Annotated in this window: 60 protein-coding genes (2 of these 60 cut by a window edge); 34 read left to right on the top strand and 26 right to left on the bottom strand. The window is 69.5% G+C overall.

The window, feature by feature from the left end; translation table 11 throughout:
* Positions 1–261: the 5' portion of a phosphopantetheine-binding protein gene (locus tag ACFY10_RS14295; protein WP_390665379.1), read on the bottom strand. Its footprint begins 15 nt before the window's first position; the window shows 261 of its 276 coding nt (coding positions 1–261); the start codon lies at positions 259–261; the stop codon falls past the left edge of the window.
* Between the two features lie 222 nt (positions 262–483).
* Between ACFY10_RS14295 and ACFY10_RS14290 the strand changes: the two genes are divergently transcribed.
* From ACFY10_RS14290 to ACFY10_RS14275, 4 genes are all read left to right on the top strand, one after another.
* On the top strand, positions 484–2,274 hold the full coding sequence (locus ACFY10_RS14290; protein WP_390665378.1) for a condensation domain-containing protein: 1,791 nt from the start codon (positions 484–486) through the stop codon (positions 2,272–2,274).
* Between the two features lie 486 nt (positions 2,275–2,760).
* Positions 2,761–3,528 (top strand): ISAs1 family transposase, encoded by a 768-nt coding sequence (locus ACFY10_RS14285; RefSeq protein WP_390665377.1) that lies wholly within the window; start codon positions 2,761–2,763, stop codon positions 3,526–3,528.
* 263 nt (positions 3,529–3,791) lie between these two features.
* On the top strand, positions 3,792–3,920 hold the full coding sequence (locus tag ACFY10_RS14280; protein WP_390665376.1) for a hypothetical protein: 129 nt from the start codon (positions 3,792–3,794) through the stop codon (positions 3,918–3,920).
* A 19-nt stretch (positions 3,921–3,939) separates the two neighbouring features.
* A complete protein-coding gene (locus ACFY10_RS14275) occupies positions 3,940–4,143 on the top strand; it encodes a hypothetical protein (protein WP_390665375.1) in 204 nt (67 codons plus the stop codon).
* Positions 4,144–4,270: 127 nt separating this feature from the next.
* On the opposite strand, the gene ACFY10_RS14270 is transcribed toward ACFY10_RS14275, so the two are convergent.
* Positions 4,271–5,608 carry a hypothetical protein gene (locus tag ACFY10_RS14270; RefSeq protein ID WP_390665374.1) on the bottom strand — a complete coding sequence of 446 codons (1,338 nt, stop codon included), beginning with the start codon at positions 5,606–5,608 and terminating at the stop codon, positions 4,271–4,273.
* Positions 5,609–5,635: 27 nt separating this feature from the next.
* Positions 5,636–6,112, bottom strand: a complete 477-nt coding sequence (locus ACFY10_RS14265) for a hypothetical protein (protein ID WP_390665373.1) — start codon at positions 6,110–6,112, stop codon at positions 5,636–5,638.
* Between the two features lie 36 nt (positions 6,113–6,148).
* Here ACFY10_RS14265 and ACFY10_RS14260 point away from each other — a divergent pair, with 36 nt between their 5' ends.
* The 19 genes from ACFY10_RS14260 (at position 6,149) to ACFY10_RS14170 (ending at position 21,695) form a co-directional block, all read left to right on the top strand.
* A complete protein-coding gene (locus ACFY10_RS14260; protein WP_390665372.1) occupies positions 6,149–6,445 on the top strand; it encodes a hypothetical protein in 297 nt (98 codons plus the stop codon).
* Positions 6,442–7,005: a hypothetical protein gene (locus tag ACFY10_RS14255; RefSeq protein WP_390665371.1), complete on the top strand. Its 564-nt coding sequence runs from the start codon at positions 6,442–6,444 to the stop codon at positions 7,003–7,005. Before ACFY10_RS14260 ends, ACFY10_RS14255 begins: the two co-directional genes overlap by 4 nt.
* The gene (locus ACFY10_RS14250; protein ID WP_390665370.1) at positions 6,998–7,558 is read left to right on the top strand and encodes a DUF6415 family natural product biosynthesis protein; all 561 of its coding nucleotides are present in this window, start codon (positions 6,998–7,000) and stop codon (positions 7,556–7,558) included. Before ACFY10_RS14255 ends, ACFY10_RS14250 begins: the two co-directional genes overlap by 8 nt.
* 376 nt (positions 7,559–7,934) lie before the next feature.
* Positions 7,935–8,405, top strand: coding sequence for an ATP-binding protein (locus tag ACFY10_RS14245; protein ID WP_390665369.1), 471 nt, complete (start codon positions 7,935–7,937; stop codon positions 8,403–8,405).
* A gap of 220 nt (positions 8,406–8,625) precedes the next feature.
* The gene (locus ACFY10_RS14240) at positions 8,626–9,153 is read left to right on the top strand and encodes a hypothetical protein (protein WP_390665368.1); all 528 of its coding nucleotides are present in this window, start codon (positions 8,626–8,628) and stop codon (positions 9,151–9,153) included.
* A 296-nt stretch (positions 9,154–9,449) separates the two neighbouring features.
* Entirely contained in the window at positions 9,450–9,998 is a 549-nt protein-coding gene (locus tag ACFY10_RS14235) for a hypothetical protein (protein ID WP_390665367.1), read from the top strand.
* Between the two features lie 77 nt (positions 9,999–10,075).
* On the top strand, positions 10,076–10,777 hold the full coding sequence (locus ACFY10_RS14230; protein WP_390665366.1) for an SAF domain-containing protein: 702 nt from the start codon (positions 10,076–10,078) through the stop codon (positions 10,775–10,777).
* Positions 10,778–10,818: 41 nt separating this feature from the next.
* Positions 10,819–11,631, top strand: a complete 813-nt coding sequence (locus ACFY10_RS14225) for a MinD/ParA family protein (protein WP_390665365.1) — start codon at positions 10,819–10,821, stop codon at positions 11,629–11,631.
* A complete protein-coding gene (locus ACFY10_RS14220; protein WP_390665364.1) occupies positions 11,628–12,980 on the top strand; it encodes a CpaF family protein in 1,353 nt (450 codons plus the stop codon). The genes ACFY10_RS14225 and ACFY10_RS14220 overlap by 4 nt, the downstream gene beginning before the upstream one ends.
* Positions 12,977–13,894, top strand: coding sequence for a type II secretion system F family protein (locus tag ACFY10_RS14215; RefSeq protein WP_390665363.1), 918 nt, complete (start codon positions 12,977–12,979; stop codon positions 13,892–13,894). Before ACFY10_RS14220 ends, ACFY10_RS14215 begins: the two co-directional genes overlap by 4 nt.
* Positions 13,891–14,790, top strand: a complete 900-nt coding sequence (locus tag ACFY10_RS14210) for a type II secretion system F family protein (RefSeq protein WP_390665362.1) — start codon at positions 13,891–13,893, stop codon at positions 14,788–14,790. Before ACFY10_RS14215 ends, ACFY10_RS14210 begins: the two co-directional genes overlap by 4 nt.
* A 43-nt stretch (positions 14,791–14,833) precedes the next feature.
* Positions 14,834–15,409, top strand: coding sequence for a hypothetical protein (locus ACFY10_RS14205; protein ID WP_390665361.1), 576 nt, complete (start codon positions 14,834–14,836; stop codon positions 15,407–15,409).
* 8 nt (positions 15,410–15,417) lie between these two features.
* Entirely contained in the window at positions 15,418–16,071 is a 654-nt protein-coding gene (locus ACFY10_RS14200) for an OmpA family protein (protein WP_390665360.1), read from the top strand.
* A 123-nt stretch (positions 16,072–16,194) separates the two neighbouring features.
* The gene (locus ACFY10_RS14195; protein WP_390665359.1) at positions 16,195–16,392 is read left to right on the top strand and encodes a hypothetical protein; all 198 of its coding nucleotides are present in this window, start codon (positions 16,195–16,197) and stop codon (positions 16,390–16,392) included.
* Positions 16,393–16,395: 3 nt separating this feature from the next.
* Complete coding sequence (locus ACFY10_RS14190; RefSeq protein WP_390665358.1) at positions 16,396–16,809, top strand: TadE/TadG family type IV pilus assembly protein; 414 nt, start codon at positions 16,396–16,398, stop codon at positions 16,807–16,809.
* A 50-nt stretch (positions 16,810–16,859) separates the two neighbouring features.
* Positions 16,860–17,240, top strand: coding sequence for a TadE/TadG family type IV pilus assembly protein (locus ACFY10_RS14185; protein ID WP_390665572.1), 381 nt, complete (start codon positions 16,860–16,862; stop codon positions 17,238–17,240).
* A complete protein-coding gene (locus tag ACFY10_RS14180; RefSeq protein WP_390665357.1) occupies positions 17,237–17,686 on the top strand; it encodes a pilus assembly protein TadG-related protein in 450 nt (149 codons plus the stop codon). The genes ACFY10_RS14185 and ACFY10_RS14180 overlap by 4 nt, the downstream gene beginning before the upstream one ends.
* A gap of 44 nt (positions 17,687–17,730) precedes the next feature.
* Positions 17,731–20,514 (top strand): BTAD domain-containing putative transcriptional regulator, encoded by a 2,784-nt coding sequence (locus tag ACFY10_RS14175; protein WP_390665356.1) that lies wholly within the window; start codon positions 17,731–17,733, stop codon positions 20,512–20,514.
* Between the two features lie 434 nt (positions 20,515–20,948).
* Positions 20,949–21,695, top strand: coding sequence for a hypothetical protein (locus ACFY10_RS14170; protein WP_390665355.1), 747 nt, complete (start codon positions 20,949–20,951; stop codon positions 21,693–21,695).
* Positions 21,696–21,884: 189 nt separating this feature from the next.
* Here the strand turns inward: ACFY10_RS14170 and ACFY10_RS14165 are convergent, their stop codons facing one another.
* From ACFY10_RS14165 to ACFY10_RS14150, 4 genes are all read right to left on the bottom strand, one after another.
* Positions 21,885–22,412, bottom strand: a complete 528-nt coding sequence (locus ACFY10_RS14165) for a DUF664 domain-containing protein (protein ID WP_390665354.1) — start codon at positions 22,410–22,412, stop codon at positions 21,885–21,887.
* A gap of 195 nt (positions 22,413–22,607) precedes the next feature.
* Positions 22,608–22,943 (bottom strand): hypothetical protein, encoded by a 336-nt coding sequence (locus tag ACFY10_RS14160; protein ID WP_390665353.1) that lies wholly within the window; start codon positions 22,941–22,943, stop codon positions 22,608–22,610.
* Between the two features lie 10 nt (positions 22,944–22,953).
* Positions 22,954–24,450 (bottom strand): hypothetical protein, encoded by a 1,497-nt coding sequence (locus ACFY10_RS14155; RefSeq protein ID WP_390665352.1) that lies wholly within the window; start codon positions 24,448–24,450, stop codon positions 22,954–22,956.
* A complete protein-coding gene (locus ACFY10_RS14150) occupies positions 24,435–24,731 on the bottom strand; it encodes a WXG100 family type VII secretion target (RefSeq protein ID WP_390665351.1) in 297 nt (98 codons plus the stop codon). Before ACFY10_RS14150 ends, ACFY10_RS14155 begins: the two co-directional genes overlap by 16 nt.
* 1,279 nt (positions 24,732–26,010) lie before the next feature.
* Between ACFY10_RS14150 and ACFY10_RS14145 the strand changes: the two genes are divergently transcribed.
* The 7 genes from ACFY10_RS14145 to ACFY10_RS14115 all read left to right on the top strand — a co-directional run bounded on the left by ACFY10_RS14145 (position 26,011) and on the right by ACFY10_RS14115 (position 31,391).
* On the top strand, positions 26,011–27,090 hold the full coding sequence (locus ACFY10_RS14145; protein ID WP_390665571.1) for an AAA family ATPase: 1,080 nt from the start codon (positions 26,011–26,013) through the stop codon (positions 27,088–27,090).
* A 74-nt stretch (positions 27,091–27,164) separates the two neighbouring features.
* Complete coding sequence (locus ACFY10_RS14140; RefSeq protein WP_390665350.1) at positions 27,165–28,982, top strand: VWA domain-containing protein; 1,818 nt, start codon at positions 27,165–27,167, stop codon at positions 28,980–28,982.
* A gap of 83 nt (positions 28,983–29,065) precedes the next feature.
* Complete coding sequence (locus ACFY10_RS14135; RefSeq protein WP_390665349.1) at positions 29,066–29,542, top strand: hypothetical protein; 477 nt, start codon at positions 29,066–29,068, stop codon at positions 29,540–29,542.
* 37 nt (positions 29,543–29,579) lie between these two features.
* Positions 29,580–30,026: a hypothetical protein gene (locus ACFY10_RS14130; RefSeq protein ID WP_390665348.1), complete on the top strand. Its 447-nt coding sequence runs from the start codon at positions 29,580–29,582 to the stop codon at positions 30,024–30,026.
* 98 nt (positions 30,027–30,124) lie between these two features.
* On the top strand, positions 30,125–30,619 hold the full coding sequence (locus ACFY10_RS14125) for a hypothetical protein (RefSeq protein WP_390665347.1): 495 nt from the start codon (positions 30,125–30,127) through the stop codon (positions 30,617–30,619).
* Positions 30,616–30,993, top strand: coding sequence for a hypothetical protein (locus tag ACFY10_RS14120; protein ID WP_390665346.1), 378 nt, complete (start codon positions 30,616–30,618; stop codon positions 30,991–30,993). Before ACFY10_RS14125 ends, ACFY10_RS14120 begins: the two co-directional genes overlap by 4 nt.
* Positions 30,990–31,391 carry a hypothetical protein gene (locus ACFY10_RS14115; protein WP_390665345.1) on the top strand — a complete coding sequence of 134 codons (402 nt, stop codon included), beginning with the start codon at positions 30,990–30,992 and terminating at the stop codon, positions 31,389–31,391. Before ACFY10_RS14120 ends, ACFY10_RS14115 begins: the two co-directional genes overlap by 4 nt.
* Positions 31,392–31,430: 39 nt before the next feature.
* Here the strand turns inward: ACFY10_RS14115 and ACFY10_RS14110 are convergent, their stop codons facing one another.
* Entirely contained in the window at positions 31,431–31,802 is a 372-nt protein-coding gene (locus tag ACFY10_RS14110) for a hypothetical protein (protein ID WP_390665344.1), read from the bottom strand.
* A 204-nt stretch (positions 31,803–32,006) separates the two neighbouring features.
* Positions 32,007–32,393, bottom strand: coding sequence for a hypothetical protein (locus ACFY10_RS14105; protein WP_390665343.1), 387 nt, complete (start codon positions 32,391–32,393; stop codon positions 32,007–32,009).
* Between the two features lie 250 nt (positions 32,394–32,643).
* Here ACFY10_RS14105 and ACFY10_RS14100 point away from each other — a divergent pair, with 250 nt between their 5' ends.
* Positions 32,644–33,000 carry an SH3 domain-containing protein gene (locus ACFY10_RS14100; protein ID WP_390665342.1) on the top strand — a complete coding sequence of 119 codons (357 nt, stop codon included), beginning with the start codon at positions 32,644–32,646 and terminating at the stop codon, positions 32,998–33,000.
* Positions 33,001–33,049: 49 nt separating this feature from the next.
* Here the strand turns inward: ACFY10_RS14100 and ACFY10_RS14095 are convergent, their stop codons facing one another.
* Together ACFY10_RS14095 and ACFY10_RS14090 are read right to left on the bottom strand one after the other, a co-directional pair.
* Entirely contained in the window at positions 33,050–33,217 is a 168-nt protein-coding gene (locus ACFY10_RS14095; protein WP_390665341.1) for a hypothetical protein, read from the bottom strand.
* Positions 33,218–33,654: 437 nt separating this feature from the next.
* A complete protein-coding gene (locus ACFY10_RS14090) occupies positions 33,655–33,843 on the bottom strand; it encodes a hypothetical protein (protein WP_390665340.1) in 189 nt (62 codons plus the stop codon).
* Positions 33,844–34,006: 163 nt separating this feature from the next.
* Between ACFY10_RS14090 and ACFY10_RS14085 the strand changes: the two genes are divergently transcribed.
* Positions 34,007–34,615 (top strand): SMI1/KNR4 family protein, encoded by a 609-nt coding sequence (locus tag ACFY10_RS14085; RefSeq protein ID WP_390665339.1) that lies wholly within the window; start codon positions 34,007–34,009, stop codon positions 34,613–34,615.
* 12 nt (positions 34,616–34,627) lie between these two features.
* On the opposite strand, the gene ACFY10_RS14080 is transcribed toward ACFY10_RS14085, so the two are convergent.
* The 14 genes from ACFY10_RS14080 to ACFY10_RS14015 form a co-directional block, all read right to left on the bottom strand.
* Complete coding sequence (locus ACFY10_RS14080) at positions 34,628–38,857, bottom strand: Tat pathway signal protein (RefSeq protein ID WP_390665338.1); 4,230 nt, start codon at positions 38,855–38,857, stop codon at positions 34,628–34,630.
* A gap of 568 nt (positions 38,858–39,425) precedes the next feature.
* A complete protein-coding gene (locus tag ACFY10_RS14075; RefSeq protein ID WP_390665337.1) occupies positions 39,426–39,740 on the bottom strand; it encodes a hypothetical protein in 315 nt (104 codons plus the stop codon).
* A 200-nt stretch (positions 39,741–39,940) separates the two neighbouring features.
* Positions 39,941–40,204 carry a hypothetical protein gene (locus ACFY10_RS14070; protein WP_390665336.1) on the bottom strand — a complete coding sequence of 88 codons (264 nt, stop codon included), beginning with the start codon at positions 40,202–40,204 and terminating at the stop codon, positions 39,941–39,943.
* Between the two features lie 227 nt (positions 40,205–40,431).
* A complete protein-coding gene (locus tag ACFY10_RS14065; protein WP_390665335.1) occupies positions 40,432–41,448 on the bottom strand; it encodes a hypothetical protein in 1,017 nt (338 codons plus the stop codon).
* 11 nt (positions 41,449–41,459) lie between these two features.
* Positions 41,460–41,972 carry a hypothetical protein gene (locus ACFY10_RS14060; RefSeq protein WP_390665334.1) on the bottom strand — a complete coding sequence of 171 codons (513 nt, stop codon included), beginning with the start codon at positions 41,970–41,972 and terminating at the stop codon, positions 41,460–41,462.
* A gap of 448 nt (positions 41,973–42,420) precedes the next feature.
* Complete coding sequence (locus tag ACFY10_RS14055; protein WP_390665333.1) at positions 42,421–43,290, bottom strand: helix-turn-helix domain-containing protein; 870 nt, start codon at positions 43,288–43,290, stop codon at positions 42,421–42,423.
* Between the two features lie 375 nt (positions 43,291–43,665).
* Positions 43,666–44,478, bottom strand: a complete 813-nt coding sequence (locus ACFY10_RS14050; protein ID WP_390665332.1) for an extensin — start codon at positions 44,476–44,478, stop codon at positions 43,666–43,668.
* Positions 44,475–45,413, bottom strand: a complete 939-nt coding sequence (locus tag ACFY10_RS14045; protein ID WP_390665331.1) for an NlpC/P60 family protein — start codon at positions 45,411–45,413, stop codon at positions 44,475–44,477. The genes ACFY10_RS14050 and ACFY10_RS14045 overlap by 4 nt, the downstream gene beginning before the upstream one ends.
* Positions 45,410–46,399, bottom strand: a complete 990-nt coding sequence (locus ACFY10_RS14040; protein WP_390665330.1) for a replication-relaxation family protein — start codon at positions 46,397–46,399, stop codon at positions 45,410–45,412. The genes ACFY10_RS14045 and ACFY10_RS14040 overlap by 4 nt, the downstream gene beginning before the upstream one ends.
* A 47-nt stretch (positions 46,400–46,446) precedes the next feature.
* Complete coding sequence (locus tag ACFY10_RS14035) at positions 46,447–48,804, bottom strand: type IV secretory system conjugative DNA transfer family protein (protein ID WP_390665329.1); 2,358 nt, start codon at positions 48,802–48,804, stop codon at positions 46,447–46,449.
* A gap of 44 nt (positions 48,805–48,848) precedes the next feature.
* Entirely contained in the window at positions 48,849–50,705 is a 1,857-nt protein-coding gene (locus ACFY10_RS14030) for a VirB4 family type IV secretion system protein (RefSeq protein WP_390665328.1), read from the bottom strand.
* Positions 50,702–51,652, bottom strand: a complete 951-nt coding sequence (locus ACFY10_RS14025; RefSeq protein ID WP_390665327.1) for a PrgI family protein — start codon at positions 51,650–51,652, stop codon at positions 50,702–50,704. Before ACFY10_RS14025 ends, ACFY10_RS14030 begins: the two co-directional genes overlap by 4 nt.
* Before the next feature lie 7 nt (positions 51,653–51,659).
* Positions 51,660–53,612: a hypothetical protein gene (locus tag ACFY10_RS14020; RefSeq protein ID WP_390665326.1), complete on the bottom strand. Its 1,953-nt coding sequence runs from the start codon at positions 53,610–53,612 to the stop codon at positions 51,660–51,662.
* The gene (locus tag ACFY10_RS14015; protein ID WP_390665325.1) at positions 53,609–53,974 is read right to left on the bottom strand and encodes a hypothetical protein; all 366 of its coding nucleotides are present in this window, start codon (positions 53,972–53,974) and stop codon (positions 53,609–53,611) included. The genes ACFY10_RS14020 and ACFY10_RS14015 overlap by 4 nt, the downstream gene beginning before the upstream one ends.
* An 86-nt stretch (positions 53,975–54,060) precedes the next feature.
* On the opposite strand from ACFY10_RS14015, the gene ACFY10_RS14010 reads away from it, so the two are divergent.
* On the top strand, positions 54,061–54,276 hold the full coding sequence (locus ACFY10_RS14010) for a hypothetical protein (protein ID WP_390665324.1): 216 nt from the start codon (positions 54,061–54,063) through the stop codon (positions 54,274–54,276).
* A 33-nt stretch (positions 54,277–54,309) separates the two neighbouring features.
* Here ACFY10_RS14010 and ACFY10_RS14005 read toward each other — a convergent pair whose 3' ends face one another.
* Positions 54,310–55,098, bottom strand: coding sequence for a hypothetical protein (locus ACFY10_RS14005; RefSeq protein ID WP_390665323.1), 789 nt, complete (start codon positions 55,096–55,098; stop codon positions 54,310–54,312).
* Between the two features lie 469 nt (positions 55,099–55,567).
* Here ACFY10_RS14005 and ACFY10_RS14000 point away from each other — a divergent pair, with 469 nt between their 5' ends.
* On the top strand, positions 55,568–55,741 hold the start of the coding sequence (locus ACFY10_RS14000; protein WP_390665322.1) for a hypothetical protein. Its footprint extends 498 nt past the window's final position; 174 of the gene's 672 nt are visible here — the first part of the coding sequence; it begins with the start codon at positions 55,568–55,570; the stop codon falls past the right edge of the window.

The raw sequence follows: 55,741 nt of genomic DNA, 5'->3' as shown, positions 1-55,741 counted from the left end.
GCCGTCTTCCTTGCAGATGATCGGAGACAGTTCCGCCCACAGCATGGCCGGCGTACTGAACGTCCGAGCCACGAAGCTCTCGTCCGGAATGGTGAAGTCGAAGGCGTCTTCGAGGTCGAGGATCAGGGAGACGATACCCAGAGAGTCCAGGCCGAGGTCAGAGAGGGCCGCGTCCGGGCGCAGTCCGTCGCTGCTGGGTAGGAGCGGAATGTGCCTGCGAACGATGTCCTCGAACCGGTCCGGCCATGTCCGCTGCGTCAATTCCTCGTTATGTGCCGAAGACAATCAAGCCCCCTCAAAAGATAGGAACCATCGAGTGGTCGGGCTTCTCCGCGTCTGCGCTCCAACTCCGGGTGCGAGTCCGGCAGCCCCATTGGCCAACTCTACCCGCCACTCCTTTCATGGATACGAGAGGGAGAGAAGTTGGCCGACAGTGGCCAACCCGGGTACATCGTGTTGATCTATGCTGGGACTTTCGGTCTTATGGATGACGACACCGGTGGTGCGGGCTATGATCGCAGAGATGACCTGAGGGAGCAAGAGTTGTCGGACGACCTGCATTGCGACTCGGATCAAACGGAATCGGTTTTTGTCGCACCCATCCGGACTATCGGTGCGACTTTCTCGGGGCAAACCTGCCGAGTGGGCCCACCGACGTGGGGGCAGATCGGTATGTGGCTCATGCACAAACGGCTGATCTCGCGGACCGAAACCCTCAATCTGCAGGTGAGTTTTCAATTCTCGGAAAACGTGTCGCTCGACACCATCGTATGCGGCGTCATCGCGCTTGTCTGTCGGCATGAAGCACTCCGCACGATCTTTGAAGAGATCGATCACAGTCGATTTCGGACAGAAACACTGGGTGATGGGGAGTTTGAGGCCAGAATATATACGGCAAGAGAATCCCCTCTCCCGACCGATGTTTTTGTGGAAAAGGTGCTTACGGTCGAGCGGCGGCACTCTTTCGATCTCCAAAGGGAAGTTCCCGTTCGATTGACAGTGATTGAGCTCCCGTCCGGAGAACACTGCGCGTCGCTTGTTGTCTCACATATGGCGGCAGACGGTTTCTCGGCCGGAGTTCTCACGCGCGACCTTGAGGAAATCATCGGGGGAAGGGAAAGTCCCGTCACCGATCAGCGGGCCTCGGTTGAGACTCGGACTCGGCTGCAACCATTCGAGATCGCCACTGGTGAAAATTCTGCTACCGGGGAAGCGGAGAACAGGCGCTCTCTGGGATACTGGAAGAAAGTTCTCAAGTGCTCGCCGCGCACCGTCTTTCCATGGGGTCGTGGCATCGATAGCAGCAGGCTGGAGATGCGGATGGTCCTAAATTCGCGAGCCGTACTTCTCGCTATTTTTGAGCTGGCCTCTCGGTACGAGGCAAGAATGCCGAGCGTTGCGTTGGCAGCGATCTCGACAGTCCTTGCCGGCGTCTCCGGTGACCCACGTGTCATGTATCAGGTGGTATGCAGCAACCGAGTTTCGGGTGGTATCCGGAATTCCGTCGGGTGTATTGCGCAAGGTGGACTGTTCTTTTTGGATACCGATAGCCAGACGTTCTCCGAGCTCATTGTCCGTACCGGCAGGGCCGAACTGATGGCTTACGGCTCTGCCCGCTACGATTCCGTGCAGCGCAACGTGGTGGTGAACGAAATTGGTCTAGAAAGAGGAGTGCGGTTTGACTTGCACACGATCGTGAGCGACGCCCTGCTCGCAGATCGCCGGTTGGGAGCAGATCAGCGGCACGATCTCTACGCCATGGATGAGGCTCTCAGCGAGACTCGGATCGAGAGCAGCATTTCGGGCGTTGTCGCATCGGAGCGTTTCTTTCTCCATATGAGCTACCGAGACGGTATGGCTCAATTGATCGTGAAAGCCGATCCTGCGACGTTTACCGAGCAGCTCGTGAGCGCTATTTTGCAGGGTATTGAATCCGTGCTGGTCGCCGCCTGTCGAGAGGACAGGTCGCCATCCGAGCTCGCGCGTGACGCAGGAATTATTTCCCCGGAAAGGGGAGAACAATGGGTGCAGACGGATGCGGGATGGGTGGATCTTTCAGCTGTCGCCGAAATAGTGGAGCGCGCTGGGCCCACGAAAGTGATATCTGTCCGACACAGTGAGGAAGAGGGGATCGTAGCATGTCTGGACCCCAGCGGCACCCAGATAAACGAGGGGGCACTGCGTGGGCGAGTAATGAACCTGCTCGCCGAGTATCCTTCGGCGTCAGCCCCCGAACGCTATGTGTTCGAAGCGCCTAGCCTCGATCTTGCATGACGGTCCGCCGACGGAGTCGGTGGACCGTTTTCGTGCCGCGGACTGGAGATGTGCAGGGCGAGGGCCCGAGTGCCGCCTCGGGGTGGCGCCAGGTTCCACTGCTCCGGCTGTTGAGTTGTTGTCGTAGGGACCGGGGGCTCGGGCTCGGTGTGACGGCGGTAGTCCCGCTGGGCGCGGCGCTGGGCGCATTGCTGCTGGGACCGCGCAACGCCGCGCGTGTCCTGCTCCCTTCCAGGGATGGGGCTGCTGATCATCTCCGGGTGTTGTTCCCGGTGACGGCACTGCCCGAACCGGTCCAGTGGGTCGCCCGCAAGGGCCGTTGCATGATCACGTTTCGTCCGGAGTGCCGTGCTGGCCCCTTCTTGGAGGAGACACCCTGGTTCGGGCAGGTGGCGGACGCAGTGCAGGCACGGTCTCAGTGATCATGTGAGTGTCGAAGTCCCATGAACACCTGGCGAGTCCGTGCCTGCTTCTGCATCTTCTCCCATGCCCCACCGCGCTGGCCCAATTGGGCCGGACTGCCGCGCCGTCCCGTTGGCGGACGCGGTCGCATTGGCCGGCTTCCTGGACCTGGTCCCCGACCCGCGAGGCGTCCGAGGCCGCCGCTACCGGCTGTCCGCCCTCGTCTCCGCAGCCGCGGCGAGTGTTCTGGCCGGTGCACGCTCGCTCACCGCGATCACGGAATGGATTGGCGACGTCCCTGCGTGGGCCTGCCGGGTTCTCGGCTTCCCCACCGACCCGCTCTCCGGCACTGTGGCCGTCCCACACCCCCACACCCTGCGCCGTCTGCTCGTCCAGCTCGACGGCGACGCCCTGGACCGGGCGATCGGCGCCTTCCTCACCGCCCGCGCCACCCCGGCCGGCCCCGGACTGCGGGCGATCGCCGTTGACGGCAAGGCCCTGCGCGGCTCGCGCACCCCCGTCACCGGACACGTCACCCTGCTCGCCCCGATGGACCACGCCGGCCACGTCCTGGCCCAGCGCCAGGTCGCCGACAAGAGCAACGAGATCCCCGCCTTCCGGCCCCTGCTGGACAGCCCCGACCTGACGGTAACGGTCATCACCGCCGACGCGCTGCACACCCAGCACGCTCACGGCACCTACCTCCGCGAGCGCGGTGCCCACTACATCGCCCAGGTCAAGGTCAACCATCCCGGCCTCTTCGACCGCGTCCATCGCCTGCCCTGGCGCGAGATCACGCTCACCACTACGACCACACCCGGGCCCACCACCGCCTGGAGATCCGGCGGCTGAAGACCGCGCCTTCGCCCACCTCGACTACCCCGACGCACGCCAGGTCCTGCAAGTCGTGCGCTGGAGGAAGGACTTCCAGCGGCAAGCTCACCATCGAGCGTGTCTACCTGATCACCAGTCTGCCGCCCGGCGCGGCTACCGGCGCCCAGCTCGCCGACTGGATCAGAGGCCACTGGAAGATCGAAAATCTTCTGCACCACGTCCGCGACCGCACGTTCCGCGAGGACGACTCCAAGATCCATGTCGGCCATCTCCCACGCATCATGGCCGGCCTGCTCAACCTTGCCATCGGCGTCCACCGTCAGGACGGCCACACCAACATCGCCGCCGCCCTACGTCACACCGCTCGCGACTGGCGAAGGCCCCTGGCCGCCCTCGGCATCACCGGATGAATCCGGACAGACCCCGATCATGCAAGGGACCCAGGAGCTGCTTGCTGACGCATCGGTGAACCTGAACGTGGGCGAGATCGACGCGGCTTCCTCGGACAGGCAAGGGCCCATGTCCATCAGCGAGTTGACGGTCAACGTCGCGCAAAACCTGCGTGAAGCCATGTCCGAAATCGAGGCGTTCGCTAAGGATCTGGGCGTGGAACTGCCCAAGGCGCAGAGCTGAGAAGCTTTCCGTTTCCATGGAGGCGGGGACGCAGGCCGAGGCTACGCGTTCGCCTGGCCTGGCGGGCGCAACCGTGCCCACCGCGCCGACGGACGAACCGAGCCCGGTCGGCCGCGTAGCCCCGCTGTCAGGAGCCGAGGACGTCCATCAGGTGGTCGTCGAGGTCGGCCACCCACTCCTCCCGCCGCCATAGCCGCAACTCCTGCCGTGCCTTTCGCAGCCGTAGCGCCGGCACCCGGCCGCCGGTCGTCGCTGCTGCGGCCACGCACTTGTGCAGCAGATCGGCTGCCGCGCGCGGCTCCCCGAGCCGGATCCGGGCGAGCGCCTGGTCAGTGGTGACGATGGCCCGTTGCACCTGCTCCCTCGGTGCCGACAGCACCTCCGCCGACCGGGCGAAGCGGTCGTGCGCTGCGGAGGGGTCACCGACATACAGCTCGCACACGCCCTCGAAGCCGCGGAGGTGACCGGGAGTGAACGACGTGGGTGCAGGATCACCGGTGTGGTCGGCCTCGATGTCGTACCAGGCCAGCCCGAGCGCGGCCTGTGCCTGCCGCTCCTGACCGGACCGCGCAGCGACTTCCGCTTGCAGCGCGTGCGCCCGCGCCCGTACGAGAGTGCTCTCTCCGGAGCGGGCGGCGCGGACGGCCTGGGAGACCAGGTGCCGTGCCTCGTCGAGGCCCTGCGTCGAGTACAGGGTGACCAGGGCGTGACTCATGTGGACGCTGGCCTTCCGCCAGGGCTGCGCCAGTTGCTCTGCCTCGCGCGTCGCCTGCGCGTACAGGGCGCGGGAAGCAGTGTCGTCGCGGGTCTCGAACGCAAGACGGCCGGCCAGTGTCGCTGCGGCTACCGCGACTTCCCGGAGTTGTGGGACGAGCGGATCAGGGAGGGGATTGGCGAGCAGGCGCCTGCACGTCTCGACGGCCGGGGCGAGCAGCAGTTGCAGCCGCACCATGGGCAGGCTGCCGACCTCCGCGTTGACGTCCGCCACCGCGGAGGCCAGTCCGGCTATGGCCTCCTGCTCGGTCCGACTCGGGTCCTGGAGAGCTGCGGTGAGCGTGGCCTGGATGGTGGGGGAGAGAAGAGCGAGCAGGCCGCCGCCCGCGTCGGTGGCTGCGCGGAGAATGATGCCGCGCAGTTCCGCCGTCCGCCGCTCGCTTTCGCCGAGCAGGCCGAGGGCATCCAGGTACTCGGCGAAGTCGGAGCCCGCGCCGAGGGAGAGTTCGCCGGCGGGCGTGCGTGCGTAGAGGTGGGCAAGGAGCAGCTGGTACCGCTCGTCGGGCAGTGTCGCTCTCTTCGGGGACTCCCAGCGGGCAACGGACCGTTGCACGCTCGCCACGGATGGCAGCGGCGACTGATGCAGTTCCCGGGCCAGGACGATGAGCGCACGGGCGACGTCGGCGAGCGACAGGCCGCGCCGGTGTCGCAGCGCCTTCAGCTGGGCCGCCCCCGCGGCTGCCCCCTCCATAGGGCACATAGTGCAGCACAAGGGCGGCTACACGGGCACGATCAGCCGGGGTTTCCCCTGATCCGCTGTGTAGTTGAGCGTCTGCCACGTCCCGGATGAGGGATCGTCGCCGTACGGGAAGCCGATCGTCATGTGGCTGCGGTCGACCATCCACCAGTTCCGGGCGTGGTAGGCGGGCGTCTTCAGCTCAACGGCGCCCAGCTCGACGACTTCCTTGATGCGCTCGCGGGTGCGTGCGATCGCCTGCCGGGCCTCTGCGGGCTGCTGGTCGACGGTGCCGGGCGTGACGATGGTGATGTCCGCGGCGGTGTTCCCCGCGAGCCACAGCAGCGACAGGCTGTCGATTCCCTTCGCGCCCCCGATGTAGAAGTGCGCGTCCTGAGCGAACGGGCCGAGGTAGTCGGCGAAGAGACGCGCGTACTCGTTGAGGCTCCGGTGCCCCGTGCTCCGCGTTCCCGTGATCGCTACCACCCGCATGATCAACTCCGTGTCGTAGGTCGTCATATCCCGCCCATCGTTCGCCGTTGGGATCGTCTGCGTGTGGACAGAAACGACCTGCAACGACTCGCCGGTGACCTGGAGGAGTACGGCCTCCGGGTCACCGTGGACGGCAGCGCGCTGCGGCTGAAGGTGACGAACCCGCTGAACAGCCGCCTCACCGAAGAGATTCTCACCAAAGGCGAGCAATACGTCACCGGGTTCGACTACGCGATCGGCGAGTACGGACATGAGCAAGCCTGCGCCGAACGCATCGCCCGCATGCTCGCAGTCGGAACCTCGGCCATGGCCGCCCCCTCCGAGTCCGCCAACCGGTTGCCCGCGGAGGCTCATCGATGACGCCCCCGGACACCGCCCACCACATCGAGGCACACCCCGGCACCCTCACCCGCACCAGAGCAGACCGGCACCTGGCGGCCGGTCACTGGCTCCTCTCCGCCGCAGAAGACACGCAGCAGGCCCGGAAGGAATGGGCCGACAACGGGATCACGCTCCTACGGTGCGGAACTCTCTTCACGGCCGTCCGTCTCACCGCCGCCCTCGTGCACGCCGCCACCGACAGCGACGACTTGCGGGACGTCAACGCCTACCTCCGGCAGGCCCTGCTCGGCGGGCCGGTATTCGCCGACACTCGCTGGCACCTGTACTACGCCCTCGTACCGGAGGGCACCGACCGCTACCCACCCTGGAGCTACCGCAGTGACGACGCGGAATGCCTCGGCCCGAACGCCTACCTCGGCGTCCCCGACCCCACGCACACCGACCCGGGCGCCGGCTTCTCGCACTGGTGCGTCCCGCCGCACGACCCCGAGACGCTGTGCAGCCCCGACGCGGTCGCCCAGCTCCTGAGGGACGGCCGGTACCGGCTCACGGCGGCGGAGGCGAGCACCGGTGTCTGAGAACAGGCTGCTCCCGCTCGACGCCGACACGATTCAGACGGCGTACGACTCCGTGCTGTGGGCTCCCCGCCTGCCGACCGGTGAGGATCTGGGCACCCTGAAGCGGCAGCTTCAGGGGCATGTGCAGCTCCTGATCCCGGAGGTACAGGATCTCGCAGCAGGTATGAGGGGTGAGATGCGACGGCTGGCGGTCCACGTCCTCGTACGTGCGTTGCAGCTCCTCACGGAATACGTCGGCGGTTCCCCGGCCTGCGACGCGTTTGACCTCGCCACTATGGCCCGCGCCCTCCTGACGCTGTACCAGCACCCCGGCCCGCTCGGCGAACCGACCGGTGCTGACGAGATCGGCGAGGAGGTGCGCCGACGCCTGTGCTGCGCCTGCTGGGAACCGATCGCCGACGACGAGTCGTACGAGCGGCGGACGCTCGGCAGCGACTCCAGCGGCGGAATCCACGGCGACGTGCACCCCGAGCTGCACGTCGGTCGGCCACCCCTCCTGGCTCCTGTGCCACCGCAGGGCTTGCACCCATCACAAGGGTTCGGAAGGAGATAGCGCCGGGTGAAGTCACCTCTATGTCGACCGCGGGCTGTCCGCGAACGGCTTCGGCTCGGCTGAGCCCGAGCCGTGGCATTCCAGCATGCTCATCGGTCAACGGACGCGTTCGGCGCGGCGAAAAGTCCTTGAAAGCACTGGCCAGAGAGGGGTTCCGCTCTTCGTTGGACCCACGGTGTCGTGGTCGCGACCCAGTTGCGATCACCGGGGAGGTCCCTGCCGTGGCGCCGATTCTGTTCATTGCTGTGCTGTTGCTGCCGTTCGTGGCGATGGCTGGCCCGTTCGCGCTGTGCGAAGCGTGCAATTGCGTACGTCCCGGGCGTGGCCGTCACCGCCGCGTCGTACGCGGACGCCACGCGGCCCGGGGAGCGCGGTGATGAGCGCGCACGCCCTGGGTGCGACCCCGAGCGTCGTATGGCGCTGGACAAGCTGCACCCCCAATGCCCCTGCACATGCCCGTGCTGCCTTGCGCTGCGCCCTGGACCAGCTCGGCTACGACGGCGAGGTGATCAGCGACGCGGTGCTGGCCGTCTCCGAATTCGTCGCCAACGCCACCGAACACGCGGTGGGGCCGTACGAGATGCGGCTGCGACGCACCGCCACGGAGGTCATCTGTGAGGTAGAGGACCACGATCCCCGCATCCCGACGATTCCCGAGTTCCCAGAGAAGCCACCGTTCTCGCCGGCGGAGGAGAACCGTGGGGGCGGCCTGGAGGCGCTGTGCGCGCTGCTCTCCGAGCGCGGGCGAGGCCTGCACATCGTCCACGAACTGACCAAGGGCGCATGGGGGTTCCGTAGCCGAAAGCGGACCAAAACGGCCTGGTTCGCGCTCCCAACCGCCTCGTGAACTCCGAAGTAATCCTGAAAGCGAGGCTTGCTGGATGGGACCGGTGGTCCGCCCGGATGTTCATGGCGAACCGTCATATGAGCAGCACGCCGTCAGGCTTTGAGAGAGGAATTCACCCCTCCCCTTGCGATTGATCGCCGCAACGGCGGGTAACTCCAGTCACATCCGATCACTTAGAGTGGTCGCCCGGGCGTTTTGGGTGACAGAAAGTGGGGGCTGGGTGAGATCCAAAGGGTGGGCGGCGGCAGGCGCGATTATCGCCGGGCTATTCCTGGGAGGCTGCGCGGACGGTTCGTCAGACGCTAAGTCGCTGCCTGAGAAGACGGTTGAGACGGCCGGTTCTCGAACGTCGAATGCACCGCATGCACCGGCGATTGATGCATACCGTGCCATGTGGGGTGACCTTGCTGCCGCTGCGGCGACGTCGGAAGCCAAGTCTCCGCGTCTGAAGGCACACGCCTCAGGCGAGGCGTTGGAGTTGCTGCGTTACATGATGACGCAGGACCGAACGAAGGGCATGGTCACGAGGGGACAACTGCGTCTTGCCCCCATCATGGAGAAGCGGGATGCGACGACGGTCGTCGTCAAGGACTGTGCAGACGCCACCGATTGGCTGCACTACGGCCATGACGGCAAGCTCGAGAACGATGTCCCTGGTGGTCACCATCACGTTGACGCGACCGTCCGACAGCACCACGGGGCCTGGAAGGTTGAGCGCCTGTACATCGACAAGGCCGGGTCGTGTTGAGGCTCAGCTTCGCCTTGCCGACGGCGATGGCGGTGCTGTGCATCGCGTTGCTGCTTGCTGCACGTGATGCCGCCGCCGACGACGGATTGAGCACAGGAGCCGGGGTTACGTGCGCCCCTGGGGCTTGCGATGCGGAGGCGAAGAGCGTCAGGAGGAGTCCGGGCATCTCGCGGAAGAGTCGGCCGGTGCCTCACGGAGGAGCGGCGAATCCCGGCGGTGGCGGTGGCGGTGGTGGAGGGCCGAAGGGGCCGCCCACCGTCACATCGAGCGGCTGGGACTACGACTTGGGCGGTGGCATGGGGATCTTGCCGCGCTTCGATGGTGAGAAGGCGAAGAAGCCGAAGCCGGGCGGTGGGCACCAGGTTCCCGTGCAGGTGGTTGTTCAGCGGGCGATCGAGCGGTTGAAGTTGCCGAAGCCGGTGATCCGTACGAGTCCGGATGAGGACCATGTGCAGGTGGTCCATGTGCCCACGTGGATGTGGGTGGAGCACAGGACGTGGGGGCCGGTGTCGACGTCGGCTGCAGTGGAGGGCGTGAAGGTGACGGCGACGGCTCGGCCGCAGAAGGCGGTGTGGTCGATGGGGGAGGGCGGTCAGGTGGTGTGCCGGGGGCCGGGCACTCCGTACTCGGGCGCTTACAGCCCCAAGGCGTCGTCTCCCGACTGTGGTTACACCTACCGGCGGGCATCGCTGACCGCGCCGGGCGGAGCGTACACGGCCTCGGTGCGGGTGACCTGGGATGTCCAGTGGCGGGGGGCCGGGCAGACCGGAGTGGTGCCGGGGCTGGTGATGACCGCGCAGCGGCAGCTGGTGGTGGACGAGGTGCAGGCCGTCGTCACGCGCTGACGGCTCGCGGATGACGGCGCGCCTGGAGCGGGCGGGCCGGGTCGGTGGACGTTGGAATTCTCTTGATCGTGAGGTGAATGGTGGATACCTCCATGTCTTCTTCTGCTGTGAAGGGCGGCGGTGCCCGGGTGCCGGGCACGCGCCGGTCTGGCCCGGAGCAGCCGCCGCCGGTGACGGGGGTGCGGCGGCGCAGGCTGGGCTGGGTGTGGGCCGGGGTGGGGGCGGTGGTGGTCTCGGCGGTCGGCTTTACGCTGGTTGCGCAGGAGGTGGGGGAGCGGCAGCAGGTTCTGGTGCTGGCCCGCGATGTGCCGGCCGGGCGGGTGCTGAAGCCAGGCGATCTGCGCGCGGTGGAGGTGGCGGCGGACACGGGGGTGGTTCGCGTCGCGGACCGGGGCACGGTGCTGGGGCGAGAGGCGAAGGTCCCCCTGGTGGCCGGGTCGCTGCTGGCACCGGGACAGGTGGGTGCCGGCGCGGGCTTTCCCCCGAAGGGGTTCTCGCAGGTGGCGCTTGCGGTCGAGCCGGGCGGGGCGCCCCCGGATCTTGCGCGCGGGGAGCGCGTGGCGATCCTTGCCGGTCCGGCCGGTGCTGCAGCGGTTGACGACGCGGAGCAGGCGGCCTCGGCGGTGGCGGGGACGGTGACGGGCGTTCGAGAGCCGGAGTCGGCGGGTGGGCCGCGGGTGGTGACGGTGCTGGTTGAGACTGCGGCGGCGCGGCGGGCGGCACAGCTGGAACATCCCCGTGTTGTGGTGCTGCCCGCTGAGGGGCGTGAGGCTCCGTGAGGCGGCTGGTCGTTTGTGGGTCGGTGACGGGTGCGCCGGGGGTGACGACGACTGCGCTGGCCCTGGCTGCCGCGTGGCCGCTGGACGTGGACGGTGCGGTGCGGCCGGTGATGGTGGAGGCGGATGCTTCCGGCGGTGACCTCATGATCCGTTTCGGTCTTCCGGTGGCGCCGTCACTGCTGGATGTCGCGGCGGCGGCCGGGAAGCCGCACCCGGGTTCCTTGCTCGGGGCGGCGAGTGAACTCCCCTGCGGCGTGCGGGCGGTAGCTGCGGTGCCCGGTCGTGGCCCGTGCCGGGAGGCCGTGCGGCTGCTGGCGACTGCGGCCGGGCAGCGCGTGCTGCTGGGGGACGACCACGACCGGGGCACTGTACTGCTGGACGTCGGCCGACTTGGCGAGGACGTCGAGCCGCTGCTGGAGGCGGCCGACCATCTGGTGCTGGTGGCGCGGGGCGGAGCGGAGCCGCTGACCCATGTCTCGGTGTACGGCTTGGACGCCTGTGCGTATGCCGGGCGGCTGGCGCTCGCTGTGGTCGGGCCGTGTCCGTACCCGGCCCAGGAGATCGCGAGCACGCTCGGGATCCGGCGGGTGCACTTCCTGCCCTGGAACGCCAAGAGTGTGGCCGCGATGAACAGCCCCACGCACGGCGACCGGCGCGCCACTGGGTTCCGGCCGTCACCGTTGATGACCGCCGCACGGACGCTGGCCCGTCAGCTGACCGCGCCACCGGACAGCGCGACCAGGACGACGGCCGCGGAGGGCGATCCCACAGCCGAGGGCGGTGGGACGGAGCTGGTGGAGCGGCGCCGGCCGGGTCTGGTTCGGGTGCCGGAAGCGGAGGAGAGCAGAACATGAGCGAGCATCTGATGCCACCCGGCCTGGTGCCGGGCGGTGGTGAGCGGGAGCTGTCCCGCCTCGTACGACAGCGGGTGGCGGCCCGGCTGGCCACGTACGCAGTCGAGCGTGAATCGGCGGGTCTGCCGGCGGAGGACGAAACGGCACGCCGGGCCACCGTGGGACTGTTGCTGGCCGAGGAACTGCGGGAGCAGCGGCGCCATGCCCTGGCTCAAGGCGGTCCGGTCATTGATGCTGCGGCCGAGGAGCGGATTGCCCAGGCGGTCAAGGACGAGTTGTTCGGCACCGGCGGCCTGGAACGGCTGCTGGCCGACACCACGATCGAGAACGTTTGTATCAACGGCAGCGATGTGGTGTGGGTCAAGGACGCGGCCGGACGATGGCGCCGCGAGAGACCAGTGGCCGCGTCGGATGAGGAACTGGTGGAACTGGTCCGCACGCTCGCGGCTCGCACGGGCGGCGAGGAGCGCCGCTTCGACCGGGGCATGCCCCGACTGAACCTGCAACTGCCCGACGGATCACGGCTGTTCGCAGTGATGGCGGTGACCGGGCGGGTGTCACTGACGATCCGCCGCCACCGTTTCCCGGCCGCCTCCATGGCGGAGCTGGTCCGGCTGGGCGTGTGCGACCAGCAGCTCGCCGCCTTCCTGCGGGCGCTGGTGCGGGCGCGCAAGAACATCGTCATCGGCGGCGGCACCAATGTCGGCAAGACCACCGTGCTGCGGGCCTTCGCCCACGAGATTCCGCCCGAGGAGCGGCTGGTGACGATCGAGGACACCTTCGAACTGGGCCTGGACGCCGATCCGGTGGCGCATCCGAACGTGGTGGCCATGCAGGCCCGCGAGCCAAACATCGAGGGCCAGGGCGGCATCGATCAGGCGGAGCTGGTGCGATGGGGGCTGCGGATGTCCCCGGACCGGGTCATCGTCGGGGAGATCCGCGGAGCCGAGGTCATCCCGATGTGCAACGCCATGAGCCAGGGCAACGACGGCTCGCTGTCCACCATCCACGCCTCCACCTCGCGCGGGGTGTTCACCAAGCTCGCCTCCTACGCCGCGCAGTCCCCGGAACGGCTCTCGCTGGAGGCGACGAACCTGATGGTGGCCTCCGCGGTCCACTTCGTCGTCCACCTCGGCTGGGACGCCGCAGGACGGCGGGTCATCGACTCGGTGCGCGAGGTCATCGACGCGGACGGGCAGCAGATCGTCTCCAACGAGGTCTTCCGGCCCGGCCCCGACGGGCGCGCCGTGCCCGCCACACCAGTGCGCACCGAAACCCTCGATGACCTGATCGCGGCAGGGCTGGACGCCCAGGGCGTCGCCGTCCAGTGGTGGGGGGCCGCGTCATGAGCGGCCTGCTTGGCCCCGCCACCTGGACGGGCATCGCGGTGGTGTGCGGGACGGCGTTCGGCCTCGGGCTGGTGGCCATCGGTTACGGGGCGGTGCGGCGGGCGGCGCGCGAGGAGCGGACCGGTGGTCCATGGCGTGCGCTGGTGGCGCGGCTGCCTGCGCAGTGGACCACGCGACGCATGGTGCTCGCGATGACAGCCGGGGTGATCGCGGGTGCGCTGACGTCGTGGCCGGTGGCGGCGGTGCTGACCACCGTCGCCCTGCTCACCTTGCCCGGCCTGCTCGGCCCGGACCGAGCCGCCACGCGGCGTACGGAACGGATGGAGGCGCTGGCCACCTGGACGGAGATGCTGCGCGACACGCTTTCCGCGGCGGCTGGTCTGGAGCAGGCGGTGCTGGCGACCGCGGACATCGCCCCAGCCGCACTGGAGACGGAGCTGTGCCGGCTGGCCGCCGCCGTCCGCTCGGGGCACCCGCTGCCGGTCGTGCTGCGGGCGTTTGCCGAGGACGTCGATGACCCGCTGGCCGATGTGGTGGTGGCCGCGCTGGTGATGGCCGCCTCGCAGCAGGCCAGCCATCTCGCCCCGCTGCTGGGTGAGTTGGCGGAATCGGTGCGTGAGCAGGTGGCCATGCGGCAGCGCATCGACGCCGGACGAGCCAGCGTACGGACCGGGGTGCGCGTCACCGTGAGCATCACCCTGGGCATGGCGGTGGGACTTGTGGTCTTCAACCGCCCCTATCTGGACCCCTTCAACACGCTGACCGGGCAGGCGGTGCTCGCGGTGGTGGGCGTGCTGTTCGCCGCGAGCTTCACCTACCTGACCGCCATCGGCCGCATCGACGACCCCATCCGCCTCATCGGCCCGGCCACCTCCCGTGCCACGGCGGACGCCGAACGGGGAGCCGCACGGTGATCGTCATGCTGCTCGGTGCGCTGTTCGGCGCGGGGGCGACCGCTCTCGTCTACGGGCTGCGCCCGCCCCGCACCGCCCTCGCTGACATCCTCACCCTCCTCAACACACCTGCACCGACCGCGACTTCACGTCTTCACGAGACCGAAGAGGCGGAGTGGGCCACTCGGCTGGGCAGTCGTGCCGTACCGCTGGTGCGGGCACTCGGCTTCCCCGCCCCCTCGCTGCGCGCGGACCTGGCCGTCTGCGGCACCAACGAAGAGCAGCACCTGGCGGGCAAGGCGGTCTGCGCCATGACCGGACTCGTCGCCCCGTGGGCCGCCGCGCTGCTGTTGCGCCTGGGGATCGGCATCGCGGCGGGCTGGTGGGTGCCGCTGGCCGGCTCCCTCACCCTGGCCGTCGTACTGTTCTTCGCCCCCGACCTGTCCATCCGCCAGCAGGCCGCACGGCGACGCCGCGAAATGCGCCACACCCTCAGTCTCATCCTGGACCTGACGGTGATCGCACTGGCCGGAGGTGCCGGCATTCAGCAGGCACTCGCCCAGGCCGTCGCCGCGCCCCAGGGGTGGGCGGCGGCGAGACTGCGGCACGCCCTCAACGTCGCGCAGCTCACCCGCACCAGCCCCTGGCCCCACCTGGGCGAACTGGGACGCCAACTGGCCGTCGGGGATCTGACCGAACTCGCCTCGACGCTGAACCTCGCGGGCAGCGAGGGCGCAAAGATCCGCGGCTCACTCGCGGCGAAGGCGTGGGCCATGCGCCGGCGCAGGATCTCGGAGGCCGACGGGGCGGCGCAGGCGGCCACCGAGCAGATGTCGCTGCCCGTGGTCGGGCTGTTCGCCGCGTTCCTGCTGCTGATCGGCTATCCGGCCCTCGCCCACGTCCTGTCGATCGGCTGAGAGGGTCGTGGGTTCGTGTCAACGCTGAAAGGGAGACCGCAGAATGATCACTCGGTTCACCACCAAGGCCCGCTGGCGCCTGGTCGCCCTGGCGGTCACGGTCGGCCTGGCTCTGGGCACCGCCGGGTGTGCAGGAGGCGACGCGCATCAGAACGACACGCCCGGCGTCGCCTCGAAGAACGGTGGCTCCTTCCCGCACGCCCAACTCGGACAGTCGGTAAGGCCCTTGGCCGAGATCAAGGGCCGGAACAGCTTGACCCTCACGATCACGTCGGCCGAGCGGGATGACAGCGGATTCCTCACCGTGCGCGGCGAGTTGAAGAACGGCGGGGCTGCCACCGCGGTCATTCCGGCCGAGCTGCGCGGCAACGAGCTCGCCATCGTCAGGAACGGCCAGTCGTTGGGCGGCGCCACCCTCGTGGACTACAAGGGCAGGAAGCGCTACTACGTGCTGCGCGACACGCAAGGACGCCCACTCACCACTACCGGTCTCTCCTCGCTCAAGGCCCGTGAGAGCGTCCCTGTCTTCTTGCAGTTCTCCGCCCCGCCGACGAGCACGACCGAAGTGGGCTTCCAGCTGCCGCTGTTCGACACCGCCACCATCAAGATCTCGGGATGAGCCCGACCATGACCGCACCCCTGGCCCGGCGCGCGTCGCGGCCGACCCTGGCCGTCACGGCGGCCGCATTCATCGCGCTCACGTGCATCCCCCAGACGGCACGTGCCACGCCCTTCCTCGCAAGCGGTCTCCACACCGGCACGAGCGCACTCATCCGGGCCGGGGGAGACGATCCCGACCTCGCGCTCCCCGAGGGTGCCACCTTGGCCGAACCCAAGGTCCTCGACCTCGACTCACCCGTGCTCGACATCAGCCAGATCACCGAGGACGCAGGCGGACATGAACGCCGTGAGGACACCAACCCAGACGAGAAGCTCACGGTGCAGGCCGACGTCCTCTTCAGCAAGGACAGCGCCCACCTCAGCGGCAAGGCGAAGGCCCGCATCACCGCCATGGCTCAGGAGATCAAGATGCAGAACGCGACGAGGGTCCGCATCTGCGGCTTCACGGACAGCCTCGGCTCCTCCGCGCACGGCGCCCTCCTCTCCAAGCAGCGCGCAGCCGCCGTACGGGACGTACTGGGTGGCGAACTCAACGACACAGCGATCACGTTCGACACACGCGGCTACGGCGAAAAACACCCCATCGCGTCCAACGCAACCGAGGCGGGCCGCACGAAGAACCGCAGGGTCGAGGTCTCCTTCCCCCACGCACCGAGATGAGCAGCTTTTGGCGTACGGAAGACGAGCAAGGCTCGCCTGCCTCCGCGTCCAACCGCGCTCACCTCCAGCGGGTGTTCCCGAACCTTCCCCAACCGACGAGAGCAAGTAGAAAGAGCACGCGCCATGTTCCCACTCGACACCCTGGCCCGCCTGGTCAAGGCGCACCTGGCCGAGGCCCGACGGCAGGCCCGCTCGGATGCCGGCTACACCACCGAAACCATCGTGGTCACCGCCCTGCTGGCGATCCTGGCCCTGACCGTGGTGGGCATCATCGTCGCCAAGGTCACGGCCAAGGCCAACGGCATCGACCTGGGCGGCTAGTTCGTGATCGCGCTCCCTCGCAGGCTGTGCATTGACCGCGGGGCGGCAAGTACTCAGCTTGTGATCGTCGTCCCGGCGCTGCTGCTGATCGCACTGTTGGTGGTGCAGTTCGCGCTGGTCTGGCATGCACGGCACATCGCCCAGTACGCCGCCCAGCAGGCCCTGGCCGCCGCCCGCACCCAGGACGGCACCGCAGCGGACGGACAGGCCCAGGCCCAGCGCAGCCTCGCCGCGCTGGGCAGCCGGGTCCTGACCGCCCCCTCCGTGACCGCCGAACGCACCGCCGACCGGACCACCGTGCGCGTGGAGGGGACGGTGATCCGCGTGCTCCCCGTCCCTGGGCTGGTGCTGCACGCCTCCGCCGCAGCCTCCGGACCCACCGAGAAGATCACCACCCCCACCGGGGACCAGCCATGATCGGGCAGGTACGCCGTGGGCGAGACGAGGGGGAACGCGGTTCGGCGGCGGTGGAGCTGGTGCTGGTCACACCACTGCTCATCCTCGTGCTCCTGGTCGTGGTGGCACTCGGTCTGCTCGTCGATGCCCGCCTGGTCGTAGCGGACGCCGCCCACCAGGCCGCCCGCGCCGCCTCCCTGGCGCGCACCGACCAGGACGCCCGCACCCAGGCCGAGCGTGCGGCGGGCATGGCCCTGCACGAGGGCGGAGCCGCGTGCACGCACCCGAGCGTGCACCTCGCCACCGGCGGCCTCGCGCCGGGAGCCACCGTGACGGCACGGGTCTCCTGCACCGCGGACCTGGGGCGTCTCACCCACAGCGGGATGCCTGGCCATGTGACGTTGGCCGACACCGGCTTCTCCGTCGTTGACACCTTCAGGAGCAGCCCGTGAAGCGAGCACTGCGCGCCCATCTGGTCCAGGTCTGCGCCCGGATGATGGCAGGTGACGACCGAGGGCAGGTCACGGCGTTCGTCGTCGGCGTCTTCGCCGCGCTGTGGCTGTTCGCCGGGATCGTCGTCGACGGCGGGCTCGCCCTGGCCGGCAAGACCCAGGCGCTGGACGTCGCCCAGGAGGCCGCCCGCACCGGCGCCCAGCAACTGGACATCGGCCAGCTGCGACGCGGCGGCGACGTCCGTCTGGTACGCGACCAGGCCGCAGCCGCGGCGCGCGCGTACGTCGCCTCCACCGGAGACACCGGCTCCGCCTCGGTCAAGGGCGACGGGGTGACCGTCCGGGTCACCCACCACCAGCGCACCCAGATCCTGCAGCTGATCGGCCTGCGCACGCTGACCGTGCACGCGAGCGGTACCGCGCACGCCGAACGCACCACCCCATAAGGACCGTTCACCACCCCCGTTCCGGCCGAGAGAGCGAACAGGCGATGATCCATCCTCCGCAGCTGCGCCAGCGGCTGAGCGCGGCCGTCACAGCGGGCGGAACCCTGGCCGTCACGCTCGCCCTGCTGGCCGGGATGCCCTACGTCCTGTGGCAGGCCGGCCTGCCATGGCCCGAACACGTCGCCTCCTTCAGCGAGTTCGGCCAGCGGCTGATGCAGCCGGTCAGCGATCCCTTGATGATCGGCCTGCTGGCCCTGGTGGGCTGGGTGTGCTGGGCCGCCTTCGCCTGCACCGTAGTCCGCGAGACCATCTGGTACTCGGCCCATCTCCCGCAGCTGCTGCGCGACCGCCACGCGCACGACGAGCATGTCGCCGCCCTGTCGGTGAAGGGCTCGCTGGCCGCGCTGTGCATCGGCACCCTCGTCATCGCCCTGATCGGCCTGTGGCGCCCGCAGCCAGCCGACGCCCAGCAGTCCTCATTCCCGGATGAGGTACGGGCACACACCGTCGCGACCGCCCCTCTCGTCCCCGCCCCGGGCCGACAGGCCGCCCCGCTTGGCGTAGCCGCGACAGCCCCGGGGACGGCCACGATGGTCGGGCTCGGCTCGGAGCAGCCAAGTCCGTCCGGCAAGACCGAGACAGCCCGGCACATCGAGTACACGGTCATCGAGGGCGACACGCTGTGGGACATCGCGCGCACGCACATGGGAGACGCCCTCAAATGGCCGCGGATCTACGCACTGAACAAGGACCGCGTCCAAAGCGACGGAGCCCGGCTCAGAGACCCGGACCTGATCAAGCCCGGCTGGCAACTGACCATCCCCGTCGCCCGGACTGCCACCCCGTTGCCAGAGCCTCCCCGTGCCCCAGATACGGCGCCTCCACCCCCTCATCCGCCGCCCACCGAGACCGCGCCCGCACAGCCAACTCCCGACCACGACACGGGAACTGGCCAACCGGCAGGCGGTCATCACACGCCGGCGGTGCCCGACCGTCACGATGAGACCGCGGCCCGGAAGACGGACACCGATCCCGGCCCGGCCGCTCTCGGTCTCGGGGAGGCGAGCCTGATCGGCATCACCGCGGCAGCCGGGCTACTGGCCGCGCGCCGCTACTGGCACTGGCACCAACACCGACTGCGACAGCCCGACACGGAAGCGGACGTGCCCGCCCTGAGCCCCCTCGTGGACAAGGCCACACAAGCCGCCCACGCGGCCACCCGGCCCCGCCGCCCGCAGGATCCCGACGCCCTGATCACCCACCGCACCCCGCCCCAACCACCACGCCCTGCGGGCACAGTCACCATCGGCGCCCGGGACAACACCGAGGTCCCGCTCGCCGAGCTGGCCATGCCCGGCGGCTGTACCTGGACCGGTCCCGGCGCCGAGGGCGCCGCCCGCGCCCTGCTGGTCGGCATCCTCACCGCCGCCGAACGCCAGCGCCCCGCACCCGGGCGCCTCACCGCAGTCGTCCCCGAAGACCTGGCCGAGAGTCTGCTGCCCGGGCTCCCAACCCAGTTCACGGCCCTGACCCAGAGCGCCGATACCGCCGAAGCCATCCAAGCCGCCGAACGACACCTGATCGCCCACGCCCGCACCCGCGACCAGCAGGACACCGACCCTGCGCCAACCGGGCCGACGACGGCCGACACCCCGCCGGAGACCGCCCCGGGCACCCTGCTCCTGCTCACTACGCCGGACGCTGCCCACACTGGACAGCTCCAGGCCCTGGTCGCCCGCAGCCGCCCCGACACCCTGATCCTCCTCACTCTGGGTACCCCGCTGCCCGGCGCTGCCTCTTGGCACATCGACGAGGACGGCACCACCACCGGCCAACGCCACGGCCCGCTCCGGATGTTCCACCTCACACCCGAGGCCGGACGGGACGTCACCGACGTCCTCCTCACCGCCCACGGCCAGCGCCCCCGCCTGCGGATCCTCCCCACCCCTAGCGCCCGCTCCGACGGGGAGCACCCCGATAGCCGGCCTGAGCCCGAGGCGGAGGACGCGCCCGCCCGCCCGCATGCGGTCGAGATGTCACGGCCGACGCAGACCAAGCCGGTTCGCCTCCACGTCTTCGGGCCCATCACCCTCTATGCGCGCGGCCACCAAGACCCTGTCGGCACCAACCTGCGAGGCGAAGTCCACGAATTCCTTGCCCTGCTCGCCGCCCACCCGACCGGGCTCCTCGCCTCCGACATCGCGGAAAAACTCCACCTCGCTCCCGGCAGCGACCAGAACGCGCTGAAAAACCTGCGCCGCGCCGTACGCCGCGCTCTGCGCGCCGCGACCGGATTCGCCGCACAGGAATTTATCCTGCTCCAGGGAGAACTCCACAAACTCCACCCCGAGCTCGTGGAAACCGACCTTGCGGACTTCAGTCGCAGTCTGAAACAAGCATTCTCCACTTCAGATACGGAACGCGCAGAGAACGATGCCCTGGCTGCGGTGCGCGACGCCCTTGCCCACTACCGCGGTCCCTTCGCCCATGGCAGCGACTACCTGTGGGCAGACACGATCCGCGAACACCTGGCCATGAAGGCCACCGACGCCGCCCTACGCCTGGCCCGCCAGACCGAGCACGCCAGCGCCGCGCCACGAGAGCGGGACACCGTCCTGGCGCTGCTGGAACACCTGGGCACCATCCACCCCGACCACGAACGCCTTGCCCAGCACACCATCCGCCTCTACCAAGCCGCCGGATTCCACGACGCCGCCCGGCACACCTACACCCGCCTGGAGAGACACCTCACCGACCTCGGACTCGAACCCGAGCCGGCCACCCAGGCCCTTATCGCACCCCGGACGCACACCCGTCAGAAACGATGAAGTAGCAGCTCACCACCTCTGTGTGCCTCAGGTCGAAAGGCGCGCGCATGGCAGCATAGGGGGTTGGTGATCGGCGCCGGGGGGCTGGGATGGGAAAGCGCAAGGGCAAGCGCCGATGGCGGCCGTTGAGCGCACGTGAACAAGAGATGCTGATGCACCGTGCGGTTCGCCTGTCCGCTTGGCTGAGGCTGGCACCACGACGAGAATCACGGTCGCGATGCTGCCACAGAGGAGCTTGTTCTGCCTGCCGGCCCGGACCCCGGCTTGATGAGGCGCTCACGGCGCAGGCGACCGCACGCGCGGAGGGGTTCCGGGTACGTGTCGAGAGGGCCATCACGGACCGCTTCACCGAGGCTCACCTGGCCGTTGAGGGCGGGTTCGCCCTTTCCGGCGACCAGGCCTCATGACCCGCGTGGCACGTGCATGATGTGCGGGTGCACAAGCTGTTCGACTACTTCAAACACAACCCAGAGCTGTTCGGCGCCTACGTGGCGCTCATCGCTCTGTTTGTCGGGTTCTTCGGCACCTGGCTTGCGGCTTGGTTGCAGGCCCGGAGCGGCAATGAACAGGCGAACGCGGCCCGCGACGCGGCTCGGATCACTGCCCAGGCGGAGCGTTTGGCTGCCCTGAGGGTGGATCGGCGCGTCGAGATAGCCGCCTTCGTCCGTCTGGCCCGCGAGACCTTCGATTCCGCCGAACTCATGTTTCGCCGAGCAGACGAGGAGGCGGATCTCAAGCGTGCGTACGCAGAACTGACGCAGAAGCAAGCAGAAATCGAGCTGATCGCACCACCTACGATCGTCGGTCACGCGGAGGCGGTGGTGTCTGCAGTCGAGCGTGTGATGCGCTTGGTGTCTGAACGGGGCGCCGCCGCCCGGGCCCACCATGCGCTGGCAGCGGTTTCGTCGAGCGCGGGAGCTCACCGCGTAAGGGAAACGCTGAATGATCTGCGCACGGATCACGAGGCGGGACGGGACGAGGAGACGAGCCGGTCAGTGGCTAGGTACGCGCTGTTCGACGTGTCGGAGGTCATCGACGATGACGGGCAAAGGGCGCTCCTGCTTGACGCGACGTTGCCCCCGTTCGAACCGCTGAAGACCGAGGCGGTCAACGCTTACGCTCAGGCGCTGCGCCAACTGATCGACGCCGCTCGCGCGGTGCTTCGGTCGGATGACGCGTAGCCCTTTCGCTTCGAGGCGGGCCGAAGGGGCTACGGCTGATCGTGCGCAAGGAACGGCTGCACCCCGGTGCTCAGTTGCGCTTCACCGACGCCGACGGCCCCCACCGACACTCACCACAAAGGGTCCGTCAGCAAGCTGACGGACCCTCATGAATGATCGAGGTTAGTGCGCGGAGCGGACCGGAAATTTTCAGGTCAGGACCAGCCAGCGGCGGCCGTCGATCAGCTCTCGGGCTGCGTCGAGGTGGCCTGCATGGCACGCAGTCTCGGTGATGAGATGTAGCAGGACGTCGCGCAGCGTGTGCAGGTGCGGGTCACCGAACAGGTCGTGGGGCCACCAGGCCAAGGCGGCTTCGGCAGGGGCGGCGGTGATGATGGCATCGGCGAGTTCTGCCTCCCGCCGATATCCGTCGAGCACTTCGACGGCCGACACTTTCGGGGCCACTTTCCACGCTTCGTCGCCGCTCGTCAGACCGTGGATGACCTCCTCATCCCCGGCGACGACCGCGCGGAACCAGAACCGCTCCACATCGAGCGCCAGGTGCTGGACCATCCCCAGGCAGTGCCATCCGGAAGGCAGCACGGGACGTCGAAGATCCTTCGCGTCGAGCCCGTCAAGGATGCCGAGAACGTGGCGTCGCTGTCCGTCCAGGATCCGAAGAAGCCCCGTTACCTCACTGCTCGGCGTGATATCGCTCAATTTGTCGGTCACCGTCACCCAGGATCCCCGAATCTCTGCGGCCGCGCAGGGAGTTATCCAATATCCGGGACACCCACCCTGCCGAAGGGCGGCGGGACCGTGAGGCAGGCATTCACTGGAGTCACCTTCCGCTCCAGGGGCATGTCGCGAGAAGGCTTGCCCCCACCTCCGACCTCAGGTCACGAAGTCGTACTGGTGTACTGCTCCCGGGCATCACCCGTCAACTGTGATCCAGCAGATGTCACCGGATTCCGGCGAGCGACCGAGGCTTTCCATCTCGGATTTAATCCTGGACAGTGTGGCGGCCTTGTCCGTCTCCCATGCTATGAATGGCTTTTCTTCGTCGGCGGTCAGGTCCCCGGCCTTGGCTCCCAGGTCCAGCAGGTCGCCGACGATGCGCAGGGTGAGCCGTTTCCGCTCCTCCATGCTGTGCCCCTTGCCGAGGAGCTTTCCGACCGTTCCGGTGATCACGGAGAATCCGAGCCAGTCTTCGTGTACGTAATCGGCCAGGTAGGAGAATTCTTCTCCGTATTCCTCTTCCGTCGGCATGCGGTGTCCTTCAGTGTTGCGGTATGTGGAGTCGCTTGGCGTCCAGGCCGTCTACGTCGTTCATGTCGATGGTAGGGCCCCCTGACTTGCTGAACGGCCGATACGTCACTGTGGACGGGGGGTCATCGGACAGTCGCCAGACCTCGATGTTCCCCTTGGGCGTCGCCTTGATCTCTGGCTCGCCGAGGCGCTCGAACAGTTTTTGGCGTGTCTGTTGCAGTTCTTCCTCGGTAACCATGCGTACGCCCTTGGCGTCCTCTTCGCCGACGAGGTTCCCTTGGTCGTCCGACATGACGTCGCGAACGGCTTTTGACTTCTCTTCATAGGACTTCGGCAGTCCTTCGTCTCCGGAGTCGTCCGCGGGCGGTTCGTCGTCGCCACCTCCGGTCGGAGGCTCGTCGCCGCCTCCGCCGCCTCCCCCGCGTCCGCCGACGCCGGCTGGTTCACGGGCTTCAGACTCGGCGAGCTCTCGTTCGAGAACCTGGCTGACCTCGGTTGTCCCGGCATCTACCGCCTCGATCTCGGGGACGCCCTCCGCGGCGGCCTGGAGGGAGATCTCGATGTCCGCGATCATCTCGGTGCTGATGGAGGTGACGGCCGAGTCGAGAGTGACCTCGACGTCGCCGAGGATCGCGGCGGCCTCCGTTGCGTCGAGGGCTCCTGCGGCAGCGTCCGAACCGCCGCCTGTGAAGACGGTGAGCAGAACGCCGGCCGCGGTGGTCAAGCCGATGGCGATACCTGCCTCGGCCATCTTGGATTCGGTTTGACTGTGCGCGTCGTCGATGGCCTGAGCGAAGGAGTCGCATGCTTTGGCGAGCTCGTCGCAGGCGTGCTTGGCGGTGGAAAGCGGAGCCTGACCGCCGCCCTGGCCGTCCTGCCAGATTTTCTTCCAGAAATCGGCCATCGCGTCGATGGAGTCGTCGGAGTTGTTTTCGGTGATGGCCAGCACGTGCCGGTGCAGTCCTGCACCGAGGGTGTCGATGGCGGTGGACGCGGTCCGATACGCGTCAGCTGCCGCTCGCAGTTTGTCCTGGTGCCCGTTGGGCCAGTACTTGGCGATGGCATCAGGCATGGAGGAGTCCCCGGGCCCGATCGCCGATGCCGGGTCCGGGTATGTCACATCGGTGAACACCCCTGGCGGTGAGAACTGGTCGGGCTCGCTGCCGCCTGCCTTGGCGTTGGAGTGGTGGTCGGCCTTGAGGAAGTTGTTGGCCGTCGTCACCAAGGCGGTGGACGCCTGGCCGATCGCACGAGCGGAAGCGGACAGCGCGGTGAAAAGAGTTCTGGCCGCCGGGTCGTACTTCGCACCGAACTTGTGCCCGTAGTCGTCGTTTCCCGCCATGCCTCCGGCGTTCTGGAGCGCCGCGTTCAGCGTGCTGGCGATGGAGTCGATGGTGTCCTGACCGCTCGCGAAGTGCAGACCAACGCTGTAGAGGTCCTCCGGATAGAGGTTGATCGGTCCGCCGCTGCCGCCGCCGTCGGCTGGGCGGCTCATCGCCCGCGCCACATACGCACGTTGGCGGCCCGCGCCGCCGCGTAGTTGCCGTGTGCCGTTTCGACGATTTTCTGGAGGTCGCGCAGCGCACGGTGCAAGTCGCGGGAGGCGGAGCTCCATTGTCGGCAGTAGCCGTGGAATGCGTCATGGGCGTCGCCCTCCCATGTGTCCGCTATGCGGCGCACGGCATCGTCCAGCTCGGCCAGGTGCTCCTGGACCGCGTCGGCTATCGAGCCGATGTCCTCCGTGGCCTGAGCCAGGTCCTCGAACCTGACTGTCAGCTGTCCCGGCATCCGATCCCCCGTATCTGTCGACCACGAGAGAATGCCACGGCCAGGTATCCGGAACGAGTGCCTCCAGCCGCTGCAACAGTCCATTGTTCCTGGAATTGCACATTGCTTGACCTGCGGCTTACCTCGGGGCTTCGGCGAGGTCCGCCGACGGGGATACACCAGGGTCCGGGAAGAGTCGGCTTCGCCCGGTTTGATCTTGGGGGTGTCGGACGCGACCTCCGGCCCAGCGCCCGCGTCGGCAAGCATTCGCGGTGGACGGACAATTCTCCGCTGACCAGGACACGGGCCGCCATCACCTTGTCGTGCGGGGATCGGGTGCGGCTTCTGGCCGCTCGGCTTGGTTGGTCCGATGGCGCTTGCCCCGTCGTATCCGGCGTCGTATCAGCCGTCGCTTCAGTGTCCGCGCTTGGAAACGACACCCCCGTTCCACGCGAAGGTGCAGGCCAGAGGCCCTGCGAGCCATTGGCGGACGAGGGCGACTGTATATCGGTGCAGCAACGCATCCCGATCTACTGACAGCCCGCGCCGGGCCCCCGCGCATCCCGTCGTGCGCCCGTGCCCTGTCGTCGCTGGCTCATCCTGTGTGACTCTTCCCTTTCTTCAGCTCCGCTTCCAAGCCCCCTCTGTGCAGCCCTGACCCAGGAGGGGTCAACTCCCCACGCTGGCGCGGCGGCGCCTCAGGCGCAGCCGAGGGTGCCGCCGCGCCGGGGGCCGCGCCGGGGGCCGCGCCGGGGGCCGCGCCGGGGGCCGCGCCGGGGGCCGCGCCGGGGGCCGCGCCGGGGGCCGCAAATCGTGCGTGTACTCGAATTCCCGGGGCGCCGGCGTATTTGGGTACCTGTGAATCGGTCGTGCAGGCCGCCGCCCGCGACGCCTTGCGTCGCACCTCCGGGAATTCCCCTGAATTCCCGTCGTGAATTCACGAGAATTCCAGCATTATCAAGCCGGAATGCGGCTTCAGTCAGGGTGCAGGTCGAGCTATATTTGAATTGTTCCCGGAAAGGCCGGGAATGAAAATCCCGCTGATGGGGACCGCCCGAAAACGGATGACGGGTGGAGTGTGCCCAGAGGCTGGCCGCTTTCGGATTCGGATATGGCGGCCCTAATGCCCCAGTGAAAGGACTTTGCGATGACGAGTACCGCCACGCCTGCGCCCGCGTCCCCGCCTTCCGGCCCCGAACCGCAGCAGTCCGCCTCCACTCCGACGAATTCCCCCACGACGCCTGCAGGGCCGCCACCCGGCCCGGGCGCCAAGGCCCGCCCGGGCGAGTTGCGGGCGAGGATCGCCCACGTGCTGGCAGCGAGTCCGGGGAGGGTCTTCACGGTCACGGAGCTGGCGCGAAGGCTGGGGCACTCGGGCGGCGCGGTCGGCAACGCCTGCGAGACGCTGGTGTGCCGGGGCGAGGCGGAGCGGTCCGGTTCTAAACCCCGTACATACCGGTCGACTTCGGCAACGGCCAACGCGGCCCAGCACGCTGCACCGTCACCGCCCGCCCCAGGCGGCACGCCCCCAGTGCCGCGCCAGGCCTCCCCGCAGGCGCCTGCGGCCCCGCCGCCAAACGGGCGGCCGGAGCCGATCACCCGCCCGAACGGGCAGCGATACCACCCCAGGGCGCTGGCCACGCTGCCGGATGTGGAGGCCCTCCAGCGGCTGCGGGAGGCACAGGTGGCGGTGTTGCTGTACGGGCCGCCCGGCACCGGGAAGACCTCCCTGATCGAGGCGGCCTTCCCCGACCTGATCACGGTGGCCGGGGACGGGGACACCACAGTCGGCGACCTGATCGGTGAATACACCCAGGACGCGAACGGCGGCTACGAGTTCGTCTACGGCCCGCTGGTCACCGCCATGCAGGAAGGCCGCGCCCTCCTCCTGGACGACGCCACCCTGATCTCCCCGAAGGTGCTCGCCGCCCTGTATCCGGCGATGGACGGGCGCAGGCAGATCCAGGTCAAGGCACACAAGGGCGAAACCATCACCGCCGCCGACGGCTTCTACGTGATCGCCGGGCACAACCCCGGCGTCCACGGGGCGGTCCTCACCGAGGCCCTCGCGAGCCGGTTCAGCGTGCAGATCCAGGTCGGCTCGGACTACGACCTCGCCGCCGCCTTGAAGATCAACCGCACGGCGGTGCGGATCGCCCGCCACCTCGCCGCCAGCCAGCAGGCCGGAGACGTCGGCTGGGCGCCACAGCTGCGCGAACTGATCGCCTTCCAGAAGATCGCCGACGTACTCGGCACCGAGGCCGCCTTCGCCAACCTGGTCGGCATCGCCCCGCTGGAGGACCGGGACACGGTCACCGAGATCGTCACCAAGGCGATCGGCCGCCCGGTCACCGCCCTGGCCCTGGGCCGCCAACTCTGACACCAGCCCGGGCCGGGCACCGCCCCGGCCCGCGGCCGCACCCACCACCGACTCCTGGAAAGGACCGATCCGCCATGCCCGCACCCGCCCACGTGCTGACCGCCCCGCCCGCCGTAACCGAGACCGAACGAGACCTGGCCCGTTGGGAGGACGACGGCGGCCCCGCCGTAGAACCCCGCCCCGGCCCACAGGCCCCTCACTGGCTGCGCATCGCCGCCGCCCTGGGGGAGCGACTGCCCGAACTCGCCGAACGCGAGGACGTGATCGTCACCTGCGAGCACGGCACCCGCTCCGGCGCCCCGGCCGCCTTCTACCCCATCACGGCCCAACTGGAGATCGACGCAGGGCTCTTCGCCCCGCTGAACCCGGCCACCATCGACCCCACCCGGGTCGGCGACGAGGAGAACTACCCGGCCGCCTGGGGCGCGTTCACCCACGAGGCCGCGCACGCCCGCCACAGCACCTGGACCACACCGCCACCGCTACGCGGCACGGCCCTGGACTCAGCAGCCCAGCTCCTGGAGGAATCCCGGGCCGAGCACGCCCACCTCGCCCGCCGCCCGGGCGACCGCCGTTTCCTCAGGGCCGCCGTACACACCCTGGTCATGGCGGACTTCACCAGCGTCACGCCCACCGACCGGTGGCAGGCGGCGAGGGCGGCGGGACTGATCCTCGCCCGCCGGGACGCCGGAATCCTCGACCCGGACGAGACCGAACCCCTGCATCAGACGGTCACTGCTGTCCTCGGCCCGGACCTGCTGGCAACCCTGGGCCAGATCTGGACGGCCGCGCACACCATCGCCGACGAGGACGAGCAGGCGATGCTGGGGCACGCCGCAGCCTGGTGCCAGGCGCTCGGCACCGAGGCCGCCGGACCGGAACCGGCCCCCGACCCCACCGGACGAAGGGGCGAGCTCGCCGAGGTGATCGGCAAGGTCGTCGGCGCGGTGGCGGCGAACGAGGCCGCGCGGGTGGTGGCCCAGGTCCGCATCGAGGCCGCCCGCACGGCCCGGACCCGGGCGAAGGCCGCCGAGGCCGCTCACGCACGGCAGGCGGCGCAGACGGCCGAGAAGGTCTTCGCGCCCGGGGGACGCCCGTTCATCCCCGACAGCCAGCGACACAAGGGCCGCCGTGCCCCCTCCCCGGTGACCGGAACGCGGGCACCCACCCCGGCCGAGAAGGCGGCCGCCGGGCAGCTCGCCCGGGCGCTGCGAGCGGCCGCCTACCGGGAACGCACGGTCACCGTCACGGCTTCCGCAGCCCCGCCCGGACGGCTGAACATGCGCGGCGCGCTGGCCCGGGACGCACAAAAGGCGGCAGGCGCCATCCCCACCGCCCAGCCCTGGATCCGCACCCAGCGCCGCCAGGGCCCCACCCCGCCGCTGCGGGTCGGCATCGCGGTGGACGTCTCCGGCTCGATGCGCGCCGCCGCCGCACCGATCGCCTCCGCCGCCTGGATCGTGGCCAAGGCCGCCGCCCTGACCGACCCCGACTCGCGCACCGCGAGCATCGCCTACCGCCGGTCCCTGACCGCGATCACCGCACCGGGCCGCGCCCCGGCCCGGGTGACCGAGTTCGACGCGGAAGGCGGCGGCCACAGCCTCGCCGAAGCCACCGACGCCCTGACCGCCGGACTCGACCTCATGACCCCGGGCGCGGGACGCCTGCTGGTGATCGCCTCCGACGGCTACTACCGCCCCGACGAGGCCGCCCGTGCAGCTGAACGCATCGCCGCCCTGCGCACGACCGGCTGCGCGGTGCTGTGGCTCGCCTTCGACCCCGAACCCTGCCCGCTGCCCGGCACCACCCTCCTTCAACTCGCCGACCCCGCCCAGGCCGCCGCCGCGATCGGCAAGGCCGCCACCGCCGCCCTCGCCGCCACCAACCCCTGACACCCGGGTGCCGCCCCGGCACGTACCGGGGCGGCACCCGGCCGCCCAGAAACCCATCACGACCGCGAAGGAGACCTGATCCCATGACGTCGCTCGCCGAACGTGCCCACGCTGCCGCCGTGTTCATCCGCCACAACACGGCCGTCAGCCCGCACGGCCGCTACCGGGGTGAGGAGCACGCCCGCACCGCCGTACGGCTGGCCGCCGCCCTCGGCCTCGGGCTGGACCAGATCACCACCGCCCCGGACTGGCTGCGGCGCCGCACCACCCCGGGCGAGCCGGTCCTGGCCACTGCCACCTGCCCCGACAGCGGCGAGAAGTACGTCTTCCTCGCCCGGTTCCCGATCTACGACGACGAAGCCTTCGAGCTCCTCGGCCCGTGCCCCGCATGCTCCGGCCAGGTCCCCCTCGCCACCGTCCGGCACCTCGCCGACCTCGGCACCTACCTTGCCCGCCCGCCGCTCGCCCCCGAGGACATCGTGCACACGAACACGTTGCCGGACACCTTCACCGGCGACGAAGGCCACACCAGCACCTGCCACTACGGCGAAAACCTCTGACCGCTCAACCCGCCGCACAGGAAGGACACCCACCGCCATGACCGAACGCGCCAGCCGCATCCGTGGCACCGCCGCTCGCAACAGCGCCCCTTCCATCCTGCCTGGTTCAGACTCCGCTCCCCGGCGCGCGCCCGGGCATGAGGCTCTGCGCGCGGCCCTTGGCGAGGACGGATACGAGCGCCTCCTCCGCCAGCGGCACGAGCGCGGCACCGCGCTGGGCGAACTGGCCGAGCTGGTCCTCAACACCGCCGCCGAAGCCGACCGGCTCCACGGCAAACTGCGCCGCCACGCCGCCCACGCACGCGACCGCCTCGGCGACCTCCTCAACCCCCACCTGGATCCCGCCTTCGTGTCGGTCACCGGCCTGCTGCAGAACATGGGCCACACCACCGACCTGCACGCCGCACGCTTCGCCCAGCAGATGAACCAGCTCACCCAGGTCCTGGACAGCTACCAGGCCGCCGTACGGCGCGCCGGGGTGTGACCGGGCGCCGTTGACCATGCGGGGCCCGCAGCCGGGCCCCGCCCCCGCCCGCGGACCAGGAACCACCCCGGCCCGCCCGCTCCGGAAGGACCTCGTTCATGCCTGGTACCGACATGCCGCAGCACCCCACGGTCGTGCACCGGATCCTCCAGCACGCCCACGCTCTCCTCACCGCCTCAAAGGATGAGGAAGACTCGCCCCTGGCCGAACTGCTGACCCGCGCGGTAAACCACGTGCCGGCCGAGGAGCGCGAACACCTGGACTCGCCCGCCCTCGCCTGGGCCGTGGCAGAGGCCGCCGCACAACTCCTCGCCCGATGCAAGATCCCCATCACGGCGGGCGACCCGAACGTGGCGTACTGCCTGCAAGCGCTCGACAGGCTCCCGCGTACGGCCCGCACCGGCCTGCTCACCGTGGCCATCCGGTACACGGCAGCCGACCCCCACAGCGCCCCGCCGCCCGATAAACGCACCCCCGCCCCCGGCGGGCAGAGGGCCGCCCGGGGCCGTGTGGCGGGGTGCTGCCCGTGTCCGTGCAACGGCGGTGGTTTCTGCGGCGGTTGCGGGCACGCGGGCTGCGGAGGACGGCGATGAAGCGGCACGCCGCCGGAGCCGACAACGAGGCGCCGATGCGGCGTCCCCGGGACGTCGACGGCGTCGAGACCGACGACAGCGAGCCGTACGACAAGGTCGCCGACCCGATTACCGGTACCGTCCGGCTGTGCGCCCGCCGCTGCGCCACGTGCATCTTCCGCCCGGGCAACCTCATGGACCTGCAACCCGGCCGTCTCGCGGACATGGTCACCCGGGCGCGTCGTACCGAGGGGCACATCGTGTGCCACGCGACCCTGGGCACCGCGGCACCGGCGATCTGCCGAGGTTTCGCCGACGGCCCTGACCAGGGCCGCAGCCTGGCCCTGCGCCTGGCCCGCGCGCTGGGCACGCTTCGGGAGATCTCCCCGGCATGACCGCCGCACCGAACCCGCCGGGACCGGGCACCAGCCTGCTGGCCGAACAGCTCGGTCTCGGCGACCCGCTGAGCGCCCTCACTGCCCGGCACCCGCCCGGCGACCGCCTTCATCGCCTGGCCCGCGCCTTGTGCCAGACCGCCGCCGAGCTGGACACCGGGTACGGGCGGGCGCAGCAGACCGGCGGCGAACTGCGGGCCCTGCGCGGTCGGTTGGCTGCAGGCTCCGACGAGACCGACGCCTTGGAAGAGGAGATCAGCTCTTCGGCTGGGGAGTTGGAGCTGATGCTGGAGCGATGCGAGGTGCTGGACACGGCCTTGATCCGGCTCCTTGCCGTGTACCAGGACATCGTCCCAGCGCCCAGAGTGCACCCGCGGGCGACCCCTGCGGCATCGTGACCGAGAGGCCCGGAGTCCCCGGCGGACCGCTGCGCGACGTCAGCGGTGGATCTTGGCGCACGGTGTGCCGTCCGCGCTGTTGAACTCGATGCACAGCCAGGTGCCGTTCCGGAAACGTCGGCCCGTCAGGTTCCAGTCCACGTTGGAGAACTTTGTCGTCCCTGCGGTGACGGGAGTCGCGTCCTTCCATCTGGTGATGCTGGCCCGTTCGCCCTTGTAGACCGTGTACAGGCGGGCCCGGACACCGGTGCCGTGGCCGTCCATCCAGCCGCCTGCCTGCTTCACAGCCAGGCCGTTGCCCTTGACGCTCAGCCCCACTTTGCCGTCCTTCACGGACGCGTCCGCATGCGCGGGGGCTGTCGCGCAGACCAGGGAGAGGAACGCCACTGCGGCGGCCATCATGTGCTTCATGCTTCATCCAAGGGGAAGTGGGATGTGGACAGTTGGCGCGTCCGGCAGGTGGACCAGACACGGAAGGGCGTGGGCTACGGGCCGCAACGGGCTATGCCACGTCTTGGGAGCACACCGCGGCACTCGGCACCGTCGGCCAGACGGTGACGGCGCCTGCTGCACGGGGGCCGTTTCCGAGGTATGCCGCTGCGCGGTCGGCGCCGCCTATCTGACGCGCTGCGCGCAGGTCACGGGGACCTGGCCGCCGACGACGATGTACCAGTTCCAACCGTCTTTGCCGCACTTGCGATAGAGCGGCCCGCTGTTGGTCCGGCCGAGGGCGATGAGGCAGAAGTTGTTCCGGATCACCTCGCCGCGGTGGACGTAGCGGACCACCGGGGAGTCGGGCCGGGCGACGGGAGCGTCGCCCGCCGGCCTGCGTACGGCCACTTTCCTGCCCGTGATCTTGATCTTGCAGTGCGTCGGCTCGGCCCGGCTCTGGGGCTGAGCCCCGGCCGGTGCGGCCGGTGCGAGACCCCCGCACAGGGCAAGCAGACCCAGGAGCCCGGCGACGGCGGGACGCAGACGGCTGCGAACGCGAGACGGGGTCATCTCCTGCTCCTTTGGTCAATCTCATGTGCAACACGACGCTGGGGCATCGCGGTCTGGAACCGGCGGGCTGGGCCTGCATGGACGCCCCGCCGGGTGCCCCCTGCAACGACCGTCGTGTGCGCGAAGGAGTGCAACATCACCTGAATCGGCGGAACGTGCCGCTAAATGGAGCAAAAGGAACATCGGTCGGGTGTGATTCGCAGCAGTCTTCAGTGCCGACGCCACTGAACCCGCCGATAAGGAGTGCCCGTTGCCCCGCCGCCACGTCTCGCTGTTCGCCGTAACCATGCTCGCCGCCCCGCTGCTCGCCCTGCCGGCTCCTGCGGTCGCTGCCACGGCGCCGGTGCAGGCGCCCGCCGCAACGGTCGCCGCCAAGCAGGAGTTCTGCCGTATCACCGGGGCTTCGGCGACGGTGCGTTCCCAGCCCCGCAAGAGTGCGGCGGCGCTCGGCACCGCCTACAAGGGCGATTCCTGCACCGCGCACGGCTGGGCCGAGGGTGAGGGGACGTGGGTGAAGGTCACCATGAAGCGGACCGGCGTCACCGGGTACGTGCACCCGTCCCTGGTGGCGTGGGGCAATGAGGAGCTGGTCCGCACCGGCCCGTGACCGGCCCCCAGGGGCCTCCGGGTTGTCCGCGGCGGGAGGCTGCGGCACGTCAGGTCACGCCGACGCCTTCATTGTCTTCTTCCCGGATGAGGGTGTGGAGCCGGGCGGTGTGCTCGTTGGGTCCCGTGACTTCTTCGACGAGGTTGCAGAAGCTGCTCAGGGAATCGTGATCGCGCAGATCCGGTACCCGGTCGGTCACGTTGAGGGCCGCGCGCATACCTCGACTGGGCTGCCATCGTTCTGGAGTCCGCTCGTATCCAGATGGGCGATGCCGCCTTCGGACCGTTACTGCGCTGAGTCGCCGAGGCCGAAGACGCCCACGTCAAACGCTCTGAGGAGCGAGCGGCGGCCGGTGTGTGACGGTTTCGCTCAGGCGGCCACGCGGGCCGACAGCGCTCGTGAGGAGGGCAGGACGATGCGCGTCACCAAGCGGCTGATGGCACGCCCACGTGTCACGGCTCCCTGCCGGACATCGACCAACTCCAGTGACACATCAGCCAGTTGGAACAGGAACTCGCCGAGACGACGGAGAGCTTGAGGAAAGGACGGAGGAACTCGAGGCAGCCCGGGTCGCCAACAGGGAGCTGACCCGTGCCTTGAACCAGCCTCATTTTGGGCGGTCATGAGCTCACTCGCCCGCTCCTTGGCATCGCATCAACCGATGGCGATTCTGGGGTGGCTACCCGGCGTGATCCACCCCATCATCTGGCCCCATCGTCGCGCGGGGGACGGAGACGCAGCCTCCCGGGTGGCGCCGTTGACGCGGAGGAAGATGGCCTCGCTGCGGACGGGTGTGGCGGGCCAGCGGTTGAAGTTGATGACGAGCGCCTTGGATGGGGTCACGGCTGGTCTATCTACCATTCGGCGCAGGTGGCGGTACGGGCTCCCCACCCACCTCGACAACGAGAAATCGCAGGTGCCCTCGGAGGCGGTCTCGACAGCATCGGTCTCCTGCACTGCTCAAGCTCGAAGACCCGATTAACCACCACGTGGTATAGAAGTTCTCATGACTACCGGAATACCTGGTCTCACCGAGTTGTGGCATCGCTTCGAGAACTGGCTGGCCGAGCATGCTCCCGGAGACCACGGGTCTTTGCGGCCGGGTTGCCCGGACGGCGAGATCAAGCGCCTGGAAGACGGCCTAGGCTTGCCTCTCCATGAGGATGTGAGGACAACCCTCGGACTGCACAACGGCGTCACCATGCGGAGAGCCAGTACCGAGCCGGGAGCCTTTCTCCTCGGCTACAGCCTCTTGGACGTCGACGGAATTCTGGACGCTCATCGAGATCTCGTCTCGATGGTGAAGGATGCCCGCGAGGAGGGCGAAGAGGATTTGGTCGTCGGCCGCATCGCTGACAGCCAGTGGGTTCCTCTCGCCCGGAATGTGGCCGGCGATCTGCTGTTCGTGGACCACAGGTATCACCATTCGGGAGAGATCGGGGAAATGTCGTTCGGTGATCCCGAGTACAGAATGCTGTGGCCACGCATGGATCTCATGCTGGCGGATCTGTGCGACTCGGTGGAGAACCGAACCCCGGTGACCTCCGTCCCTCGAGTTCCTCATCTGTATGAGGGGCGGATGCTCGACTGGCGCATCCGCCCCGCACACGAGTGATCCCTGCTCAGGTCAGCTGATGTCGCAGACACTGCTTAGGTTGCAGGACTCGTAACCGGTGTTGACGTAGTAGGCGTCGTAGTCCAGCAGCCTCACCGCCGTGGTGAACCGGCCCAACGCACCGCCGGCCGCGGTGTTCTGGGTAGTCGTGATGGCGGCACGGCCGCAGATCTCGTTCCAGGTCGGATAGGCGTAGTTCTCGTCGAGCTTGAGTGTGTAGGTGCCGTTGGCGTTCTTCACCGCGTACATCTGCACGCACGACTTGCCCGAGGCCAGTGTCATGCCGCCGCTTTCACGTGACTTGGCGAAGGGGTACTCGTCGCAGCTCGCCCCGATCGCGTTCGGGTTCGGGTTCCACTCAGCCACCGCCCCCAGGCACATCTTGTTCCGGTTGGCCTGTGCGGTCGTGTCGTCCGCGAGGCGGTGAAGTGGCGAGTTGTACTTCTTGCTCCCCGGGTGGGAGGCCAGCTTCTCCATCAGGATCCAGTAATAGGCCGCGGCGGCCGGGTACTTGGCCCTGGTGAGGTTCAGGGTCGGGGCGACCTTGGGGAAGACGCAGCCGGTGTTGCCGCCGACCTTGTTGTCGCAGCGGATGGCGAAGGCCGTGTCCTTCCACTGGTTGTTCGCCGTGGTGGAGCTCCCAGGAGAGCTCCAGGTGGTGTTCCAGTCCAGGCCGAGCGTGGCCTCGCCGCCGGCGACCTTGTTCCAGCTGTAGGTGTCGGTTCGGCTGGCGGTGTGCTGGTCGCCTTCAGTCCAGGTGGTGCTCCCGCTCCAGGCGCCGGGCGCGTCCGCGGTGCAGTCGCTCATGGCCCAGCAGTTCTCGAAGAAGTTGTCCAGGGTCGCGGAGGCTACGCCGGTCAGGTCGGGCAGGGAGAACTGCGTCCAGGTGGTGAACTGCTGAGAGGTCGGTTCGAGCTTGATCTCCTGGACGATCTTGACGTTTCCGCCGCCGATTACGTCGCCGTTGTTGTCCTTGACGTGGAGGGCGTAGCCGCCGCGCAGACATCCCTGGGTGCGGGTGTACTGGAAGTCGGATCCGGGAGCGGTCTTGCACCAGGGAACCGGCTCGGAGCTGGCCGCGAGGCTGCCGAGGGACTTCGGTGAGACCGTCTTGGCCGAGCTCTTCGACAGCTTGCTCCACGGCTTGTAGGGGCCCGCGCAGAGCTGGACTCCGTCGCTGTTCGTGGAACACCCGTTCGTGGCACTGCCCGCTTCGGTGGCCTGTGCGGTGTTCTTGGCCGTGGCGGCGGATAGAGCTTCGTCCGTGGGTGCCGGGGCGTCGTCGGGTGTCTGGGCGGCGATGTCGTCGGGGTCCGGGGCGTTCGGGTTCTCCGCCGCGAAGTCGACCTCGGGCATGCCACTGAAGTCGCCGGGAACGACCGCGACGGCGTCCCAGGCGATGTCGTCATCCCCGGTGCCGTCGCCGGTGGTGTTGGACAGCTTCACCTCCGGCGGTGTGTCACCGAACCGGTAACCGCCCAGGGACACCCAAGAGTTCGACTCGTTGGCGTCCTGCGAGACCGTCTTGTCGTACGTGCCGTACTTCGTGACGACCTGATAGGTGGCGTCCGTGGTGTTCGCCCCGGTGTCGGGGATGTGCACGTAGACCTTGCCCTGGCCGCCGTCGATGGCGCTACCGAACTTCCAGTCGCCGAGGACGGTCATGCGTCCGCCGTCGCCGCCGAGGTGGTCGGTGTTGCGGGTGTGTGCGTACCAGAAGTGGCCCTGGTAGCCGCCGCCGATCTGGTGCAGGTCGGCCTTGGCGTCGTATTGGCCGAAGCCCGGTCCGGTGGCGTACGGGTCGGGGTAGAAGGTGAACTGGAAGGAGCCGTCTGTTGTGGTGGTGCCGCAGTTGCTCCAGGTGTTGGTGCCTGCGGGTACGGATTCGACGACCTTTGCCCCGGAGGGTGCACCGGAGCAGACGGGTGTGCCGTATTGGAGGCGGTTTCCGCGTCCGGGCTCGTTGATCAGGGTCTGGTACTTGATGTTCTCGAAGCCGCAGCTGGTGGCGCAGTCGGACTTCCAGGTGGCGTTGGAGGCGTTCCACCAGTACTGGGTGTAGCAGGCGGCGTTGGGGCAGTTGGGCGGGTTGGCCGTGTCGCAGTTGTTCTTCGTGTTGCAGAAGGTGTCCAGCGGTGGCGAGACGTGCGCCCGGCGGTATTTCGCGCTGGCTGGATCGATGACGGTCCCGGTGGTGCCGTTCCAGTAGGCGGGGCGGAAGCCGGCGGAGGAGAAGCCGGATTCGCCCGGCCAGTCCTGCCGGCCGGAGGTGGCGTAGGAGTGGCCGGTGTCGATGGACCAGGCGGACCAGCCCATCACCTTCTCCTCGTACGGCCACTTCTGCGGCTGGGCGGCGTCCTTGGCGGCCAGCGGGTCGAGGTCCGTGTTCATGAAGGCGAGCCGGGAGGCCGGATATACAGGGTTGGCAGGGTTGTTGTACCAGCCCAGGCCCCAGTTGCCGTTGGTTCCCGCGTCTGCCTTCTTGTTGAAGCCGAGGTTGTAGTTCCACACGGCGGTGAACCAGTTCTCGGGCTTGGACGGGTCGTCGTTGTTCACGGCGATCGTCTGGCCGGACTCGTGGACCTCGTTCCACTTGTCGGCGAGGATGTGCAGCGAGGCGGCGATGTTGGTGGCGTAGTCGATGGCGACCGCGCGCTGGATGTTCGGGTCGAGAAGGGTTTCGCCGTCCTTTGCGTATCCGGCCTTGCGCATGCCGTCGGTGACCTGGCCGACGCCGTAGCCGCAGTCGGACAGGTTCCAGTTGATGGTCCAGAAGGAGGCGAGGGAGCCGCCGGTCTGGTGGCCGTAGAAGCCGTCGACGGCCGCGAGCGGATTGCCCATCTGGCCGGGGATGGCGCCGGATTCGGCCTGCCACAGGTTGGATTCCTGGGCGAGGATGCCCAGTTCGACCTGCGCGGGTATGCGTTGTCCGCTGCCGGTGTTCAGCTGCGGGACGGGGAACAGCCCCTGCGGGTCGATGGTGGAGATCCCGGTCTGGGAGCGCCAGCCGCCCTGGGTGAGGTAGCCGGAGTGCAGGTTGCCCCGGATGGCCATGTCCACGGCCCATTCGACCTGGTTGGGGGTCGGCTGGAGGGCCTGGGTGTCGACGTCGTTGCGGGGCACGGAGCACCAGCGGTCGGGGTCGACGGGGTCGTGCTCGATGCTGGTGCTGTCGGTGGACGTGGTCAGCAGGCTCATCGTCGACGTCTGCGGCTTGGACGAGCCGGTCAGTGCCGGGGACGGCCCGCCGCCCGCGGTGGTGCCGGGCTCGGCGACCTTTTGCTTGGTGTGCTTGCCCGTGCCGGGGACGGTGCCGGTGATGGTCAGGGCGTGGCTGATGCGGCCCGGCGTCGTCTGGGCCGCGGGTTCCCTGGTCGCGGTCTTGGTGAATCCGCGGCCGGCGTCAGTGATGTTGTCGATGCCCGCCTGCACGGCCGGGGAGACCACCGGGTCGATGGCCATACGTCCACGGGTGGAGAGGTCCGCGTCGGGTGAGACGTCCAATGCCTTGATGCCGCTGGCCGCGAAGTCCTTGCCGCGGCTGGCCTTTCCGGCGAGGTAGACGGTGCCGTCGATGCCCTGGCGCAGGTTCATCGCGGTGAGCCTGCCGCTCGCGACGGTCGTCTTCTTGCCGTGAGTGTAGGTCTGTACGTTGGCGTCGGTGTTGCCGGTGCGGTCGATATAGCTGACCGTGCCGTCGCCGGATACACGGATGCCGTACGGTGCGTGCTTGGTGGCGATGAGCTTGGCTGTCTTGCCCTTGCGGTCTACGTGGACGAGCCGGTTGCCGGCGGCGGCGATCACACCGTCCTTGGTGGGCACGGCAGAGGTGATCTCGCCGTTCGCGGTGGTGTCCGCGACGGTGGCGCCCTTGGCGTTCACCGTGACCAGGCGGGTCTTGGTATCGCGGAGCGCGGTGAAGACGGCGGTGTGCGTGGCCGGGTTGCACGTCGGGTCGAAGTAGGCCAGCGATGCTGTGAAGGGCAGCTTGGTGACGCTGCCGTCATCGAGGTTCACGATCGCCGTGAACGCGCCGCCCATCATCAGGTCCGGCTTGTTGGTGAAGGTGCGGGGAGCGTAGGCGATGGCTGCGTGGTGGTCATCCATGACGCAGCTGTTGCCGATCCAGGTGTCCGCCGGAAGCTGAGGCTCGCTCAGCACCGTGACCGTCTTCCATGCGTAGGCGTTCTTGCTGTCCGCAACAAGCAGATGGAGTCCGTCGCTGTCGGCGGCGGTGGTCACGGCCCGGTCGGTAGAGGTCTTCCAGCCCTTGCCCAGAGCGGAGTCCGGGGCCTTGACGGCGCCTTTCGGGGCTGCGGGCGCTGGCTTCGAGGCCGTGGGCGCGGGCTTTGGGCTGGGTTTCGCGGTGGCGGGCTGGGCTTGTATGAGCCCTGACAGGGCCGCGGTGACGGCGAGGAGTGTCACTGCGCTTCGTCTATGACGGGTTATCACTGATCCCCCTTTTTCTCTGAATTGATGATGCGGACATGGCGCAGACACCGCGTCGTGCGAATGATGCGGCGGGACATACGCGATCACGTCCTTGTCGGTGGAGCGCGACGGCTTGCCTGTAGCGGTACGGAGAGGTGCTGAGAGTGCCGTACGGCGCAGACAGCCAGGTGCTCCTCGGGTGGGTAACGGGGCCGCGTAGTCGTGGTCGACGCTGCCGACGAAGCGGAGGCCGCCATAGATGACCGCGCCCACAGGCGTGCATCCCGCGGCGGCTGCAGCGGTGATCGTACGGGCGGTCGGCACGGGTCAGCCGCTGGGCGAGTGCGCTGCGGAGGCGCCGTCAACCGGTGTGGATCAGCTATGAAGTGACGTCACTGTGGCTCCTCTTCTGCACGTCGGTGATGGTGATGCGGACCGCGCCGGGAGGCTGGCTGCTGACGCCCCCGATCGTGGCCTGGGTCGCCATGGTGCGGTGGGGCTTGAGGCCGCCGCTGGTGACGACCCGTCGGAAGGACGTTCTGGCGGCGCCGTCGCCGAACTCCACGGTGAAGTACACGCTGTACATGGCGGCTTCGTGGTCGCTGTTGGTGATGGTGAAGGGGACCTGGAGCAGCTTGTACGGAAGCCGGTGCGGGGTATAGGCGAGGACTTCGCCGTGTTCGGCAGTGGCCACCCGGCTTGCCGTAGCCGTATGCGTTCGGCGCCCGTGTTCCGGCAGGCCGTGGCGTGACAAGCGTGGTGGGAAGAGGTCCGTGGTACGACGCTTGCGATTCGGTACTGGATGTATGCGTGGCGTGCAGGACGCCGTAGACGGCTGCACAGACGAGGCCAGCGGCTACGGCCAGCATGCGGCGCAGACGTGGCATCGCTTTCCTACTTCCGGTCGACGAGGGGAGTGAACTCATCGACGTAAATCTTCGGTACCTGCGGAACCGGACCCATGTCTTTCGAGCCGATCACCGCAGCGTCCCGTCCAGTTTTGCCCGGAGGGACGTCCTGAAGCCAGAACCGGTTGTACGCGTTCCAGCCCTTGCCGTCGGCGATGCTGATCCGGACCGAGTACGTCGCATCCCGCTTGTTGGTGTTGGCCACCTCGATCTCGGTACGCACACCGCTGCTTTCCGGTGTGGCACGCACGACCAGGTCTCCGTACTCCAGGACCCGCGTGCGGCCTTCGGAGTGCACCGAAGGCACGGGCGAGGGACGCACTTGCGGACTGCTCTGCTCCGCGCTCGGAGTCGCCGACCGCTGTGACGCGGGGGCCCTGTGAGCGGCTCCGTCCGTACACCCGGCGGCCAGCAGGCACGCCGTCATGAGGCACAGTGCCCGGACCATCAACGGCCCGGGCACTACCGCACCAGCGTTCACCGGACGTAAGCCGCCATTTCCTTGCGTGCAGCGGTGATTTCCCTGCCGTGCTGCTCCTTGATGCCGGTCAGCCGGCTCTTGTTGTCGGCGATCTGCTGGTCCTGGATCGCGGACTCCACACCGAACCAGATCTTCACCAGGTCCGTCTGCTTCTTGCAGTCGATGTCGTCGACCGCCAGAGCGATGGACTCCTGCGACGGCTGCCCGTCGTTGGTGACGCCCTGGTCCATGGCCTTGTACGGATCGGCAAGTCCTGTGTGTCCCTTGCCGCCCATGCATGAAGACCACGCGGTGATGGCCTTGATGACCTTGTCGTCTTTCATCGACTGCACCAGGCTGTCGCCGGCGAGCTGCGCTACGAAGGTCGGGTCGGCTTCCTTCGTGCCGAGTTGCTCCTTGGACCAGCCGATGCAGCCGCCCGTCTTCAACTTCTTCCCGTTGTACTCGGCCCGAGCAGGCTTGGTGCCCTGGTTCGGGACGGCGATCGGCTCTCCCGCCTTGATTTCCTTGGGATTCTTGGGCGCTTCGGGCTTGGTGTGGCCGGTCAGGACCTCGACCTCGACACCGGACAGATCACGCATGGTCTGCTTGGTGTGCTCCTGCAGCGCCGGAGGGAGCTCGTAGCCGTACTTCTCGGCCTCCGCCCGGTCAGTGATGCCGTAACGGCGTTCGATGTTGGCATCGTTGTCGCTGGGAGGTGGGTTGGCGCCCGCCTGCGGCAGCGTCAGGTCGATGCCGTAGTCCTTCATACAGGACTGCTGAAGATCGTTGGCGGCCTGCTCGACGGTGACCTGGTCCTCGTAGGAGGCCATGTACGCCTCCAGTGGAAGGGACAGATCCTTGGTCAGGCCACTGGTGGGGATCTTCTTGGGCCAGTTCTCCTTGTTCACGATCGGTTTGCCGTCGGCCGCGTTCTTCGCGGTGTCCGGGGTCGTGCCGGAGGAGCAGGCAGTGACCAGGAGGGCTGAAGCGGCCAGGGCTACGGCGGTGGCGGTCCGCTTGATGTGCTTCACGGGATTCCTTCTCAGGCGAAGTGGGAGGACGCGTTGTTGTTCTTCAGGGCGGAGATCAGATCGGTGATGTTGCAGTCTCCGTAGGGTCCGTTCTTCGCGAAGTACTGAGAGGTGCCGCCGTAGCCGGAGTTGTAGTAGACGCGGTAGTTGTCATCTCGGGCGCAGTTCTGCACGGACGCCGCATTGTTCTTCATGTACTGGCCGTTGCCATTGCCGCCGTTGCCGAAGACATACCGATAGGTGGACAGCGTCGATCCCTGGTACTGGCTGGTACCCCAGTGGTCGTCCACGTTGCCGTAGAACGTCGTGAACGCCGACTTGTATGTGCCATTCTGGATGGCAATGTCCTTGGAGTTGTAGAACAGCCACAGATCACCGTACGAGCATGTGATCCACGGAACGTCACAGTTGTCGGTGACGTTGTAGGTGGCCGCATGGGCGGGTGTGGCGGTGGCGAGCAGGGCCGCCGCGGTGACGGCGAATGCGCCTGCGGCGGTCTTCGCGCGTAGCGAGATGAGCTTCAAAGATGTTTCCCTCCCCCTGTCCGACGCACCGGAGGTCCGCCGGAGACCTGATCAGGCGACTGGGCAGCCCAGTTGCCCGGACCCGCGCGCCCCATGCTGGCCGGATTCTGAGAATCCCGTGTGAAGGTCGCAGGCCGTCGGGACGGTATCACGGCATGTTCATGACGTTCGATCATTTTTGCGATTCCATGGAAGGGGGGGCAGCCTGTCTTCCTGCTGCTCACGCGCCCGTCACCGAGCGCCTGTCGCGGCCCTCCTTCCGACACTCCTGGGTGTCATGCCGAGTTGGTGCGGCTGCCGGAGACACCACGGCCACGACCGTGCTCAGTCCTCCGCCACGAATCCCGTCCTCCCCGCCTCCACCCGTGTGGTGTGGGAGACTCGCACAGCGAACCGGGCTGGTTCCCAACCCCCGTGGGAATCAGCCCGGTTCGCCGTGTCCAGTTGGTTATCCTTTGGTCTCCGGTGCTGCCAGGCGGTAGGTGCGCGGTCGGTCGCTCACCTGGTTGGCGATGCCCTGCTTGACCAGCTTGTCCAGGGCGTTGGCGATCGCGCCCGAGGACTTCTCGATCACGCGGCTGATCTTGGTGGCGGTGAATGCCTCCCCGGGATGCGCCTGCAGGTGGCCGACGACCATCTGCCGCAGCGCTCCGGGTGCGAGCCGCTTCTTTTCGCCCGGCAGGATCATCTCGTCCCTCGGTGCCGTCTGCTGCCCGGCCTCTGCGGGCAGGGCCGGGGCGATCGAGTCCTCCGAGCCGTCGCTGCCGCCCATGTTGTGCGGACCGTCCTCAGCGTCGGTGTTGCTGTGCTCGGCGTCCTGTGGCGTCTCGGTCGGCGGGACAGCGGCATCCGCGGTGCCGTCGTCCGGCACGGCGGGCATGTCCGGTGCAGCCTCGGCGCCAGCGACATCCTCATGGTCCGCACTGTCGCGATCCGGCTCGGGGATGTGCGTGTCCGGGGCGTCCGTGACCGTGGTCTCCGGCAGGCTACTTGCGGGTTCCGGATGGGCGGGACCGTCGCCGCTGGTCTCGGGGGTGGGTGCGGCGCGCCAGTGGTCGGGGGTGCGACGGGGGCCGTCGTGGCCGCCGGGGGTACGTGTTGCCAGGCCGTGCTCCTCCAGGGTGACCAGGGCCTTGCCGGTGGTGGAGCGGCCCAGGCCGGCGGCGAGGGCGAGTTCGGCGGCCGTGGCGCCGTCGTCAGCGGTGAGTTTGACGAGTTCGGCGTAGATCGAGGCGGGCGCGCCAGCCAGTCCGGCCAGCGGTTCGGGGGCGGGGACGGCCTGCAGCGTGCGCGTGCCGTCGATCGTGGTGTCGGACATGAGGGAACCTCGATTCCAGGGGGATGTTGGGTGGTTGAGGTCCCCGGCCGGGGGCGGACCGCGCGTGCGGGCCGCGGACGTTCGCCGGGCGCGTGCGCATCGCGGTGTTTCCCGGGCGAACATGGCCGTGGCGCGAGGGGGTTCACGGAATCCCGTGAGCCCGCTCGGGTGGTTGGCCACGACCATGGACGCTCCGCTCGGCCAGGAAGTCAAGCGGCCCGATCGCTCACGGATCGGGCCAGCTCAGAGCGGTGTCACGGGTCGTCGGGCGCATGCGGGACGAGGGCGCGGCATCGATCGGTGAGCGGGCGCCAAGAGATCCCGTACGTCGGATCCTATCGGCACCGGGGGCCGATCGGATCCGACGTACGGCGTTCAGCCGTCCGGAGGTAGCGGATCGGGGCGGCGGGCCAGGAGCCGCTCGCGCAGGTGGCGTGCGCGCCGTGGTCCGATGTGCAGATCGGTGCGCAGTCGCCAGATGCTCACCGGTTCCCCGGTGGCGGCGCGGGCGGCGTCGTCCAGTGCGACGGCGCGTGGCCATACGTCGGCGTCTGTCGCCCTGTCCCTGGCCGGTCCGGGGCTGGTTGCCAGGGGCCGCTTGGGGGGTGTGTCGGCGCCCGCGTGGGGTCCGTCCGGGCCGAAGCCGCTGGTGGCGGGGGCGTTGTCCGGCGCGGGGGCGGGATCAGAACTGCCCTCTGGGCGCCGGGTGTTGTGGGGACCGTCGGGCGGGTCGGTGGAGTCGATCCCATCCAGGAGGTCGGTGACGGTCCGTCGGTAAGCGGCGATCGTTTCTGTCAGGGCGATCAGAAGCAGGGCCGGGGTCAGGTGCAGGAGGACGGCTGCCGGATCGGCTCTGTGGGGCCAGCCGATCTGTCCGTCGGGCCACAGGCTCTCCCAGGAGTTCATGAGAGCGGCGGTGCATCCGGCGCCCCAGCGCAGTGCGGTCGACCAGGCCGGTGGGCGGATGCCCCAGGAGGCCAGGCGTGCGTCCACGTACAGGACGCCGGCGAGCGCGGTGCCGATCATCGGGTCGAGGAGGACGGCGATGGGCAGCGGGACGTTGCGGCCGGCGGCGAAGCGGGTGACGTTGACCGTGGTGAAGACCAGGGCGAGGATCCCCACCGTGCACAGCACCCAGGTCATGGAGCGCAGCAGGCTGATGGCCTCGCGGGCGGCGATGTGCTTCACCGGGCAGCACGCCCTGGTACGGCCGGTCTGGTCGCGCCCTGGAAGGACGGGGCGTTGGTGTTCGCGGGGCCCTCGCGGACGACGGCTCCGGGGTGTGGTGCGTCGATGGCCTGCCCGCCTCCGGTGTAGAGCGAGACGTGCATGATGGTGCCGGGGCTCGTGCCGAAGAAGAGCAGGTCGCCCTGGGCCAGTTGCGCCCGCTGGGGGAGGCGGGGGCCGTGGTCGTACTGGGCCTGGGCGATGCGGGGGATGCTGATGCCGGCGGCGCGGTAGGCGGCCTGGGTGAGGCCGGAGCAGTCGAAGCCGCCGTCGGCCGGGCCGTCGCCGCCCCACACGTACGGGGTGCCGAGCTGGGTGCGGGCGAAGGCAACCGCTGTGGCGGCAGCGCCGGTTGGGGCAGGAGTGGTCGCTGCGTACCCGTTGGCGATCTTCAGGACCTGGTTCACGTAGGCGTCGGAATGGTTGAAGTGCCAGAGGGCGCGGCGCAGGTTCTTGCCGTTCTTCGCGCCGTTGGCGCACAGCAGCCGGGCCGCGGCGTAGACCGCGTCGACCGGGTCCCACGGGGTGGGCGGCTTCTTCCCGCCGGGCGGTACGGGATAGGCGTACGACCTGAACGTGGACGGGAGAAACTGCATCGGCCCGATGGCGCCCGCTGTGGACACCATGGTGGGGTGGCGTGCGTGGTCGGTCTCGACTTTGCCGATCGCGGCGAGGACTGCCCAGGACAGGCCCGGGCATTCGGGGGCGGCGCGCTGGTAGAGGGCGAGCATGTAGGCGGGGATGTCCGCCAGCGCGTGCCTGCTGGGCGAGGCTGCGACGCTGCCGCCGGAGGACAGCCCGCCCAGCAGTGCGGCGATGGTGAGGGCGGCCAGCAGCGGCAGGGCCAGGACCGCGCAGCCGATACCGCCGGCGGTCTTGGTGAAGAGGGAGCTCACGCTCCCGCCTCGGGCGCGGGTGGGAGGGGAGGCACGGGGAGGGTGAGGGCGGTGTCGGCGTCGGTGGGCTCCAGTTCGGAGGCCGGGCCGAGTCGCGACCACCGGGCGGCGAGGCCGGTGAGGGTGGTGCGACGGGTGTCCCCGGGCCCGAGGGGGCTCCACCAGGGGCCCCAGGGAGTGGAGGTGGTGAAGTCCGCGGACGAGGTCGCGATGTACAGGCCCAGCTCGCGGGCGGGGATGGCAAGACGTCGGCGGAGCGCCTGGTCGCGGGAGGCGGTGCGGGTGTGGAGGAGCAGGGCCGGCCGGGTGCTCGACGCGGTGGCGAAGGCGGCGTAGCCGGCGAGTTTCGCCTCCACGCGGGACAGGGGCTGGCTGCCGGTGTCGTATTCGAGGAAGAACGGCAGCAGTCGGTTGCCGTCGTGCCAGTGGGCGTAGGCGTCGGGACGGACGATGTCGCCCCAGCGGCGGGCGCAGGAGCGCTCGGACAGCCAGAGGGACAGGCCAGTGTCTGGGGCCTCGTGGCCGTGGGCGGCGAGGTGGGTGAGGAGTTCGTTGACGCCGATGTCGTGGCCCAGGGAGGGAGAGTAGGCGATGCGGCCGGTGTGGCTGGGGCGCCAGCCGAGGTCGGCGAGGTCGCATCCGGCATGGGCGGCAAGGAGACCGGCGCCGGCGGGGCCGAGGGTGTAGTGCTCGGGGGCGGAGCCGGTCTGGGTCAGGGGGCGGAAGGAGTCGAGGACCGCGTACTGGTGCAGCGTGCGCAGGCGGCGCTGCGCAGAGCGCAGGGAGGTGTAGGCGAGGTCCGCGATCTGGTGGGTGGTCAGGACGCGGTGTTCGTGGAGCATCCTCGCCAGCCACAGGTCCCGGGCCGTGAGGATGCGGGAGAGCGCGGCGACGTCGGTGTGCCGGGCGGGGCGCGGGCGGGTGGTGGAGGCGCGGGCGGTGTAGCGGGAGCCGGGACCGACGGCGGGGCGGGGGAGTGCGGGCATGAGAGGTCACCACCGAGAGTGCGAGGGGAATGGGGGAGGGGCGTGTGTCAGGGGCGGGTGGCCGGGCGTGGTCCGGTGCGGCCGCCGGCTGCCGCGCGCAGATCCCTGGCCCGACCGGGTACTGGGGGCGGCAGGGGGCGGGTGGTGAGGGTGAAGGCGGCGGATTCGGCGCCGCCGGTCAGCAGGTGGGCGGCGGCCTGGTAGGGGCCGAGGTGGGCGAGGTCGTGCGCGGCCAGTGTCGGCAGCGTGTGGCGTTCCAGCGAACTGGCGTCCTCCGGGGAAGCGTTGAAGAAGACCTTGTTGCGGGCGTTGGCGGAGATGCCTTCGCGCAGGTCGCGTGGGAGCTGGGCGAGGTGCTGGTGGGCCAGCAGCATGGAGAGCCGGTAGCCGCGGGCCTCGGCGAGCATGTCCTCCAGCGGATACGGCAGCGTGAGGAAGTTGTGCGCCTCGTCGATGCTCAGCGTGGCGTCGATCCGGGCGTGCTCGGGCGTACGGGCGCGGGCTGCGGCCGCCTGCCAGGTTCCGGCGACGATGAACGAGCCCAGCAGCCGGGCGGTCTCCTCACCGAGCGCCCCCTTGGGGAGGCGGGCGAGCAGGATGCCGCCGTCGAGCACGCTGGTGAGGTCGAACGTGGAGGGCCCGGCGGCGATCGCGCGGCGAGCGAAGTCGCGCAGCAGGAAGGCCCGCAGCTTGTTCATCACCGGGCCGACCACGGCCGCGCGGGAGGGCTCGGACATCGACTCGTACCAGGCCCAGAAGCCGCGCAGCACCGGGTCCTTGAGCGCGGGGACGATCCGCAGCCGGAAGGCGGACTCGCCGAGCAGCCGGGGCACGTCGGCGAGGGTGACCAGCTGACGGGTGCGCTCGCGGTGCTTGAGGAGGGTCAGGCACGCGGCGCGCATCACGTCGTCCGTGCGCGGGCCCCAGAAGGCGGTGAAGATCCGGCGGAAGATGCCGGTGATGTTGTCGACGACGACGTCGATGTCCGCGCCGTCGAGCACGTTCAGGCACGGCGGGGTGTGCGGGTCGTCGGGGTCGATGAGCACCAGGCGGTCGGCGCAGGTGTCCGGGAGCCGGTCCAGGAGGTCGGTGACCAGGTCGCCCTTGGGGTCGATGACGATGACGCCGCGGTGGTGGCGTACATCGTCGAGGGCGAGGTTCGCGATGAGGGTGGACTTGCCGGAGCCGGTCGCGCCCATGACATGGAGGTGGTGGCGGGCGTCGGCGATCGCGAGCCCGACGCCGCGGCGGGCGCCGGTGTCCGAGAGACCCAGGGGCTTGACCCCGTTGCCGCGTGCCGGTTCGGGGATCTGTGGGGGCGGCAGGACGGAACGGGCCCCGGCGCGCTGCACGCCCGGTGCGTCCGCGTCGAGGGGCAGGTGTGCGAGGGCGGCGAGTTCCGGCACCGAGAGCAGGGCGGGGCGCGCGGGCGGGAACTGGCGGGCACTGAGGTGCGGTTCGGGGCGTGGCAGGCGGGTGCGGGCGAGGTAGTTGCGGTCGGCGTAGAGGCCGAAGGCGGAGGCGAGCGCGTGGGCCCGGCCGCGGGCCACGTCCTGGGCGCGCTCCGTTTTGGGGCTGCAGGTGGCGGCGTAGGTGAGGGCGCACTGCCACTGGGATCCGGAGAGCTTGGTGGCTGACTGCCGTACGGCGGCGGAGTGTTCGGGATCCTGTTTGCCGGTGGCGACGGGCTGGGCGCGGTGGAGGAGGAGCGCGGCCAGGGCGGGCAGCCGGGCCGGTGTCTGGCCTGCCTTCAGGCGGCGTGCCTGGCGGCGGGCCCGGCGCAGCGCACCGCCGGTGGCCGGGCGGGCCAGGATCTGTACGCAGGCGGACTCGTCCTCCAACATGCCGGTCGCGGCCTGCAGGAGCGCGCGCAGCGGATCGGTGGCGTGATCAGTGCGCACGGGCAGGACGTCGGGGCGGGCCATCCGGAGTCGGCCGGCGGTCATCTCGTGCCCCACCGGCAGCAGGGGGCCGGGCTCGGTGACGCGGGTATGGGCACCGGGCCAGGCGGCTTCCACGGCGCGGCGTACGAGGCCGAGCGGCACGGTGCCGGGGACCCACAGGCGGATGCCCAGGCCGGTGTGGGACCAGGTGTATTCGAAGGCGAGATGGGGCTGGCCGGTGAGGAGCCGGCGCCACCAGGGGCGCAGGAGCCCGGACAGCTGGGCCCACAGGACCTCCCCGCCCTTGGGGGCGGCCTGGGGCGGAGCCAGGAGCTCCACCCAGTGAGCGCCGTCAGTGAGGCGTTGCTGCCGCAAGCGCAGCAGCCGCCGCCGGGCGGCGTACCCACAGGCTGTGGACGCGACGGCCGCGGGGACCACAATGGGGGCGGACGCGGCGCACCAGTCCACGACCGTGGCGAGGGTCGCTGTGCCAAAGGTCTCCGGGTGGCTGAGGAAGTCCACCAACCACCCATGCGGCTGGGCAGAGGCGAGCCAACCCTGCCCCGTCACAGCTCCCACCCCGCGTCTGCGACGGCCTCATCGATGTACGAGCCATCGGACTCGAAGCCGTCGGCTGCGTGCTGGGCAGCGAGTTCGCCCGGATCCGTAGTGATCACTTCATGCTCGCCGGGAGCCGCGATACTGATCAGAGCGACCTTGTGGCGGCGGTCGCCGGTCAGCAGCAGAGCTTCGCCGCGGCCAGCGGAGAGCAGGAATGCCCGCTCGCCGTGGCAGAGGTGGAAGTTCTCACTGATCGTGTCGATGGCCTGCGGGGCCTGGCGCAGCAGGACCTGGGTGGCCGCGTTCGACACGATGGCCCGGCCGAGCGGAGACGCGAGGACATCGTCGGCGTCCTGGGTGACCACGGCCAAGCCGGTCCAGTACTTGCGGGCCGCCTTGGCCATGCGGAACAGAAATCTCGCGCCGGCCCCGTCGCGCATCAGCAGCCACGCCTCGTCGACCACCACCAGATGGCGGCCCGAGCCGGCGCGGGAGGTGACCTGCCGCCAGATCGCGTCCAGGGCCAGCAGCATGGCCGGCGCTTTGACCTCCTCCGGGAGCTGACGGAGGGCGAAGACCACCAGGTGACCGGCGGTGGCAGCGGTGCTGGGGCCGTTGAACAGCTGGGCGTGGGAGCCGCTGGTGTAGGGGACCAGCCGGTCGGCGAGCCCTGCCGCCGTCTCGCTGCCGTCCTCGGTCAGGACAGCAGCCAGGCCGGTGAGCGTGGGCGGAGTGCGACTCCAGGTGCGCGCGTCGCCGGTGATCCCGGCACGCGCGTACGCGGCGAGGAACGCCCGGTCGAGCACCGCCGTCTCGGCCGCGGTCACGTCCGTGCCCAGCAGGACGGCGAGGAACGTATGCAGGAACAGCACACGCCGGTTCAGGACGTCCTCTGCGCCGTCCGTCGCTGCCGGGAGGTCGAAGGGGTTGAGGCGTACGCCGTCGGCACCGAGCGCGATGACGTGTCCGCCGACGGTTTCGGCGAGGCGGACGTACTCGTCCTCCGGGTCGATCACCGAGGCCGTGACGCCGCTGAACAGCAGCCTGAGCAGCTCCAGTTTGGCCAGGTACGACTTGCCAGCGCCGGAACGGGCCAGGGTGATGGAGTTGTAGTTGTCCTGCGCGAAGCGGTCCCACAGCACTGGAGCGCCGGAGACCGCGTTCAGCCCGTACAGCACCCCCGACGCGGTGCCGTCCTCGCCGGTGGCGGCAGGAAGGTCGGGGCTGGTGAAGGGAAAGCAGGCGGCGAGCGCGGCGGTGTCGAAGGTACGGCGGATCTTCAGCGTGTCGATGCCGAGGGGGAGGGTGGCCAGCCAGCCCGGAAGCGCACGGTAGGTGGTCGGGGCGACGGTCATGAGCAGCGACTCGGCGATCGCCCGGACCGCGGCCGCGTGTTCGGCCAGGCTCTCCTCGTCCGGGGCGTGCACCGTCAGGTAGAGGGCGACGTGGAAGAGTTTGCCCTCGCCGCGGGCGATGCGGTAGGCGAGCTCAGCGGCGTCCGCTGCGGCGGCCTCCACCTCCGGATCGTCCAGATGCCCCTTGTCGAAGCCGGTACGGCGGCCCGACTCCAGACGGGCCCGCTGCTTCTTCAGCCCAGCGGCCGCGATCGGGCTGGGGACGGGCTCGATGTGCAGGGCGATGTCGAGGTGCCCGGGGAAGTTCAGCAGCGGGGCGAGCCAGCCGGGGGTGACCTCGGCCGGATAGCCGGTGACCACCAGCGTGGTGGCCAGGTGTGCGCCGAGGGCGAGGGCGCGGGCGTGCACCTCGATGGCCTCGGGCCCGGCCACATCCAGCAGCTGAGCGCCGTCGATGACCGGTACTTCGGTAGCGGTGCGGTGGCGGCCGAAGTGCAGGGTGGTCATAGGAGGTCACCTTCCGATACGTCGTCGGTCGGGGTGGGGGCGTCGGGGTTACAGGCGGCACTGACCAGGCCGGCGCTCTGCTCGGCGTCGAGCGGGGTGACGGTGATCTCGGCCGACGCCAGGGCGCGGGCGGCCTCGGTCACGCGCTGGAGGACTCGCCCCTCACCCGCGTGGCGCCGCATCCCGTGCGCTGCGGCTTCTTCGCGGGCGACCAGCACGATCTGCCGGCCGAGCAGGTTGCCGCCGGTGGCGAGGTCGGCGAGGAACTCGGCGTGCGCGCGGGCGGCCCGTTCCAGTGCCGGGTGCGGCAATGCGGCGGCGTCCTGCTGGAGTGTGTCGGCGAGCGGAGCGAGATCGATGCGGTGGCAGCGCACCAGCAACTGGGTCGGACCTGTGAGGGAGTTGAGCCAGCGGGCGAACGCTGCGGCCAGGCCTTGTTGTTCCGCCGCCGAGCGCAGCTCGAAATTGACCGTGGAACACGTCGCCAGGGCCGCTGTACCTTCGCTGCCCAGGTCGAGCACGCCGTCAGCAGCGATGCCGTCGTACGGCATGTCCATCGCCATTGCGGGCAGTCCGGCAGCCCTGGACCAGTGGCCAGGGACGAGGGAGGGCAGCGGAGGGACGCCTTCCGGGGCGTGCACCCTGCGCTTGGGGGTCCGGGCATGGGCCAGGGCGGCGGCCAGGAACCGGTCCAGTGCGATGCCCTCCCGCTGGCCGAGCGCGAGCGCGGCCACGGCTCCAGCGATGGGGATCACCATGACCGCATAGGTGAGCGGTGTCATGAAGGAGCGGGTGGCCCACCAGCCGCCGTACAGCACGAGGCCGGCGACGGCGAGGACGGCGGTCTGCCGAGCGGTGAAAGGTCCCAGGAGACGGTCGGGACGGGAGATGTCGGCCGGGATACGGGTGGCAAACAGGGCTTCCGCAGTCTCGTCGGGCTGGTGCATGGGGGATCTACCTCCGGGGCGGTTCGAGGGGGAGTCGCAGCTGCATGGGGCGCGGCGGGCGGGCACGGACCCGGGGCGCGGGAACGGGCAAGGCCAGCTGGCGTGCACGAGGCGCGGGAGTGGGGCGGGCCAGGGGCGGCGTAGCGGACACGGCACGTGCTGGCGGGGGTGGGGCGGGGACGCGCTCGGCGCGGATCGGCAGCCACAACTGGGTCGGCCGACCAGGCCGGGCCGGAGCACGCGGAGCGGTGATGGGCAGAGCCAGCTGCCGACGCTGCCGCGCCTGGGCGGGATGGATCACAGCGCGGGGACCTCCCGGTCTACGGGCGAGGGGAGTGGCGGCCAGGCCGGGGCGTCGGAGAGCCCGGGCACCTGGGGCCCTGGCCGCAGCGGGTGCCGGACGCCCGCCACCGGCGCCCGCGCGGGCGCCGGGCCCGGCCGGGGCGCCCGGTGCGGGACGGCCGGCTGCGGGCGGTCGGCCCCCTGGACCGGCCAGGGCCCCACGACCGCGGGCGAATAGCGCCCAGCCCCAACCCCGCACACCGCGGACGGGACCACGCCCACGTCCATGCCCGGGCCCGGCTGCGGTTGGTCGGGCACCGCCACCGCCCCGGCCTGGGCGGCCGCCTCCGCTGCCTCCCGGTCCTCCGCGGCCCGGGCCGAAGCCGCCACCTCCTGCGCCTCCGCCGGGTCGGTGGCGCAGAAGGCGCATGCCGGGCAGGTAGTGATCCATCAGCCGGTACAGGGCCAGGTGCTTGAGCATCCGCACCCCAGCGGGGGCGTGCGGGTTGTGCACAGGGGTGCCGCGCAGAACGGTCTGCAGGGTCCAGCCGGGAATCTTGAACAGCACCCAGAACAGGGCCACCCCGGCGAGCATCGTGCCCAGCTGGTCGGCTCTGGGGATGCCCAGGGTCGAGGCGCCGGGGGCGAAGAAGAGCTTCAGAGCGAGGACGAAGGCCAACGACTGGGCAAGTTGGATGACCATGCAGCCGGCCAGTCCGCGCCACCACAGCCGGGCGACGGGGTCGGTGAGCGGGTGAGCGTGACACGCCAGCATCAGGGGCGCGGCCACGGCCAGCAGCGCCATCACCGCGACGCGCACGAGGAAGCCGATCAGCACCGCGAGCACCAGTGCGATCATCACGATCGCCAGGATCAGCAGGTACAGCTTCAGACCGGGGGCGCCGAACAGGGCGAAGGGCAGGACGCGTTCGACCATGCCCTGCCCTGCGTCCGCCATGTCGGTGGCCATGATCGCGTGGGCGAGGGCGTTGGACAGGCTGATCGCCTTGCCCATCACGGTCAGCGAGGTGGCCGCGGCGATGATGCCGAGCAGCAGCCGGGGCGCGATCTGCTGGAAGGCGTAGCGGGTCTGGACGGTCTCGTAGCCCATGACCGTGATGCCGCCTGCGGTCACGAACAGCACATAGATTCCGGCCGTGATCGCCAGCATGGCGGTCCACAGCCGTTTGATGTCGGCGTGCTGGGTGACGTCGGGGGTGGCCAGCAGGGTGTCGGCGAGGAACTCGCGGACCGGCTTCATGATCTGCTCGATCAGCATGCCGAGGAACGAGGTGATCGCGTTCACGATCATGCCGGGGATGTCGAGGAGGTCCCAGCTGGTGTCCTTGTCGCATCCGACGCCGGTCGCTTCGCAGGCGGACGGCATGGGGCCGGGCGACGGCTGAGGCCGTGAGGGCTTCGGCGCGGGTGCGGGGCGGCCCGGTGCAGGGGGCGGTCCGGGGGAGGGCTCGGGCCTCGGCTGTGTCCCGGGATCGGGCGGGGGAGGAGTGGGGCCGGGCGCGGGCTGAGGTTGTGGCGGCTGCGGATCCGCCGGCGCCGCAGCTGCTGCATACGCCGTGTGCGTGGCGGTGGAGGAGGCCGCCACCGGTACCAGGACGAGCACGGCGAGAGCGAGCAGCAGGGGCACCGCGCGGGCGTGGCGCCCGCCGGCGCTCACTGCCCGCCTCCGCCCGCGCCGACGATGCCCTGCAAGACGGTCACGATCACCGGGGCGAGGATTGCCAGGCTGTAGCCGATGGCCGCGGCCTTCAACGCCCGCTTGGCGGCCTCGACTTCCCCCGGATCGCCGCCGGCCATCAGGTAGCGCAGCCCGCCGAAGGTGAGGAACAGGGTGGCCAGTGCGGCGAGGAGGCCGACGATCCAGTTCCGCAGGTTGTTGATGACGGTCGGGATGTCGGCGACTGCCCATACGTGCGGCGCCTGCGCAAGGAGCGCGCAGGTGGTGAGGGCGGTGGTGCAAACGACCCGGAGGGACCAGCGGGTGAGTGGTCGGCGTGGCCGACGGAGCCTTGCGGGCATGGCAGCACACCTCCATCGGGGCACACAGCGGGACGGGAGTAGGACAGGACGGGGACGCCGCGGGGGCGTGGGAGAGCCGGTGCGGGGTGAGCAGAACCCTTGGCCCGGGCGCCGACCTCCTTGCGGGGGTGCGGCGGCAGGCGGTTCTCGGGTGTCAGCACGAGACGGTCGTGCTCACCCCGCACGGTGCGGGGCTCTGGTCCGGGGCATCGGCCGCCGCCCCGGACCACGACGGACGGTCCGGCCCCGAAGCCGGGCGGGCCGCCGTCACCGTGAATAGAGACCCCGGCGGCAGGAATTGACATCCCGCCACCGAAAGTCCCCCGGCCGGGCGCCTACTGCTCTTGCAGCTGGCATCGCAGATGGGCGGCCAGGTGCTGCTCGGCAGCGCTGCGGTGCCGGTAGAGCTGACGCACACTCACCCCGCGCTCGGCCGCCAGGCGGTGCATGGGCTCGCCGTCCAGGCGGGTGCGGGCGATCAACCGCGCCTCAGCCACATCCACCACCTGGGCCTGCACGGCACGGGCCAGAACGGTGAGCTCGTCCGCCGGCTCACCGTGCTCCGCCTGCGGGACAGAGCAGAGGCGGTCGAGATGCACCGCCGCCGGGGCGGTTTCGCGGGTGGCGCGGCGGCGTGCGGCGTACACCAGCCGGTGCACGGCTCGGTCGGCGGCGCTGAACAGTTCCCGGTCCAGCCGCTCCGCGCACGGGTCCACCGTGCGCAGGGCTGCGGCTACGGCGGCCAGGGCTTCCTGCTCGACCTCGGCGCGCTCCAGATGGACGGGACGGGCCAGCCGGGCGAGCATCCTGCGCAAGACCGGCACCGTCATGGCCACCGCCACCACGTCCCACGGCTCGCCCAGCTCGTGAGCGCGCCGGATCACCTCACGCCAGGTCTGCTCACGCAGTTCGGGACGAGTGGAGGGGTGGGCGAGGTGGGTACGCACCCGATCGACCGGCCATGCCGCACGGTCCGGGGCGTCGCACACCAGGTGCGCGGGAAGCGTGAGCGGCTCCACCCGGTGGGCGAGGGCGAGGAACGCCTGCTCCAGTTCCCCCAGCGGGGAGCGGACGGCGCTGGCCGGGCGGGCGGCGGGGCGGTGGGCGTGGTGACGGTGGTGCATGGCGCATCTCCCGTGAGCGGTGCGGACAACTTCCGCCGCCACCCCTTTCAAGCCCTCGTGCCACGAGCGGCCCACCCGCAGGCCAGCGCCGTGCCTGCCGCGGTCGAATGGTCCGGTGCGTGCGATGGCCCGCGACCGGCCTGCCCCCGATGACCTGCCGCGACGCGTCAACCGCCGCAACGTGAATCGAACACAGAAATTCTCGGCTCCGCTTTCAGCTCTTGCTGTGCGGTGAGCCGAGGTGGCCCGGCGGTGGCTCGGCGCTGGCGCGCGACTGGCTCGCACAAGGAATGACCTGCACATACACGGTGCGCGGCAGGGTCGACCGGGGACACCTGCGAGTGCACGGCGGCAGCTGCCCGGGGATCGAACACGTACCGGCGCGATGGCAAAGATCACCCGCCGGGTCCCTATTACGTCACGTCAGCACGAAACGGCCGAACCCACGGTCCCGGGCGCCACCCCGCCCATGTCGAAGACTCCCTCCCGCCGTTCCACCGCCTCCCGCACGCCCACCTCCAACCCGCTGCCGACGACGATCTGGTTCCCCGACTCGGACGAGCCCAACGCCGCCCCCATCCCCGGCGCGGTACTGCCCGCCTGGGCGATCGACAAGGTCCGCACCGAGTTCGTCGGCCGCCCC

Origin of the sequence: Streptomyces sp. NPDC001401, from assembly GCF_042895385.1 — a bacterium.
GTDB lineage: Bacteria > Actinomycetota > Actinomycetes > Streptomycetales > Streptomycetaceae > Streptomyces.
The sequence above is the reverse complement of the archived record's forward strand: the minus strand, read 5'-3'. Positions and strand labels throughout refer to the sequence as shown.

Excerpts from the sequence above, each read along its gene's own strand:
- ACFY10_RS14290 (WP_390665378.1), top strand. The coding sequence starts at position 484 with ATGGATGACGACACCGGTGGTGCGGGCTATGATCGCAGAGATGACCTG.
- ACFY10_RS14285 (WP_390665377.1), top strand. The coding sequence starts at position 2,761 with ATGCCCCACCGCGCTGGCCCAATTGGGCCGGACTGCCGCGCCGTCCCG.
- ACFY10_RS14280 (WP_390665376.1), top strand. The coding sequence starts at position 3,792 with ATGGCCGGCCTGCTCAACCTTGCCATCGGCGTCCACCGTCAGGACGGC.
- ACFY10_RS14275 (WP_390665375.1), top strand. The coding sequence starts at position 3,940 with ATGCAAGGGACCCAGGAGCTGCTTGCTGACGCATCGGTGAACCTGAAC.
- ACFY10_RS14270 (WP_390665374.1), bottom strand. The coding sequence starts at position 5,608 with ATGGAGGGGGCAGCCGCGGGGGCGGCCCAGCTGAAGGCGCTGCGACAC.
- ACFY10_RS14265 (WP_390665373.1), bottom strand. The coding sequence starts at position 6,112 with ATGACGACCTACGACACGGAGTTGATCATGCGGGTGGTAGCGATCACG.
- ACFY10_RS14255 (WP_390665371.1), top strand. The coding sequence starts at position 6,442 with ATGACGCCCCCGGACACCGCCCACCACATCGAGGCACACCCCGGCACC.
- ACFY10_RS14245 (WP_390665369.1), top strand. The coding sequence starts at position 7,935 with ATGAGCGCGCACGCCCTGGGTGCGACCCCGAGCGTCGTATGGCGCTGG.
- ACFY10_RS14235 (WP_390665367.1), top strand. The coding sequence starts at position 9,450 with ATGGGGATCTTGCCGCGCTTCGATGGTGAGAAGGCGAAGAAGCCGAAG.
- ACFY10_RS14230 (WP_390665366.1), top strand. The coding sequence starts at position 10,076 with ATGGTGGATACCTCCATGTCTTCTTCTGCTGTGAAGGGCGGCGGTGCC.
- ACFY10_RS14220 (WP_390665364.1), top strand. The coding sequence starts at position 11,628 with ATGAGCGAGCATCTGATGCCACCCGGCCTGGTGCCGGGCGGTGGTGAG.
- ACFY10_RS14215 (WP_390665363.1), top strand. The coding sequence starts at position 12,977 with ATGAGCGGCCTGCTTGGCCCCGCCACCTGGACGGGCATCGCGGTGGTG.
- ACFY10_RS14205 (WP_390665361.1), top strand. The coding sequence starts at position 14,834 with ATGATCACTCGGTTCACCACCAAGGCCCGCTGGCGCCTGGTCGCCCTG.
- ACFY10_RS14200 (WP_390665360.1), top strand. The coding sequence starts at position 15,418 with ATGACCGCACCCCTGGCCCGGCGCGCGTCGCGGCCGACCCTGGCCGTC.
- ACFY10_RS14195 (WP_390665359.1), top strand. The coding sequence starts at position 16,195 with ATGTTCCCACTCGACACCCTGGCCCGCCTGGTCAAGGCGCACCTGGCC.
- ACFY10_RS14175 (WP_390665356.1), top strand. The coding sequence starts at position 17,731 with ATGATCCATCCTCCGCAGCTGCGCCAGCGGCTGAGCGCGGCCGTCACA.
- ACFY10_RS14160 (WP_390665353.1), bottom strand. The coding sequence starts at position 22,943 with ATGCCGACGGAAGAGGAATACGGAGAAGAATTCTCCTACCTGGCCGAT.
- ACFY10_RS14150 (WP_390665351.1), bottom strand. The coding sequence starts at position 24,731 with ATGCCGGGACAGCTGACAGTCAGGTTCGAGGACCTGGCTCAGGCCACG.
- ACFY10_RS14140 (WP_390665350.1), top strand. The coding sequence starts at position 27,165 with ATGCCCGCACCCGCCCACGTGCTGACCGCCCCGCCCGCCGTAACCGAG.
- ACFY10_RS14135 (WP_390665349.1), top strand. The coding sequence starts at position 29,066 with ATGACGTCGCTCGCCGAACGTGCCCACGCTGCCGCCGTGTTCATCCGC.
- ACFY10_RS14130 (WP_390665348.1), top strand. The coding sequence starts at position 29,580 with ATGACCGAACGCGCCAGCCGCATCCGTGGCACCGCCGCTCGCAACAGC.
- ACFY10_RS14125 (WP_390665347.1), top strand. The coding sequence starts at position 30,125 with ATGCCTGGTACCGACATGCCGCAGCACCCCACGGTCGTGCACCGGATC.
- ACFY10_RS14120 (WP_390665346.1), top strand. The coding sequence starts at position 30,616 with ATGAAGCGGCACGCCGCCGGAGCCGACAACGAGGCGCCGATGCGGCGT.
- ACFY10_RS14115 (WP_390665345.1), top strand. The coding sequence starts at position 30,990 with ATGACCGCCGCACCGAACCCGCCGGGACCGGGCACCAGCCTGCTGGCC.
- ACFY10_RS14110 (WP_390665344.1), bottom strand. The coding sequence starts at position 31,802 with ATGAAGCACATGATGGCCGCCGCAGTGGCGTTCCTCTCCCTGGTCTGC.
- ACFY10_RS14105 (WP_390665343.1), bottom strand. The coding sequence starts at position 32,393 with ATGACCCCGTCTCGCGTTCGCAGCCGTCTGCGTCCCGCCGTCGCCGGG.
- ACFY10_RS14095 (WP_390665341.1), bottom strand. The coding sequence starts at position 33,217 with ATGCGCGCGGCCCTCAACGTGACCGACCGGGTACCGGATCTGCGCGAT.
- ACFY10_RS14085 (WP_390665339.1), top strand. The coding sequence starts at position 34,007 with ATGACTACCGGAATACCTGGTCTCACCGAGTTGTGGCATCGCTTCGAG.
- ACFY10_RS14055 (WP_390665333.1), bottom strand. The coding sequence starts at position 43,290 with ATGTCCGACACCACGATCGACGGCACGCGCACGCTGCAGGCCGTCCCC.
- ACFY10_RS14040 (WP_390665330.1), bottom strand. The coding sequence starts at position 46,399 with ATGCCCGCACTCCCCCGCCCCGCCGTCGGTCCCGGCTCCCGCTACACC.
- ACFY10_RS14030 (WP_390665328.1), bottom strand. The coding sequence starts at position 50,705 with ATGACCACCCTGCACTTCGGCCGCCACCGCACCGCTACCGAAGTACCG.
- ACFY10_RS14025 (WP_390665327.1), bottom strand. The coding sequence starts at position 51,652 with ATGCACCAGCCCGACGAGACTGCGGAAGCCCTGTTTGCCACCCGTATC.
- ACFY10_RS14015 (WP_390665325.1), bottom strand. The coding sequence starts at position 53,974 with ATGCCCGCAAGGCTCCGTCGGCCACGCCGACCACTCACCCGCTGGTCC.
- ACFY10_RS14005 (WP_390665323.1), bottom strand. The coding sequence starts at position 55,098 with ATGCACCACCGTCACCACGCCCACCGCCCCGCCGCCCGCCCGGCCAGC.